Origin of the sequence: Rhodoferax sp. (assembly GCF_023701345.1) — a bacterium.
In the GTDB taxonomy this organism is placed as follows: domain Bacteria; phylum Pseudomonadota; class Gammaproteobacteria; order Burkholderiales; family Burkholderiaceae_C; genus Rhodoferax.
This window is the reverse complement of record NZ_JAMPXE010000014.1, coordinates 1-40,889: the sequence shown is the minus strand read 5'-3', so window position 1 is coordinate 40,889 and position 40,889 is coordinate 1. Positions and strand designations below refer to the sequence as shown.

The window sequence follows — 40,889 nt, the reverse complement described above, 5'->3', positions numbered from 1 at the left end:
GTCATCCGCGCCCCGCGCGGCAACACGCTGACCTGCAAGAACTGGATCGCCGAAGCCGCCTACCGCATGATCCAAAACAACCTCGACCCCGAGGTCGCCGAGAACCCGCAGCACCTCGTGGTGTACGGCGGCATCGGCCGCGCCGCGCGCGACTGGGCCTGCTACGACCAGATCCTCGCTTCGCTCAAAGACCTGAACGACGATGAGACCCTGCTGGTGCAGTCGGGCAAACCGGTCGGTGTGTTCAAGACCCACAGCAACGCGCCGCGCGTGCTGATCGCCAACAGCAACCTGGTGCCCAAGTGGGCCACCTGGGAACACTTCAACGAGCTCGACCGCAAGGGCCTGTTCATGTACGGCCAGATGACCGCCGGCAGCTGGATCTACATCGGCAGCCAGGGCATCGTGCAGGGCACCTTCGAGACCTTCGTCGAAGCCGGCAAGCAGCACTACAACAATGATTTGTCGGGCAAGTGGATCCTCACCGCCGGCCTCGGCGGCATGGGCGGCGCGCAGCCGCTGGCGGCCACGCTGGCCGGCGCCTGCTCACTCAACATCGAGTGCCAGCAGAGCAGCATCGACTTCCGCCTGCGCACACGCTACGTGGACAAGCAGGCACGCGACATCGACCACGCGCTGGAACTGATCAAGGAACACACCGCGAAGAAGGAGGCCGTCTCCATCGCCCTGCTCGGCAATGCCGCCGAAGTGCTGCCTGAACTCGTCAAGCGTGCCAAGGCCGGCGGCATCAGGCCCGACCTGGTGACCGACCAGACCTCGGCCCACGACCTCATCAACGGCTACCTGCCCATCGGCTGGAGCGTGGCGCAGTGGAAAGCCGCGCAGCGCGACCCGGCGCAACACGCCCGCCTGAGCGCCGAGGCCGCGCAAGGCTGCGCGGTGCACGTGCAGGCCATGCTGAACTTCCAGAGCATGGGCATCCCCACGGTGGACTACGGCAACAACATCCGCCAGGTCGCGTTCGACCAGGGCGTGAAGAACGCCTTCGATTTCCCCGGCTTCGTGCCGGCCTACATCCGCCCCATGTTCTGCGAAGGCAAGGGCCCGTTCCGCTGGGTCGCGCTCTCGGGCGACCCGGAAGACATCTACAAGACCGACGCCAAGATCAAGGAGCTGTTCCCCGACAACAAGCACACGCACCGCTGGCTCGACATGGCGCGCGAACGCATCGCCTTCCAGGGCCTGCCCGCGCGCATCTGCTGGCTGGGCCTGGGCGAGCGCCACATCGCCGGCCTGGCCTTCAACGAGATGGTGAAAAGCGGCGAACTCAAGGCCCCGATCGTGATCGGCCGCGACCACCTCGACACCGGCTCGGTCGCCAGCCCCAACCGCGAGACCGAGGCCATGAAGGACGGCACCGACGCCGTGAGCGACTGGCCGCTGCTCAACGCCCTGCTCAACACCGCCGGCGGCGCCAGCTGGGTCAGCCTGCACCACGGTGGCGGTGTGGGCATGGGTTACTCGCAACACTCGGGCATGGTGATCGTGGCCGACGGCAGCGACGCCGCCGCAGAGCGCCTGGCGCGCGTGCTGGTCAACGACTGCGGCTCGGGCGTGATGCGCCACGCCGATGCGGGTTACGAACTGGCGATTGCGACCGCGAAAAAGCAAGGGCTGAAGTTACCCATGATTGCCTGACCCGGCCCCTGAGTGAGACACTCGCATCATGACCCACACCCTCACCCTGCATCCCGGCCAGATGAGCCTGGCCGAGCTGCGCACCGTCTGGCAGCAGGCCGTGCGCGTGGAACTCGGCGGCGAAGCCCAGGCGCCAATAGCGGCCTCGGCCGCGGCGATCCACGCCATCGTGGCGAAAGGCGATGCCGCCTACGGCATCAACACCGGCTTCGGCAAACTCGCCAAGACACGCATCCCCGACGACCAGCTGGAGCTGCTGCAGCGCAACCTGATCCTGTCGCACTCGGTCGGCACCGGCGAGCCCATGAGCGACGCCACCGTGCGCCTGGTGGTGTTGATGAAGGCCGCCAGCCTGGCGCGCGGCTACTCGGGCGTGCGCCCGGTCGTCATTGACACCCTGCTCGCCCTGCTCAACGCCGGCATCACACCGCGCATTCCGGTCAAGGGCTCGGTCGGCGCCTCGGGCGACCTCGCGCCGTTGTCGCACATGACGCTGGCCCTGATGGGCGAAGGCGAGGTGCGCATGAACGGCGAATGGTTGCCCGCCGCCGCCGCGCTGAAAGCCGCCGGCATCGCCCCGCTCACGCTCGCCGCCAAGGAAGGCCTGGCGCTGATCAACGGCACCCAGGTCTCCACCGCGCTCGCGTTGCACGGCCTGTTCATGGCCGAGCGCCTGCTCGAAGCCGGCACCGTGACCGGCGCGCTGTGTGTGGACGCGGCCAAGGGCAGCGACGCGCCGTTCGACCCGCGCATCCACGCGGTGCGTGGCCAGCCCGGCCAGATCGCCGTGGCCGCCGCCACGCGCGCGTTGCTCGCGGGCAGCCAGATCCGCCTCTCGCACGTGGTGGACGACGAGCGCGTGCAGGACCCCTACAGCCTGCGCTGCCAGCCGCAGGTCATGGGCGCCTGCCGCGACCTCATCGTCAACGCCGCGCGCACGCTGCTCACCGAAGCCAACGCCGTCACCGACAACCCGCTGGTGTTCGTGGACACCGGCGAGGTGCTCTCGGGCGGCAACTTCCACGCCGAGCCGGTGGCCTTCGCCGCCGACACGCTGGCGTTGGCCATCGCCGAGATCGGCGCCATTTCCGAGCGCCGCATCGCGCTGCTGATCGACAGCACGCTCTCGGGCCTGCCGCCTTTCCTGGTGGACAACCCGGGCCTCAACAGCGGCTTCATGATCGCCCACGTCACCGCCGCCGCGCTGGCCTCGGAAAACAAGTCGCACGCGCACCCGGCCAGCGTCGACAGCCTGCCCACCAGCGCCAACCAGGAAGACCACGTGAGCATGGCCACCTACGCCGGGCGCCGCCTGGCCGAGATGGCCGACAACACCGCCACCATCCTCGGCATCGAGTGGCTGGCCGCCGCCCAAGGCGTGGACTTCCACCGCCCGCTCACCACCTCGCCGCGCCTGACGCAGGCCCACGCCACGCTGCGTGCCCAGGTGCCGTTCTACGACAAGGACCGGCTGTTCGCGCCCGACATCGAAGCCGCGCTGCAGCTCGTTCTGCAAGGCGAAGCCGGCGTCGGTCAGCAGGACCTCTTCGCTGCCATCTGGGCCAGCTGAACGCGCCATGACCACCATGCGCGTCATCACCCTCGACAACACCCCGGCCACGCCGTGGCGCAATGGCGGCGGCGTCACGCGCGAGCTGCTGACCTGGCCCAGCCCGCTGGACTGGCGGCTGCGCATCAGCGTGGCCGACATCGCCGCCGACGGCCCGTTCTCGGCCTTCCCCGGCGTGCGGCGCTGGTTCACGCTGCTCTCGGGCGACGGCGTGGCGCTGGACTTCGCCGACCGCTCGCTGACGCAGTACCCCGGCGATGCGCCGCTGGCCTTCGACGGCACCGCCGCGCCCGGCTGCCGCCTGATCGGCGGCCCGGTGCGCGACCTCAACCTCATGGTTCTCGGCGGCGCGGGCGGCATGGCCGCCGTGTCGACCGGCAAAGCCTGGCGCCCGCCCGCCGGTGCCCAGGCCGGCCTGTTCGCACGCGTGGCCGGCCGCTGGTGTCACGGCGCCGATGAGCGTCCTCTGCTCGCCTTCAGCCTGCTCTGGTTCGACGCAGCGCCGCCGGGCGACTGGCGCTTCCAACCCGACACCCCCGCCTCAGCCACACCGGAGCCCGCCGGCTGGTGGCTGCACCACCTACCCAAAACCATCTCCGCATGAACACCACCACCCTCTGGCGCAACACCCGCCTCGCCACGCTCGACCCCGCCCAAGGGGCCGACGGCTGGGGCCTGATCGAGGACGGCGCCTTGCTCACCACCGGCGACCAGATCACCTGGATCGGCCCGAACCGCGCCCTGCCTTCACACGCCCGGCCCGCTCACGAGGTGGACCTCGGCGGCGCCCTGCTCACGCCCGGCCTGGTGGACTGCCACACCCACCTGGTCTACGGCGGCCAGCGCGCTGCTGAGTTCGAGCAGCGCCTGCAGGGCGCGAGCTACGAAGCCATCGCGCGCGCCGGTGGCGGCATCCGCTCCAGCGTCGCGGCCACCCGCGCCGCCAGCGAAGACGCGCTGCTGGCCAGCGCCACGCAGCGCGCCCGCTGCCTCATGGCCGAAGGCGTGACCACGCTGGAGATCAAGTCGGGCTACGGCCTCTCGCTGGAGGCCGAAGCGCGCTGCCTGCGCGTGGCGCGCCGGCTCGGCACCGAGCAACGCCTGGACGTCAAAACCACCTTCCTCGGCGCCCACGCCCTGCCGCCCGAATTCGACGGCCGACCCGACGACTACATCGCCGCCGTCTGCGCCTGGCTGCCCGAACTGCACGCGCAGGGGCTGGTGGACGCGGTCGATGCCTTCTGCGAGGACATCGGCTTCAGCCCCGCACAAACGCGCCGCGTCTTTGAAGCGGCAAAAGCCCTGGGCCTGCCCGTCAAGCTGCACGCCGAACAGCTGTCCGACCAGGGCGGCGCCGCGCTCGCGGCCTCATACGGCGCGCTCTCGTGCGACCACCTCGAACACCTGAGCGACGACGGCATCGCGGCCATGAAGGCCGCCGGCACGGTGGCCGTGCTGCTGCCCGGTGCGTATTACTTCCTGCGTGAAACGAAGCTGCCACCCATCGCGGCGCTGCGCGCGGCCGGCGTGCCGATGGCCGTGTCCACCGACCACAACCCCGGCACCTCGCCGGGCCTGTCGCTGCTGCTCATGGCCAGCATGGCCTGCACGCTGTTCCGACTCACGCCGCTGGAAGCGGTGCAGGGCATCACGCTGCACGCCGCGCGGGCGCTGGGCCTGCACGACCGCGGCCAGCTCGCCGCCGGCCAGCACGCCGACTTCGTGGCCTGGGAGCTGGAGCACCCGAACGAACTGGCCTACTGGTTTGGCCGAAACCCCTGCCGCCGCGTCGTCGCGGCGGGACTGGAGCGCACATGAATCCGAACACACCCTTTGAATGGCGCGGCCGTGTCGACGCCGAAGAAACCGGCGTCAGCACCCGCTGGCACCAGCATGTGCGGCCTGCCGCCGCCGACAGCCGAGGTGGCGTCACGCTGATCGGCTTTGCCGTGGACGAAGGCGTGCGCCGCAACGCCGGACGCACCGGTGCCGCCCTCGGCCCACAGGCGCTGCGCGGTGCGCTGGCGAACCTGTCGGTGCTGGGCGAACCCGCGCTGTGGGACGCGGGCGATGTGACTTGTGAAGGCAACGCACTCGAAGCCGCCCAGACGCAACTGGGCGAGCGCGTGGCCGGGGCGATGGCGCGCGACAGCCTGCCGCTGGGGCTCGGCGGTGGTCACGAAATGGCCTGGGGCACGTTCCAGGGCATCGTGAAGGCCCACCCCGACGCCAGCCGCCTGCTGGTGGTCAACCTCGACGCGCACTTCGACCTGCGCGTGGCCGCCCAGGCCAATTCGGGCACGCCGTTTCACCAGATGCACGACTGGTGCACCGAGCGCGGCCAGGCCTTCAACTACCGCGTCTTCGGCATCAGCCGCTTTGCCAACACCCAGGCCCTGTTTGACCGCGCGCACGCCATGGGGGTGCGCTACTGGCTCGACGACAGCCTGCAAGATGCCAACGGTCTGCGCGACGCGCAGCAGGCGCTGGCCATCGACCTCGCGCGCAGCGATGCGGTCTACCTTACGGTGTGTCTGGATGTGCTGCCCGGGGCGCAAGCGCCGGGGGTGTCGGCCCCTGCGCCGCTGGGCGTGCCGCTCGCGCAGGTGGAGCGACTGATCGACCAGGTGCTTGGCTCGGGCCGCGTGGTCGCCGCCGACATCGCCGAACTGAACCCCTCGCTCGACCGCGACGGCCTCACCGCCCGGGTGGCGGCGCGGCTGGCAGCGCGCATCGCGCGCAGCCGCACCACCTAACTGCCGGGCACCGTTTTCTTTTCAGCGGCACGTTCAGCGTATTTATTAAACCGCCAGGACGTGCCCTCCTGTGTAATGCGGCGCCAGCTGGCGCGTTTTTGTACCGGCCGCATCTCGGTCCAGCATTGCACCTCGGCAAAGGTGCGGCCGCAGCCCTTGCAAACTTCATCCCCCTGACTGGTTGAGCAAATGGCAATGCAGGGTGTGTCGGGCGTGCTCTCATACCAGGTCAGCCAGGCCTGCCAGGCCGCTTCGGGCAAGGCCGCCTCGTCAATTTCATGGCGCCGCTCGAAAGCCATCACGGCATAGACTTCGGCCAGCGCCCGCGTCGATGGGGGCAATGCGGCACCTTCAACGCTGGGCGCCTTGCTGCGCCAGAAATTGATGGCGGATTCAATGTCGGTGATGTGGATGCCGGTCATGGGGAGGGCATCATAGCGCCGCTGCGCATTGGCCCGGCAAGGTGCTAAGCTCCAGCCCATGAAACTTATTTTGAAATGGCTGCTCAGTGCCGCCGCCCTGCTCTGCGTGGCCTATCTTTACAGCGGTGTCGTGGTCAGCAGCCTGGGCGCCGCGCTGATCGCCGCCTTTGTCATCGGGCTCTTCAACATGGTGTTGCGCCCGGTGCTGGTGCTGCTGACCCTGCCCGTGACCGTGGTCACGCTGGGCTTGTTTTTGTTTGTCATCAACGCCCTGATGTTCTGGTCTGCTGCCGGCATCCTGGAAGGTTTTCATGTGCGCGACTTCTACGCCGCGCTGTGGGGCTCACTGATCTACTCCGCACTGGGGCTGGTGATTGACGCAGCCTTCGGCCGGAAATAAGGTCTCAGGGTTCCTGCGCCTGTTCTTTCAGCAAGACCTCGATCTGGCGCCGACGCGTGTCGATGATCGACGCATCGATATGCTCGGCTGAAGAATTCGAGGCACCCGGTGCACGCTGCCGGTCCTGCGCCGCTTTCAGCCGGTTCAATGCCCCCGCATAGTCCAATTGTGCGACCTGCGCCTCGGCCTCGGCGCGCAAGGCGCGCAAAGTTTGATTTTGCGCTGCGTAAATACTGGCCAGCGACTGCCAGGCCAATGCATCTTGCGGCTGCCTGAGCAGCCAAGCCTGCAGGTTTTGCGCCACCTGGTCCAGCAACCGGGCTTGTCCGCCCTGCATGGCAAGCTGGGTTTGCAGCACCAGATCGGGGCGGCGTAACGCAGCCGCCGGCGCCGGTTGGGCAGGATCCAGCCCGATCTCGGCGCCCAGGGCCAGCAGCTGCTGGCGCGACCGATCGGGTGCTGCCAGTTCAATTTCAAGACCCAGCCAGCGCACCTGCCGCACCGCCTCGGGATCAGCCAGCACCACTTTCTGCAGCCGCGTCAACTGCCGGCGCGCCTGCGCCGCATCACGCATGCGGCTGGCAGCCATGGCCGCGCCATACAAGGTGCCCGCCTGTTGCGCAGCGGCCTGACCCGACAGGCCCGCATCATCGGCCTGAGCCAGCCAGCCGCGCAAGGCATCGGCACCGGGGTTGGACAGCACCCGGGCGCGTGCCGTCAGCAGGGCGTGGGCCATGCCAGGGACCGCATCTGCCCCGTGCGGCGCGCCCAGCGGCAGACGCGACTGCATGTCGGCGATGCGTTCGGTGGTCAGCGGATGGCTGCGCAGGTAGGGGTAGGCACCGCTGTCATTGAGCCGGGCCGCCTGCTGCAGCTTGTCGAACATGCTGACAAACCCCAGTGCCTCAAACCCGGCCTGGGTCATCACGCCAAAACCGATGCGGTCCGCTTCGCGTTCCATGTCGCGCGAAAAATTGAGCTGGCCTTGCGCTGACAGGGCTTGCCCGCCAACAATCAGCGCATTGCCAGCCTCAGGATTTTTGCTGGCCGCCAGCGCGCCCAGAATCATGGCGCCGATCATCCAGGGCGTTTGCTGGTTGCTCCTGGAAATCAGGCGTGAAATATGGCGTTGGGTGACATGGCTCAACTCGTGACCCAGTACCGAAGCCAGCTCATCGCGACTGCTCACGACGGAAAGCAGGCCCAGATGCAGACCGAAATAGCCGCCCGGCAAGGCAAACGCGTTGACGCTGCGGTCGCGCCCCAAAACAATGCGCCAGGCGAAACGTTCATCGAGCTCGGGGGTTAAATCGCCGCGGGCACGGGCTGCGTTCAGCAGCGGCTGCCAGATGCCCTGCACATAATCGGTCAGCACCGGGTCGTCAATAAAATCAGGGTCGCGGTAAAGCTCGCGCGCGATGCGGTCACCCAGCCGGCGCTCGGCGCTGGCGCTCATGTCGCTGCCGTCACCGAGCAGCGGCAACGCGTTGGCCCCTTGGCCCTGCGCGTTCAGGGCCACAGGCAGTGCCAGGCCAATTGCCACCAAAAAGAGCGTAACGCGCTTCTTTAAAATAGGGCTTACCCGTTTTTTTTGCTTGAATGGATCAATCAACATGAGCGATATATTTTGAACACCTGCAAAAGAATAAATCTGACGATCACCGTATGATGCCAGTTGTGTGTAAAGGTTCGGTCAAGACGTCCCGCTTACTTTAGTCCACCTCATCCTTATTTTTGTCATGAGCACCCTCACCCATTTTGACGACCAGGGCCAAGCCCACATGGTTGATGTGGCAGCCAAAGCCGCCAGTCACCGCATTGGCATCGCCGGTGGCCGCATTGACATGCTGCCCGGCACGCTGGCCATCATCGAAGCTGGCACCGCCAAAAAAGGTGATGTGCTGGGCATTGCCCGCATTGCCGGCATCATGGCGGCCAAAAAAACCAGTGATCTGATCCCCCTGTGCCACCCGCTGGCACTGACCCGGGTGGCGATTGAATTCAAGGTCCTGCACGCCAGCCAGTCCGCCACCAGCAGCGTGCTTTGCAAAGCCACGGTAGAAACGGTGGGCCCCACCGGTGTCGAAATGGAAGCGCTCACCGCCGTCTCGGTCGCCCTGCTGACCATCTATGACATGTGCAAGGCGGTGGATCGCGGCATGGTCATGACCGACATCAAACTGCTGGAAAAGCATGGTGGTAAATCTGGCAGCTTCATCAATCCAACAACCTCATCCCATGACAACGCTTGATCGAACCCTTTGGCCTGCACGCCTGAGCACATTTGCATTGGCCGCTCTGGCCGCGGCCAGCGTCGTTTATTGGGGTCTGCGCTGGTCTGAACCCATCAGCACGCCACGCGCCAACGACGATGCATTCAGCCAACGCCCCGTTGACACTGGCCGGATCGCCCAATTGCTGGGGGCCAGCGCCACCCCTGACAACGGGGGTCCGGCAGCACCTGCAGTCAACGCCACGAGCCAATACAAGCTGCTCGGTGTCATCGCCGGGGCCAAAGGCCGCGGTTTTGGCAGCGCCCTGATCGCCATCGACGGTGAACCCGCCAAGCCTTACAAAGTGGGCGACAGGCTGTCTGATGATCTGCTGCTGCAATCCGTGACAGCGCGCGGGGCAACGCTGGCGCCCGGCATGCAGGAGCCGGCCTCGGTCGAGCTTGAATTGCCCCCTCTTGCCACCATCAAATCCCGCTAACATGGCCACCACCCCACTCTACCAATTTCAGGTCCAGGTCAAACCGCGCTACCTGGCTGACCAGTCTGCGCCGGTGCAAGGACAGTACTTTTTCGCCTACACCATCACCATCCGCAACACCGGCAACATCACGGCCCAGTTGATTTCCCGCACCTGGAACGTCAACGACGCCCAGGGTCACCACGAAAAGATCAAAGGACTGGGCGTAGTGGGGCACCAGCCACTGTTGCAACCCGGAGAAACGTTTGAGTACACCAGTGGTACACGCCTGCGCACACCCACCGGCACCATGCACGGCAGCTTTTTTTGCGTGGCTGAAGATGGTGAAAAATTTGATGTGGATGTCCCCATGTTTGTGCTCGATGCCCTGAGCGAAAGCGGTGGCACGCGCACCCTGCATTAAGCCGATGACGGCCAGGCCCGATCTTGCCGAGCTACTGGATGCCCTCGACGCCGAAGCCGATCTGGCGCAGCGCCACCTCTGGTTGATTCAACTGCTGGGCTGGGTGCGCGGCAGACATGACTCGGTGCCGCACGCCGTAGCACGCGTGAACTTGCTGCTCGACACCCTGCAACAGCGCCCCGAGGCACGCGCCAGGCTGCAGGCCTGGTGGCTGAAGTTGCTGGGCACAGTGGACGCAACCTCATTGCTGGCAGACTACGGCTTTTCCTCACGCAGCGCCTTTACCAGTGAACTGACCGAACGACTGCGGCTCAAATGGCTGCCCGGCACGCCTGAAACGACCGATGCCGCCAGCCTGTTTTCACTGGTGTTGTGCCAGTCATTCGATGCGCGCTGGCTCAATGCGCTGGAGGATGCCACATTGACCCGGCTGGCAGAGTTGCTGCAAGCAGACTGTGCGCAAATGACCGACGGCATCTGCGCCTGGGTGCCACAAATCGGACCAAGCCGGGTCACACCATGGCAAGCCACGCTGCTCGAAGCCCTGACCTTTTGTACCGGACAAATCCGTGCCACCGGTTTTTCACCCGAGCTGCGCCTGCGCATGAGCACACCCGCGCTTGAGACCGCCCCTTTCCATGCACTCGACAGCGACGTGATCGCGCTACAAGCTGCTTTCCTGATTGACCCAGAGCACCCTTCAGCCGCCAGACAGGCTGCCTTGCAGCAGGTCCTGAACCGCCTGGAAGCTTGCCGCCAGGCGGCGGCCTCGGTCTACACCCACCTTGACAGCAACGGCATCTCCGTCAATCTGGTGTTTCAACTGCGCCAGTTGCGCAGCCGGGTGCTGCGCGTGCGCACCCTGCTCGATTGCCTGATGTCGGAACACCCCCATCGTCACACAGCACAGTTGTTCGCCCATCTGGTGCTGGTGGGGCAGGAGCGACGCAGCGTGCGGGCACTGATTGCCGCCAATTCATCGATGCTGGCCGCCAAAGTGGCCGAGCGCAGTTCCGAGACCGGCGAGCACTACATCACCCGCACCCGGGCCGAATACATGCAGATGCTGCGTGATGCCGCGGGCGGCGGCGCCGTCATGTCGGTCACCACGCTGATGAAGTTTGTGATCCTTTCGATGAGCCTGTCCGCCTTTTGGGGCGGCTTTTACGCCGGTCTCAACTACGCGCTGAGTTTTGTGCTGATCCAGTTGATGCACTGGACCGTGGCCACCAAACAACCCGCCATGACCGCCCCCGCCATGGCCGCCAAGCTCAAGGAGCTGGGGGCGCCGGGCGCCGTGGAAAGTTTTGTCGATGAAGTGGCGCATCTGGTGCGCTCACAGGTGGCCGCCATCTTTGGCAATCTGGCGCTGGTGGCGCCAGCGGTGCTGCTGATCAGCACCGGGCTGTGGCTGGCCTTTGGCACCCCCATGATCGACGCCACCGTTGCCAAACACGTGCTGAACGACCTGACCCTGCTGGGTCCCACCACCCTGTTTGCCGCCCTGACTGGCGTGCTGTTGTTTGCTTCGAGCATCATTGCGGGCTGGACCGAGAACTGGTTTGTGCTGCACCGGCTGGACTCGGCCATTCGCTACAACCCCAAAATCACCGCCGCACTGGGTCGCGTCAGGGCTGAACGCTGGGCCACGTTCATGCGTCACAACATTTCGGGACTGGCGGCCAATGTGTCGCTCGGGCTGATGCTGGGGCTGGTGCCCGCCTTTGCGTCTTTTTTTGGCCTCGGGCTGGAGGTGCGCCACGTCACGCTGTCCACCGGCCAGATTGCTGCGGCCGCCGCCAGCCTGGGCCCTGACATCTTTCACAGCAGTCCGTTCTGGTGGTGTGTGGCCGGGATTGCCATCACCGGCGCGCTCAATGTGGGCGTGAGTTTTTATTTTGCCTTCCTGCTGGCACTCAGGGCGCATAACGTCAGCGGAGTCGATCGCCGCCGCATCTACCAGGCCATTCGCCACCGGATTCGCACCCGCCTGGGCAGCTTTTTCTGGCCCGCCAGCCCGCCAAAGCAGTCGAAAGACGTAACACATGGGTGAGTTCGATCTGATCGCGCGCTATTTCAAGCGCCCGGTGCGCCGCGGCGCGGCGTTGGGCATTGGCGACGACTGCGCATTGCTGCAGCCAGCGCCCGACACCCAGTTGGCTATTTCCTGCGACATGCTGGTGCAGGGGCGCCACTTTTTTGCTGACGTGAACCCGCACAGCCTGGGTCACAAGTCGCTGGCGGTCAACCTCAGCGACCTCGCCGCCTGTGGCGCCAAACCGCTGGCGTTTACCCTGGCGCTGGCGCTGCCCGACGCGAACGAGCCCTGGCTGGCGGACTTTGCCCGGGGGCTTTTTGAGCTGGCCGATGCCCATGGCTGCGAACTCGTTGGCGGCGACACCACCGCCGGACCACTCAACATCTGCATCACGGTATTTGGCGAGGTGCCGGTCGTCAATGGCCGCTCACAGGCCCTGCTGCGCGGTGGCGCCAGGGCTGGTGACGACCTCTATGTGAGCGGCACGCTGGGCGATGCCCGGCTGGCGCTGAATGTACTGCAAGGCAAATTGACCGTGCCTGCGCCCGTGCTGCTGGCGGCACGCGAGCGGCTGGAACGCCCCAACCCGCGCGTGGCGCTGGGACTGGCCTTGCGCGGTGTCGCCAGCGCAGCCATTGATCTCAGCGATGGCCTGATGGGCGACCTGGGGCATATCCTGGAAAGCTCGCAGATGGGGGCGACCGTGCAGGTCGATACGCTGCTACAAAGCATCGCTTGTTACGCGGACTCAGCGCATTCTGGCCATCACGACGGCATCAATTTATCGCTGGCGCAATGGCGCACCCTGGCACTGGCAGGCGGTGACGACTACGAACTCCTGTTTACCGCCGCCCCCAGCCAGCGCGCCGCCGTGGCCGCTGCCGCGCAAGCCAGCCAGACTCCGGTGCGTTGCGTCGGCCAGATCGACGCCAACCCGGGCCTGCGGCTGCTGGACGCGCAGGGCCGGGTGCTGCCCAACCACTACGCCTCGTTCGACCACTTTGCCTGAAACTATTCAGGCGCTGCCTCGATAATCCGGCCATGTCTGATCAAGCGCCTGCTCTTACCCCCATGCCATCCGCCCCCCCCCAGACAGCCAGTGCCCCGGGCCCGGTGGCGCCGACCGGCCGCTTCATGATGGCGCACCCGGCCCATGTCATGGCGCTGGGCTTTGGCTCCGGGCTCAGCGCAATAGCCCCCGGCACCATGGGCACGCTGTGGGCCTGGGCACTGTATGTGCTGTTGCAAGACCGCCTCACCGAGGTGCAATGGGGCGGGCTCATTGCCGTCAGTATTTTGGTGGGCTGGTGGGTCTGCACGGTCACCGCCAGACACCTGCGCACGCTTGACCCCGGCAACATCGTCTGGGACGAAATTGCCGCCTTCTGGCTGGTGCTGTGGCTGGTCAGCCCGACCGGTTTCTGGGGCCAGCTGGCTGCGTTTGCGCTGTTCCGCTTTTTTGATGCCGTCAAGCCCGGTCCGGTGGCCTGGGCCGACCAGCTTTACCACCATGTCAATCCCGCCACCGACCCGGCCGCCTGGCGCAAAGCCGGCTGGGGCATCATGCTCGACGACCTGGTAGCCGCTTTTTGCACCCTGCTGGTGATTGCGCTGTGGCGGTCATGGTAAATCTTGCAGCGAATCCCTGCGCCATGAGACCAGGCACGCGCCTGCTCATTGACTTAACTTAACTTGACTTGCCTCCCGGGCTGCTATGCTTTAACCTTTTAACGAAGCCTACGAACCGCCATGAAACAATTATTCGCCATCAGTTTGATTGCCGCCGCCTCTTTCACCAGCAGTGCCTGGGCGGCTCAACCCCCTGCCGCCAAACCGCCTGTTTCGGGCGTGGTCAGTGGCGAAGTACTGGAGGTCAAGGACGTTGAAATCTATACCTACTTGCGACTGAAGACCAAGGATGGTGAAACCTGGGCCGCAGTGAGCACCGCAGCGGTTAAAAAAGGCGCCATGGTGACGATTGAGAACCCCGTAGTCATGAACAATTTTGAGAGCAAGACGCTGAAGAAAACGTTCCCAAGCATCGTTTTTGGCAGTCTGGGCGGCGCTGCCGCAGGCCAGGGCACACTCGGCTCGAAAATGGCGATGGCCAAAGTGGCAGACAGCGCACCGATCAAGGTCGCCAAGGCCAGCGGCTCCAATGCCTACACGGTCGCCGATATCATCAGCAAAGCGGTTCAACTCAAGGACAAGCCGGTCAAGGTCAACGGTCAGGTGGTGAAGTACAACGCCGGCATCATGGGCAAGAACTGGATTCACCTGCGTGACGGCTCCGGCACGCCAGCCAACAACGACGTTCTGGTCACTACCGCTGCGCCAGCCAAGGTCGGCGACCTGGTGACGGTTTCGGGCGTGGTGCGCAACGACAAGGACTTTGGTGCCGGCTACAGCTACAAGGTGCTGGTTGAAGAGGCTACCCTGTCCCCCATTCAGAAATAGGCTGTTGATGCCGGACAGTTGCGCACTGCTGGCGCGTTTACTTTTAACAAACGGCTGGTTGATGGCGACTGCCGAGAGCTGCACCGGCGGCCTGATAGCGGCCACCTGCACCGAGATGGCGGGTTCAAGCAACTGGTTCGAGCGTGGTTTTGTCAGCTATTCCAACGCAGCCAAATGCGAGTTGCTGGGCGTCGATGCCGCGCTGATTGATGCGCATGGCGCGGTGAGTGAACCCGTGGTGCGCGCCATGGCTGCCGGCGCACTCGCGCATTCGCGCGCCCAGGTGGCCGTTGCCGTGACCGGCGTGGCCGGCCCCGCCGGTGGCAGCGCCGCGAAACCGGTAGGCACCGTGTGGCTGGCCTGGGCCACGCCCACCGGCGTGACCAGCGAAGTACAGCACTTTGCCGGCGACCGCGCAGCGGTACGCCAGGCCACGGTGCACCACGCCCTGGCCAGGTTGGCGGAACTCATCCAGACGGAAACCCCGGCGTGAACGGCTGGCTGCTGGAAGTGACATCATCCGAGAGCTTGCCGGGCCGCGTCTTGACCGTGCGCCTGCACTTGACTTGAGCATGGATTTTGTCGAAGGTTTTGCCACCGGACTGGCACTGATCGTGGCCATCGGCTCGCAAAACGCCTATGTGCTGCGCCAGGGCATCCTGCGCCAGCATGTGCTGCCACTGGTGCTCTTTTGTGCGCTGTCAGACGCGCTGCTGATCCTGGCGGGCATTGCTGGCGCCGGCCTGCTGATACGCGACAACGCCTTCCTGATGAGCCTCACGCGTTTTGGTGGCGCCCTGTTTTTGGCGGCTTATGGTGTGCTGGCAGCGCGGCGCGCCTGGCAAGGCAAACCCATGCATTTAAACCATGGCGAAGGGGCCACACTGGCGACGGCCATGGCGGCCTGTTTTGCCTTTACCTTTTTGAACCCGCATGTGTACCTGGACACCGTGGTGCTGCTGGGCGCCATTGCCAACCAGCGGCCCGACCCGGGGCGCTGGGTCTTTGGCGCCGGCGCCGCCAGCGCCAGCCTGTGCTGGTTTGCCGCACTGGGCTTTGGCGCCCGTTTTCTGGCCCCGCTGTTTGAAACAGTGCTGGCCTGGCGCGTGCTGGACGCGCTGATTGCACTGACCATGTGGACACTGGCGGGCATGCTGCTCTTCCACTGAACGCTGCCTCAGTGAAGTCAGCCGACCTCAAATGTAGGTGGCGTTGACATTGACCGGCGTATGTCGCATGTGCAGCGACAAACCCAGCGCGGACATGTGGTTGGCATTGCGCCCCAGAATGGTTTGCGACAGCGGCAGGAACTCTGTTTCCTCGTAGCTTGCGTGGGCCTTGTATTGCGTCACCAGCCGCTGGATTTCGGCCACATTGATGTCACTGGCCTGTCCTTTGGCCAATTTTTTCAGCCCGGATTCAAGCTGTTTCCACAAGCCCTCCAGTTCCCGATGCTCGTCTGTCAGGCGCTTGACCATGGCCTTGACCTGTGCCATTTCTTCGCCAGGTTCGGCACTGGCCAACACGGCGGGAAACAGTTCGCGCTCTTCGTCCTGGTGATGTTCGAAAATCGCCACCTGAAAAAATGCCACGGCATTCTCGGCAATGTTGCGCGCACGGGCTGCCGGCGCCAGCAGATCGGGCAACTCGCCCAACATCTCAAGTTTGCTCACGATGCCGTCATGGCAGTGCGAGAAGTCCTGGATGGGCTCACTATGAGCCGTGGAAGACGATGGATTAGCCATTTTGGTAGCTCCTAGGGGTCGGGACAATGCGCCCGGAAAAGTGGTCAGGATGCGGGGTCATTTTGATGACACCAATGCGGGCAGCCAGGTTGACAGCGCGGGCACGGCGGCAATCAGCACCAGTACCAGCATCACCGCGGCCAGGAAGGGAATGGTGGCCTTGAACAGCGCACCCATGCGAATGTCAGCCTGCACCATCGCGATGTACAGGCCCGGCCCCACCGGCGGCGTCACCAGGCCAATCACGGTGGCCAGCGTGCACACCACGCCAAAGTGGATCGGGTCGATCCCGAGCGTGGTCACCACCGGCATCAGCAGCGGCACCGTCACGATCAGCACGCTGATGCTTTCCAGGAACATGCCCAGAATCAGCATCATGACGATCACCAGCAACAGGAAGACAAAAGGCGAATCGGTCAGCCCCTGCATGTAGGCCACCACCAGATCGGGCACGCCCTGAAAGGCCAGCACCCAGCTCAGCACCGAAGCGGCGGCGATCAAGCCGGTAATGGTGGCGGTGTTGGTGGCGACGTCCAGCAGGATCTTGCCCAGATCACGCACCCTGATCTCGCGGTAAACAAAACCCAGCACCAGCGAGATGATGGAGGCCACCGCACCTGATTCAGTCGGTGTCATGACCCCCAGCATGATGCCGGCGATCACCACCACCGGAATGACGGCGGGCACCAGGCCTTCGAGCAGCACCTTGACGGATGCCGAGCGGCCGCTGCGGGTGCCTGCCGGCAAACCCGGACCGAAAAAATTATGGGCAAAGATCACCAGCGCCAAAGCCACCACAATCAGCATGCCCGGCACAATGCCAGCAATGAACAGCGGGGCAATGGGCTGAACCGCCACCACGCCGTAAATGATCATCAGCATCGACGGCGGAATGATCGGGCCCAGCAAGCCGGCCGACACCGTGACCGCGCCCGAAAACGCGCGGTTGTAACCCATGCGTTCCATGGCCGGAATCATCACCTTGCTCATGACACCGATCTGCGCCACGGCCGAACCCAGAATGGACGCCGCCATGGCATTGGTGAACAAATTGGCATAAGCCAGGCCGCCCTTCATGCTGCCCACCAGCACCTCGGCCACCGCGATCAGGCGCTGGGTCAGACCCGCCTTGTTCATGATTTCGCCGACCAGCAGAAACAGCGGAATGGCCAGCAGGCTGTTGATTTCCAGCGCGCCATAGAACTGGATCGGAATCGAGTCATAGAGCACCGACAAATCGTTGGTCAGCATGAAGGTCAGCGCGCCGACCAGGATGGTGCCCACAATCGGCAGACCGGCGAACAGCAGGCCAAAAAAGACAATCAGGGTGATCACTTGGCAACTCCGAACAAGGCGCGCAGATCGCGCAGGATGGCGGCAAATTGGTGGAAAGCCATGATGGCAAAAGCCAGCGGCAGGGCCGAGAAGTTGTACCAGCGCGGCAGTTGTGTGGTGGCCCCCAGTTCCAGACGGACATCGGCACGGTTGACCCATTCCCAGCCGAGCTTGGCCAGGAACACCAGCAAGACCAGCATCACAAGACCCAGAACGGCCAGCAGGGCATGGCGCGCACGGTCGGACAAGGCACGGGGCAGGAAATCGATGGTGACCAGTTGCACGCGCTGCACCAGCAAAGACAGGCCGAACAAGGTCACAAACACCAGCAGCTGCACCGAGATTTCCTCGGCCCAGAAAATCGGGGCGCTGAAAAAATAGCGCATCACCACCTGCGTCATCATGATGCCGGCAATACCCGCAGTCAGGGCGATGACCAGCACCTGCTCGGCCCGGGCCAGGGATTGGTCAATTTTTTGAATGGTCTGGTACATGCCAGTGCTCCTTCAGGGGGGACGACAAGCGGAAAGAAAACTGCGTTCGCTCCCCGCTCTGCTCATTACAGGTCTTTGGCTTGCTTGTAAAAGTCGGCAATCAAAGGATTCTTGGCGGTGTACTTGTCACGCACCGTGCCACCCACGGCCTGGAACGACTTGATGTCGAACGGGATGACCTTAGCGCCGTCGGCCGTCGCCTTCTTGAGGTTGTTCACATCCGCGTCAATGGCGGTCTGGTAACCCCACTTTTCGGCATCCTTGACCACCTTGGTGATCATGGCACGGTCGGCATCGCTGCGGGTTGCCCACCATTTTTTGGACACCACAATCACGGCCGGGAAAGCCATGTGGTTGGTCAGGGTCAGGTTGGGTGCCTGCTGGTGAAACTTCAGGCCCACCAGCGCGTCCAGGTCCACGTCGACCGCGTCGAGCAGCTTGGTCGTCAGGGAAGGCGCCACTTCAGACAGGGGCATCGCGGTTGGTGCCGCACCGTTGGCGGTCCACCAGTCGTTGTAGATCGGGCTCGGGAAGGAACGCACCTTTTTGTTGGCCAGGTCTTTGGCAGACGTGACCGGCTGCAGGGACAACACATGGCGCATGCCGGCAAAGGTGTAGCCCAGACCGACCAGCCCATGCTGATCCAGGCGCTTGAGCATTTCCTGGGCAGCCGGGGTAGCGGCGGCGCGGGTGGCGTGTGCCACATCCTTGAACACATAGGGCAGTGACCAGCCCAGCAGGGATTCTTCGCGGTTGGACAGGCCACCCACGGTAAAGACGCCAAACTGCTGCGCGCCAGCCTGCATCAAATTGATCATCTGGGCTTCGTTGCCGAGCTTTTGCAGCGGGCTGACAGCCATCTTCATTTTGCCGCCCGAGGCCTTGTCCAGGTCGGTGGCGATTTTTTCCGACACCTGGTGCCAGACGTGGGTGGGCGGCGTGATGTGGCCGAGCTTCAGGGCCTGCGCGCTGACGCCAAAGGCTGTCGTTGTGAGGACTACCGCAGCAGCCAGAATGTGCAAGGATTTAACAAATTTCATGAAAGACTCCTGATGTTTTCGGACCCGTGGCACGCGGTCAACAGGTCCATGGTTATAAAAAAAAATGGATACCAATCAACCCGCGTCCGGCTGCACCAGCGGTGCCGCATTTTTGAACGCATCCAGTTCGGCACAAGCCGCGTCCACCGCGCTGATGCGGGGCCAGCGGCTCAGGTCCACCTTGAAACGGCGTGCGCTCTCCACCTGCGGGATCAGGTACACGTCGGCAATCGTCGGCGTATTGCCAAAACTGAAACTGCCACGCTTTGTGTCCGCAGCCAGCAGGGCTTCATAGGCGTCAAAGCCGGCCGTGATCCAGGTGGCACACCAGGCGTTGACCGCCGCTTCGTCCGCACTCAGGGTTTTGCGCAGGTATTCCAGAATGCGGCGGTTGTTGACGGGATGGATGTCGCAACCCACCAGCGCCGCCAGCGCCCGCACATGGGCGCGGTCATCGGCATCGGTCGGCAGCAGCGCCGGCGTCGGATGGGTTTCTTCGAGCCACTCGATGATGGCCGGCGACTGGATCAGCACCTTGCCGTCGACGGCCAGCGCCGGCACCAGCATTTGCGGATTGACCGCCTTGAACTCGTCCTTGAGGTGCTGCTCGGTGCGCAGGTCCACCGCCACGTACTCAGTCTGCAAACCTTTGAGGTTCAGGGCAATGCGCAAGCGGTGCGAAGTCCCGCTACGGAAAAAGTTGTAGAGCTTCATGGCCGGGAATTTACTCTGCCGGGCCAACGGTCAGGGCCACTTCGCCAACGCCGGCCACATGGCCGGTGATCTTGTCGCCCACCACGACTGCGCCCACGCCTTCGGGGGTGCCGGTGTAAATCAGGTCACCGGGTTGCAGGTGGTAGAACAGCGACAGGTCGGCAATGATTTCACGCACATTCCAGATCAGTTTGTCGACATCGGACTTCTGCTTGGTTTCGCCATTTACCTCAAGCGCGATTTCGCCCTTGTCGATGATGACACCAGCCATCGGCACCACTTCGGAGCAGACCGACGACTGCTCGACGTCCTTGCCCAGATCCCAGGGACGGCCCTTGTCGCGCGCCACCAGTTGCAGGTCGCGGCGCGTCATGTCGAGGCCGGTGGCGTAGCCATAAATGAGCTCATGCGCATCTTCGGCCTTGACGCGAAAGCCCGGCTTGCCGATCACCACCACCATTTCCATCTCGAAATGGTAGTTCTTGGTCTCGGGCGGGTAAGCCACGGTGGCGCCGCTGTCCACCAGGGTATCGCGGGACTTGGTGAAGTAGAACGGGCGCTCGACCGTCTTGTCAACCGGGCGGCCCATTTCCACCGCGTGGGCGTGGTAGTTGCGGCCGACAAAAAACAGCCGGTTGATCGGCAAACGCTCGTTCTTGCCACGAACGGGCAGGGATTGAACGGCGGGCGGGTTCCAGAGGTATTGGGTCATGGTGTTGTCTGTCAAAAAAGTAAGTGAGGAGTAACTGAGTTGGCGTTTAGCCGCGATTTTCATAGACACCGAGCTTGCGGTGCAGGGGCGATTCGTCGGCAATGAAAACAAACGCGGATTGCACGGCCGACAAGTTGCTCAGCGTCACTTTTTCGTAGCCGGGGGCGCAGCAGGTGTCGGCTTCCGACAGGGTGAAGCTGCTGTCCACGATGCTGGCTTTCACCTGGCCTTCGATCACATGGAAGACCTGGGCTGGCGAACGGGCGGGCAGGCTCAGCGTCTGGCCCGGGCGCAGCATCAGGGCGTAAAAGCCCAGGATGTTTTGCGCGTCCGCGCCGGTTTCGGGTTGCATATACGTGATCTGAACCGCCTCGGCAGCAAACGCGTCCGAGGCCATCTCCAGCAGCGCGGCGCGCGCATCTTCCCAGGGGTAACGCAGCATCGGGTAGGCCTGGTTCGAGCGCTCGAACACCGGACTCGGGCGCAGACCACCGCGTGCGTACGACTTGACGCCCTCGCCGGCTTTCACGGCCTGGCTTGGGCCTTCAACATGGTAGGAGGCCTCCATGTAATAGACCAGGGGCAAGTCCAGCACGTCGAGCCAGATCACCGGTTGCTCGCCGTCGTGGCCGTGCTCGTGCCACAGGCCGGTGGGGGTCAGGATCAGGTCGCCGCGCTGCATCGGGCATTTTTCGCCATTCACCAGGGTCCAGGCGCCCTCGCCTTCGACCACCATGCGAACCGCGTTGGGCGTGTGCCGATGCGGCGGCGCCAGTTCACCGGGCAACAGCAGTTGCATGCCCAGGTACATGGCCGCGCTGGCCTGCATTTTTTCCAGGCCGTGGCCGGGGTTGGCCAGCACCAGCACGCGGCGCTCGGCTTTTTCGATCGGGGTCAACTCGCCCGCCTTGAGCAGCAAGGGTTTGATCGCGGCATAAGGCCAGTAAGTGGGCTGGGTTTTTCGTGCGGGCGTGCCGGGTGGCAGCACGGCGCGCAGGCTGGGCCACAGCGGCACCAGGTTCTTGCTGCTGAGTTCGTCGCGGTAATCCTGCGGCAGGTCTTCGAGGCGGCCCAGGGTGTCAAAACGGTCTTGGTCTTGCATGGTGTTTTCCTATGTATAAAGCGATGTGCAGTGGTGGTTGTGCCAAGAGCGGCGTCAGCCGGAAAAGGGGTTACTCTTTCACCAGGCAATTGGTCACGTTCCAGCCGTACAGCCATTCGATCGCGTCGTAGAAACGCTCTTGCGTGCGCCCTTTCCACAGCGAGTTGCGGATCTGCCGCTCGACGCCCTTGGCGTGGTAGAGGCGGCCCATTTCCCGCCCCGACAGCACGATGCGGCCGGTGCGGGTGATGCGCGAACGCTGGTACAGGTCAAGCGCCTTGACCCAGTCGTTGCCAGTCACGCGCAACGCTTCGCCCAAGGTGACGGCGTCTTCGAGCGCCATGCAGGCGCCTTGCGCCATGTACTGGGTGGTCGGGTGGGCGGCGTCGCCGAGGATCGTGGCACGGCCAAAGCTCCACTGCGCGATCGGCTCGCGGTCGGCGGTGGCCCAGCGCTTCCAGGTCTTGGGCAATTCGATCAGCTGGCGCGCCTGCGGGCAGATGCCCTGGAAGTAGCTTTCCACTTCTTCCTTGCTGCCATCGGTGACGCCCCATTCTTCCTTCTCGCGGCTATGGAAGGTCACGACGATGTTGTACTGCTCGCCACCACGCAGCGGATAGTGCACCAGATGACAGTTCGGGCCGGCCCACAGGCTGGCAGCATTCCACTGCAGGTCTTTCGGGAATTCGGCCTTGTCGACCACGGCGCGGTAAACCACATGGCCGGTGACGCGCGGCGGGTCGTTCACGTACTGTTTGCGCACCACCGACTTGCCACCGTCGGCACCGATCACGACCACACCCTTCCACTGCTTGCCGTTCTGGTCGGTCAGGGTCACGCTGTCGGCATCCTGCTCAACCTTCTCGATGCGGGTGTTGGTAAAGAATTCAACCTTGCCGGTTTCGACGGCGCCTTCGAGCAGCGACTTGTGGATGTCCACACGGTGGATCACGGCGTAGGGGTTGCCAAAGCGCTTGCGAAAAGCCTCACCGGTTTCGATCTTGCCGACCTGATAGGCATCGATCGCATCGTGCATCACCATGTAGTCGGTGAACACCGAGCGGCTGCGGGTCTTGTCACCCACACCAAGCGCGTCAAAAGCGTGGAACGCATTGGGGCCGAGCTGGATGCCGGCACCGATCTCGCCAATCTCGGGCGCCTGCTCGAACACTTGCACCCGAAACCCCTGGCGCACCAGGGCCAGCGCAGCCGCCAGACCGCCAATGCCACCACCAGCCACCAGAACCGGCAAATTTTCCTGCTTGTCGCTCATGTGTTGATCTCCATCAAAAAATAAGAGTAGAAAAACAAATTTAATCAGTACACTGATGATTAGTATAGTTATCAACTTGGTTTTTTAATCTAGGTGAAAACCCTAGCTCCAGGTCTTCCTAAAATCTTCCAATGAAAACAACAGCTTTGAAAAAAATCAGTCTTGAATCCCAGCCCGGTCACGCCATTCGTCGCCTGCACCAGGCGGCCGTCGCCATCTTCACCCATGAAATTGGCGAATTGGGCATCACCCCGGTGCAATACGCCACTCTGCAGATGGTTCACAACCATCCGGGATTCGACCAGCGCACGCTGGCGCGCAACATCGCGCTCGACACTTCCACCACCGCGGGCGTGGTGGACCGGCTGGAAGCGCGCGGCCTGCTGACGCGCAACGCCTCGCCAAGCGATCGGCGCGTGCGCCTGCTGTCACTCACGCCTGCGGGTGAACAGCTTTTGCTGGATACCATTCCGCGCATGGAAAAAACACAACAACTCATCCTGGCGCCGCTGTCGCCAGCGCAGCAAGCCGAATTCATGCACTTGCTCCATCTTTTGCTCAACAAGAGCCCGGACCCGAGCCAGATGCCGGTCGATACGGTCAGTGCCCAGGAATTTAGCGGCGGCATGACTCCGGTTTGACGCAAAATCGCCCGACCATCAGCGAAAGCATCAATGCATCCCAACACCCAGACCCTGACCCGCTTCTACACCGCCTTTGCCGCGCTGGATGCCGATGCCATGGCCGCTTGTTATGCAGAAGATGCCACTTTTGACGACCCGGCGTTTTCGCTCAAGGGGCAGCGCGACATCAGTGGCATGTGGCACATGCTGTGCGCCGCCACACTGGCCAAAAACCGCGCCGACTGGCAGCTTGAATTCAGGGACGTGCGCGCTGACGACCGCAGCGGCCACGTGCACTGGGAAGCGCATTACCGCTTCAGCGTGTCAAACCGGCTGGTGCACAACATCATCGAGGCCGACTTTACGTTCACCTCGCAAGGCCTGATTGCCAGCCACACCGACCACTTTGACTTCTGGCGCTGGTCACGCCAGGCATTGGGAATGGGCGGCTGGGTGCTGGGCTGGGCACCGTATTTCCGCAGACAGATGCGTGTGCAAACCCACGCCGCGCTGGCCAATTACCTGGCCAAGCACCCTTGACGCAAGCTTATTAAGCGCCGCAGCACTTCTTGTATTTCTTGCCGCTGCCGCAGGGACAGGGGTCGTTACGGCCCACCTTGGGATCAGCGTGCACGGTTTCGACACGCGGGCCGATGTGGCGCCACAGCTCACGCAGGTCGTACACCGCCCACATGGCATCAGCAAAGTCATTGAGCCGCTGCTCGCTGATGGTGGGTTCGCCGTCTTCCTCGAAGGCGGCCACGGTAGGAGTATCGGTGTCGTCCTCGGTCACGGCCACGATGCATTCGAGCGCGGCATCAAGCACCTTGGCGGCTTCCTTGTCACGCGGCGGCGCCCATTCATCGGGCCAGCTTTCCACCGCGTACATGAAGCCAATGGCCCAGATCTGGCCAAATGAGGGAATCGGCGCATCGCCCATGTCGGCGCGTTGCGCCTCGGGCAGGGCGGCAATGGCGCCGCGCAGGTCCATCACTTCGGGCTGGTAGGCGCGCTCGTCGTCGAGCGATTCCACATCGGCATTGAGCGCGGTGGCCACCTCGTTCCAGCGCCGCATCCACAGGTCGAAAAAGCGCTTGAACTGGGCTTCATCGGCAAACAATGGCGTTTCGCTGTCGTCCTCCAGGTCCAGCAGCACCGAAAAATACTCGGCCGGGCTGATCACGCGGCGGCAGCACACCAGGGCCGCCATGAAACCTTCGCAAAATTCCCACTGCGGGGTTTCGTCAAAGCGCGTGCGCAGGTCGTCCAGGATGGTGTCGAGTTCGTCGAAGTCGGCGGACTGAAGGGTTTCCGCAAGGGCTTCGGCATCGCCAGGTGCTGGCGTGGAGATAATTGTCATGGCGCACATGTCATAAAGTGTGAATGGCCCTATTCTGCCCTGCCTGGAAAGCTTATCCTTTGCCAAAGACCTTCATGGGTTTAAACGCGATGACAAATCCAAGTTCTTTTTCCTTATCATTAATCCTCTCGCTGAGTCTGGTGGCTTGCGGCGGGGGCGACGACTCCACGACGGTTGTGCCAGCCAGCTATGTGCCAGGTCTGGCTGAACAGGGGGCCTGGAATGTATTGAGCGAAGCACGCAGCTTATGCGGCTTTGATGGCGCCAACCCGCTCGTCAAATTGACGCGAAACGCCAAGCTTGATGCAGCCGCCCTGAGCCACTCAAAATACCTCGTTGACCGGTCAATCGTAACGGGCGACTCGGTACTTAGCCATTTGGAAACACCCGGCGATCCCGGCTTTACCGGCGTCTATCCGTGGGATCGCGCCGCTTATCAGGGTTACAACTACAAGGCACTGGCTGAAATATTGGCAGCGACCGTGTGGGAGTACAGCTACCCGCCAAACTTTCCTACCATGCAAGAGCGCGGCGCCAACTCCATGCGCAGCCTGCTCAACACGGTGTACCACTTGTCCGGCGCCATGTATGAAGGCGCAGATGTGGGCTTTGGCGCTTACATGAAAACGACCATGATCAATGCCACGACATGGCGCGAGGAATACCGCTTTGGCTCACTCAACGGTTATGAAAATATCAGCAGACGCATCACGCTGGGCACCGGCAAGGTGGTCACCTATCCCTGCCAGGGCAGCACCAATGTTCCTCCTGAGTTTGTGCCTGCCGATGAGAGCCCCAACCCGTTTCCAGCGATGACCACCGCCAGCCCGCCCGTGGGCCCACCCATTTACCTCAAGGTGGATGCACCACAGGTACTCAGCGTAAACACAGCCAGCAGCAGCATCACCCTGAACGGCATGGCCGTGCCGTTCACGGTACTGAACAACGACAATGACCCCAACGAAGACCCCATTGATGGGGAGCCCTACATCACCCCCAACGAAGTCTTTGTGATTCCCACCCAGGCATTGCTACCCAACACAAGCTACCAGGTCACCCTGAACGGCAAGGTTGGCCTGACGGCTTTTCCCCAAATTACTTTCACGATGCAAACGGGGCAGTAACACCTGTCCGCAAGCCTTGCGCCACCGTGGCATAGCGCAATGCCACCCGCAGCTCGGTCTTGAGCCGGGTGTTGTCCATGCGGCGGGACTCGCTCATGAAGCTCAGCAACATCAGCGGCAATTGCGCCTGGGCCGTGTCGCGCGGCACCCGGGGCGGGTGTGGCAGACCGTACAGGTCAGCGGCCATGTCAAAGTAGTCGCCCATTTTCAGACAGGTATCGTCATTGACGTTGTACACCCGCCCGGGCCGGCCGCGCCACAGGGCGGCGATGCAAGCGCGCGCCAGGTCATCGGCGTGGATGTGGTTGGTGAACACATCGTCACTGGCTTGCAGCACCGGCGTGCCCTTCTGCAGCCGCTCGCGCGGGGTACCGCCCTCGCGGTCGGGCGCGTAGATGCCCGGTATGCGCAGGATGTTGACGGGCACCGCAGCGGCGCGGCCAAAGTGGCGCACGCGGCGCTCGGCATCGATGCGCCGCTGCGCCCTGGCGGTGGCGGCGTTGAGCGCCCGGCCCTCGGTGACCACCTCACCCTGGCAATCGCCATAAACACCGCTGGTGGAGCCATACACCAGGCTTTGCACGGACGAGCGCCGTCGCAACACCTGCAACAGTGCCTGGGTGCGCGGGTCCTGGCCACCGCTACCCGGCGGCGGCGCCAGGTGCACCACCCGCGTGGCCAGGCCGCTCAAGCGCTTGAGGCTGTCCGGCTTGTCCAGATTACCGACCAGTGGCGTGATGCCCAGCGCACGCAATTCGGCCACGCGCGCGGCCTGTGAAGTGAGCGCCAGCAAGCGCACCCGTGCGTCCAGTTGGCGGGCCACGCGCAGACCGACATCACCGCAGCCGACCAGCAACACACGCTCACGCCGAAAGCGCGCTGGCAAGGCGCCGGGACGGGTGGCGTACAGGAGCGCATGAGGGCTTCGCAATGCAGGCAAAATCGACTCCTTTTAAATTTGAAGCTTTGAGGATAACCAGAATATGACCGGCAGCGCGAGCCCAAGTGCTTTTCACATCACCATCGAACCCAGCGGCCGCGAATTTGACGTGGCAGCCGGTGAAACCATTCTGGCAGCCGGTATTGCGCAGGGCATCAACCTGCCCTATGGCTGCAAGGATGGCGCTTGCGGCTCGTGCAAATGCAAAAAACTCAGTGGCAGCGTCAGCCACGGCGCGCACCAGAGCAAGGCACTCAGCGAAGCCGAAGAGGCCCAGGGTTTCGTGCTGACCTGCTGCGCCAGCCCCATGAGCGACGTGGTGCTGGAATCGCGCCAGGTCACGCTGGAAGGCGCTTTTGCCATCAAGAAAATGCCCGTGCGCGTCAAGCTGCTGGAGAAAAAATCACACGACGTGTTCCGCCTGCTGCTGCAAATGCCGGCCAACGAGGTCTTTGCCTACCACGCCGGCCAGTACATCGAGTTTTTGCTGCAGGGCGGCGCGCGCCGAAGCTATTCCATGGCCAGCGCACCACACCTGATCAGCCAGGGGCTGGAACTGCACATACGCCACATGCCGGGCGGCAAATTTACCGACCATGTCTTTGCCACCATGAAAGAGCGCGACATCTTGCGCATTGAAGGCCCGTTTGGCAGCTTTTACCTGCGCGAAGACAGCGCCAAACCCATCTTGCTGCTGGCTTCGGGCACCGGCTTTGCCCCCGTCAAGGCGATCATCGAGCACCTCCAGTTCAAAGGCATCAAGCGCCCGGTCACGCTGTACTGGGGTGGCCGCCGTCCGGCCGACCTGTACATGGATGACTGGGTCAAAACCAAATTGGCCGAGATGCCCGAACTGCGTTATGTGCCGGTGGTATCAGCGGCCCTGCCCGAGGACAACTGGCACGGGCGCACCGGCTTTGTGCACCGCGCCGTGCTGCAAGACCTGCCGGACTTGAGCGGCTACCAGGTGTATGCCTGCGGCGCGCCGATTGTGGTGGACTCGGCGCGTGCCGACTACCTGGCAGCCGGTTTGCCGGAAGACGAGTTTTATGCCGATGCGTTTACCTCGGAGGCAGACAAAGTGGACCAAACAACCACCGCAACGGCCTGAAGGCCCCCGGCACAGACCCTGGAATCCATGCGGATTCTCAATTCGTCGTTACATTTTGATGCACATGTGTGCTGACGCACACAACACACAGGGCCCTGGCTGGTATAAATTACATTTACCCACAACCCTGAAGGAACAACCATGAAAAATCTGATCACACGCAATCGCCCGGTGCTTGCCGCCTTGAGCGCCACCCTTGTTCTGCTCGGTGGCTGCGCCAACATGTCGGACGCCCAACGCAGTTCCGCCATTGGCGCTGGTGTTGGCGCACTGGCGGGCGCCGCCATTGGCGACAGCTCCAAGTCGGCAGCCATTGGCGCCGGTGTCGGGGCGCTGGGCGGCTATATCTGGTCCAACCAGATGGCGCAGAAAAAGGCCGCCATGGAGCGAGCCACCGCCGGTACCGGCGTCGATGTGACGCAGACCGCCGACAACCAGCTCAAGCTCAACATCCCAAGCGACATTTCATTTGACGTCAACAGCGCGGTCATCAAGCCCAATCTGCGCCCCATCCTGGACCAGTTTGCGCAAGGCCTGGCCAACCAGCCCAACACCGAGATCCGCATCGTGGGCCACACCGACAGCACCGGCTCGGACGCCATCAACAACCCGTTGTCGGTCAACCGTGCTGCCAGCGCACGCAACTACCTGGTGTCCCGCGGCGTGAGCGGACAACGCATCCAGATTGACGGCCGCGGCTCCTACGAGCCCATCGCCGACAACTACTCCGAAGCCGGCCGCGCCAGAAACCGCCGCATCGAGATGTTTTTGGCGGAACGGGCGCGGTAAACACACGCCATTTTTCATTCGCCCGACGATCTGAAGTTTTCTGCCCTGGATGGCACTCCGCTAGAACGCCAGGCTTGATTGCAGCGAGGCCTCTGCCAGCGGCCGCAGTCGGGCGTAATGCAGCAATTCAGCCAGGCGTGCGCCTTTGCCCTGCCATTCATGCACCACGTTTTCGGCCAGCAGCACGTAATGCCATGGCGCGCTGCCGCGTTGCGCCACGGGCAAACCATTGATACGATCACACCAGGCCAGCGCGGCTTTGAGCTTGCGCTGCACATTGGGGTGAATGGCCTGCGCTTGTGCCTTGGTTTCCACCAGATAGACCGCGTCAGCCGTTCGCACCAGAAAGTCAGGCGAGTAAAACGCAGGCAGGCCGTCATCCTTCACATAGCGCAAGCGCGTAAAGGTGTGGCGGTTTTCACTGAGCTTGCAGAACGCCTCCACTTGCGTATCTGCTTGCGCCCAATAGATCAATGCTTTCTCCAGCCCGCCGTTGCGGGCGGGCCAGGCCAAGCGGGTGTAAATGCATTTGGACACCGCCACAGAATGGCATTCGCGCATCATCAATTTGGGTACTTCTGACAAATGCCGCAAATGGACCTCGGTTTGCCCGGTGCTGTGTTTTTGCTCGTTTTCAAGCAGCGCGACAGCGAACACTTTGGTGATGTGATCCACCACGGGCTGCAATAACAACACGCGCCAGTTTTCACCCTCCAGCGGGTTAAAGGCTTGGTCAAACAGTTGCGTCCAGATGTAGTCATCCAGCCAACCGGTGAGTTCTGCGGTATTGACTTGCAGATACGGTTTGGCCAGGTGTGTCGCTATTTTGTTGCCCTTTGGCATCGGTTCACTGAGCGCCTGACTGATGCGACGGGTCAGGCGGCTCAAATACTCGTTATAGCCACCCACGTTCATCACGGCACCGTCCACACGGTAGTCGCCGAACAGCGTTGCGCTTTGCAGGTCTTGTGAAATAAAGGTGTCGCCCTTGCCAAGCAAGCCAGTCAATTGCGCAACGCTCATGGCGATAAATGCAGGCAAGGAGCACACATCCAGCGCATGGTGGTCACGCACTTCATCGGCCTCTTGCAAGATGAACGGAATGCCAAAATCAAACGCCTCAAAACCTTCGCGCAACTCGGCGGCGATCACGTCACCGGTCGCACTGGTGTCATCCATGTCGTCGCCCGTGGTGCCCGCCAGACCTTCGGCAATCAATTCGTCATAAAACGACTGAAAGGCCGGGTGCTCAACAATCGACAACACATCCAGCAAGCTGCCGGGCTCCTGTCCCGCGTTGATGCGTTCGCGGTTTTCGCGTTTCAGGTCGGTGTATTCGTCGTCACGCCACATCAGGCGCAGGCCCCGACCAATGGTTTGTTCCAGCAGAATCTGCGCTTGCGAACTGCGCAAGGGCACGATCACGCAAATGTTGTTCACGTCAAAGCCCTCGCGCAGCATCAGCACGCTCACGATCACGCGGGGCGTGGCATGGTGATCAATACTGAACAGACGCTGGCGCACCGGCACCCAATCCTTCTCGCCCAGCTCGGCCTTTTTGCCGGAGTCAATGGTCATCACCTCGTCAGCATTGAGCCCCTCCTGATCTTGCAGGAACCCCGCCACCAGCGGCGACACCGTGGTGTCTTCGCACACCACCAGCATCTTCGGGTGACGCGTAGGGTCAAGCCCGGCAAAGTCAGTTTCCAGCTTGCGCAGCTTTTTCAATCCGGCGCGCAGCATCACGCGCTGGCCTTCGCTCAAGACCGGGTTGCCCTGCTCATCACGCTCGGCCTTGAACTCCAAAGGGAGCGCGCCGATTTCCTTGCGGCGGTCCAGCACCAACGACTTCACCAGGCCGGCACGCATCGCGCTTTTCAGGTCAAAGTCCGTGATGATGTGCGGAAAGTACAGTTTGCGCTTGTTTCTGCCAGCACCCACGTCGTTGTAGGGCGTGGCGGAAAAGTCAACCTGCACAAAGCGCCGCCCCTTGGTTTCGGCAATTCTTGACAGGCTTTTTTGCCACTCCACCTCGGTGCTTTCACCCTCACGCTTGAACTCATGGATGTGGTGGGCCTCATCGTTGAATACCATCAACTCAGGCAAATCCGCCAAAAACTCCAGCACATTGCCGCGTGCATAACGGCGGTCCAGCACGTCCAGGCTGTTGCCGGTGGCGCGTCCGGGCGTCAGCGGCAAAACGGCTTCGATGATTTGCTGCGGGTCCAGTGGTGCGCCCAGGGCTTCGATTTCTTCAACGTCTTCGGCGACGTCACCCTCATTCAAAAGATGCCAGTTGGTGATGGCAATCATGCCGTTGCCGGTGGCTTTCAGGCCGATCTCGGTCTTACCGCAGACGTTGCCGCGCACAAAGGCAAACACCACATCCCGATGCACGTCGGGGATGAAAAGATCGACAAATTTGGCAATGTCCGACGTGGCAAAGTCGCGCGCGCCATTGCCGCTTTCGCTCTCGATCTGCTTGCCGCAAAACGCATCCAGCAGGCGCTCGTAAACGATCAAGCCCGGCGCCACCACCATGAACTGGCGGGTAAAGCGTGCATCGTCCATCCCCTCAGCCAGCGCCGCCGTTTTGTTGAGCAGTTGCCAGATCATCAGCGCCTGCAACACCCAGGTCTTGCCGGTGCCGGTGGCCATCTTGAAGCAGTATTTTGGGTGCCCATGTTTGGCCTGTGCCACCTCATTCAGGCGCGTGCCAGCCAACAACGCATCCGGGGCAACCTTTTTGTAGAGGTCAAGAAGCGTCCAGTTTTCATGATCTTTGCCCAACACCTCATGCGCCACGATAGCATTCAAAATCGCCTGCTTTTGGCCCGTGTGAAAGTTCAGGCCGCTGCGCGCCAGCACCATGTCGTCGCCAAACCACCACAGCAACAGCTCGGCCGTGGTGGGTGTCACCAGTTCCAGAATGTCGGCGGCACCTGACTCCAGGCCCAAACACAATTGATTGGTCTTGGCGGTCAGGCCCATGGAGAGTGCGAGTTGGTTGTCTTTTTCAAGCATATTGTTGCCCCTGAATTTGTTGGCTGATAAACAAATTGTTTATAATTTGGTCGTGATTGAAAACTTTGCCAACCCGGAAACCGAGCGACTCTTTGTCACGGGCAAGTCGCGTCGTCTGCCTCCTGACATCTTGCGCCGCGCCGTCATGCGACTGACACAGCTTGACGCCGCAACGCAGCTTGAAGACATGCGCCAGCCGCCATCCAACCGACTGGAGTCCTTGTCGGGTGATCTGGCAGGCAAATGGAGCATCCGCATCAATGACCGTTGGCGTGTGTGTTTCCGGTTTGAGCGCGGCAACGCCACAGACGTTGAAATCATTGATTACCACTGAGGAAATAGCACCATGAAAACCCCTGTCAACGGCATGCCCGCCATCCATCCCGGCGAATTCCTGCGCGAAACACTGGAAGATATGGGACTGACTCAAACTGCTTTTGCCGAGGTCATCGGCGTATCGCCCATGCGCGTTTCGCACCTGCTCAGAGGTGACCGCCCTGTCACTGCCGAACTGGCGTTGCGCCTGGGTCGTGCGCTGGGGCAGTCGCCGCAGTACTGGCTGAACTTGCAGACTGCTTATGATTTGAAAGTGGCGCAGGAGACACTTAAAGACAGTCTGCAGGCAGTGCGGGAACTGGTTGCGGCTTGAAGCCACTCCGGTCAACACCTCACACCACCCCCACCATCACAACCACTTCGGCCTCAAACCCAAACACATCAACCACGCGAACGCACACCTTGCGCGGGCCGACCTTGTGCGCGACCGTCACCACGGCCTGCGTCACCACGCGCAGCGCATCTTCATCATTGGCGGTGTTGCCCCGGTAGTCTTGCCAGACCGAGCGGAACACCCGGCCGTCGTAGTCCGGGTCCACCGCCCAGTATTCGATCAGCGCCAGCGGCTCCTGGTTGATGACGGCCTGCAGTTTGACGCGGTTGGCGTCGTCGAGGTTGATGGCTTCGGGTGACAGCAGCACGTAGTTCTTGAGCTTGACGGTCAACGTTTCCTGCCTTTCGCCCGATGATTCCGTTCGCCCTGAGCCTGTCGAAGGGCTGCGTTCAATCGGGTGAATCGTCAGGTATTGCAGCGAAGAGAACCTCACTTGCCCGCGCAGCTTGTCGATGCCGCCTTTTTTCTTCAGCCGGTCCATCAGGTCAGGAGGGATCACCAGTACCTCAAGCCGACTGTCGTTCAGCGCGGTGATGGTTTCGCCAATCGAGGGCTCAAAGTTCCAGCCCAGCACCACCACCCGGTCCCAGCCGCCCATCAGGTTATCGCGCTGAGCAATCGCCTTCTTAAGGGTGGCTGCGCCAGTGAGCTTGTTGGGCGAATCGGCCAGCACCAGCGTTTTGCTGCTCTTGCCAGCGCCAAAAGCCATGCCCGCAATCTGCCCCAGGTTGCGCTGCGGATTCACGTCGGGTGGCAATGGCAGCGCGCCGTAGAGCGAAAGCACGATTTGCGACAGGTCACCAATACGGAAGTCCCGCCCCAACATGGCCTTGGCCGCCTCCACCTGATAGTCGCCGATGGCCTGGTAGAGAAAGGGTTTGGCGTCCTGGTCAATCAGCCGCTTGCGCATGATCATGCAGGCGGGCTTGCCGAGGTCGGTGGTGATCCAGCGGCGGCCTAGTTTTTCGGCGACGGCCGCAGTGGTGCCTGAACCGCCGTTGAAATCTGCGACGAGGCCTCCTTCGGAGCATGAGGCACGGATGATTCGGTCGAGTAATTTTTCCGGTTTTTGGGTGGCGTAGTCGAGAATTTCAGCGCCAGTTTTTGCAGGAAGCAAATCAACCCAGACGGATTGCACGCGACGACCCTGTTCAAGATAGTCGTCCATGTATTGCTTCAAATACGGAGTGCCGGTGCTGGAGTAATAGATTTTGTTGTCAGCTTCCAGCACGTCGATGTTTTCTTGTGAATAGCTCCAGTGTCGACCTTGAGGAGGTGTTATTTCTACGCCACGAAAAGCCCTGGGTGGTCCGGAGCCGGGGGCGGTAATGGGTCCAGCGAAGAAGCGTTTTCCGTTCAGCACATCTGTTTGGTTGAAACGTGTACTTTGATGTTCGTCGGAAAGGGGCACATATACGGGCTCAAAAATGTGCGTGCTACCTTTTCGATAAAGCATTAACACATCGTGGACAACCCCGAACTTTCCCGCGTCGTTGTGTGCTCCAGTTCTTTGCCAAACGATTTCGTTTAGAAAATTTTCTTTTCCAAACACCTCGTCCATCGCCACTTTTACGTAATGCCCCACATGCCAATCCAAATGCACGTAAATCGAGCCAGTGTCCGCCAGCAACTCGCGCATCAAAATCAGCCTGGGCGTGATCATGGCGAGATACGAGGCAGTGCCGTCGCTCCAGGTGTCGGAATAGGCGAACTGCTCAATGACGGTGGGTTTTTGCTCCAGCTCCACGCCGGGTAAGTTGACCTTGGTGCGGTAGTCCGCCTTGCTGTCAAACGGGGGGTCGATGTAGATCAGGTCCACCTTGCCGCGCAAGCTGGGCGTGTTGTCATCGCCCGCCAGCAGCGCCGCCATGGCCAGCAAGTTGTCGCCGTAAATCAGGCGGTTGGTCCAGGCGTCGTCGTGGCTGGCCTGTTGTGCCTGCCGGTTTTGCGCCGTCACCCAGTCCTGCGCCGCAGAGTCCTTGGCGGGTAGCACCACCTCACGTGTTTGCAGCGACACGCGGTGGCGGCTCTCAATGCCTTCCAGGATTTTTTCGGCTTCTTTGCGGCCATTGGCCACGATTTCGGGGAGTTGTTCGAGCAGAGATTTGGGCATTGAATAAATCAACAGACAGTTGATAACAAAATCAAGTAATTGTTTAAATGATTATCAACTGAAAATTGATTTATTTCTCAAGCATTCAATAGCTTCGGGCGGATGAATGAAAAGATCGAATTCAGCAATCGGCTACGCGATGCCATGATCAAGGCCGGGTATTTAGCCAGTCCGTCCGTGATAGAGCACGAGTTCAATTTACGTTGGTACGGGCGCTCCATCAGCAATCAAGCTGCCTGGGGTTGGCTTAACAGTCGTTCTATTCCAACACAAGAAAAATTGCAGGTTCTTGCCGAATGGCTGAAGGTGGAGCCACAGGTACTGCGCTTTGGCGAGGTAGTACGCAACTCCATCCAGCAACACAAGCAGCGCTGGGACGAAGGCGTGGACTACCTGGAGCGGGAAACTTTCGATGCTTTCCTCAAGCTGCCAGCCTCTCAACGCAAGATCATCCGCGAGGTGATTTTGGCTTTCGCCAAGGTCCATGCAAGCACTGATGGGCCAGACGCTCGGGACACTGACTGATTGACTGACGGTCAGTAAGTATGCTCTTGGAGGTTACTCAATGGCTGAAACAGCCAATTACAAATAGTTAACGTGTGGCCGAATACCCGCTGCACATTAGCGGTCATCCGGTGAGTGGCATTTGCCTGACGCGGGGAACATGACCATGAACCTCAACCACCTCGTACCCAACGTTCGTGTAGATGCCTGTGTCAGGGTCTTTAGCCTGCTTAATGGCAAGTGTGACTTCAAGCGTGTCGCCCGGCGCAATGGTGATTTCGTGGGCAAAGAAATCCACATAGAAACGATCATGCACTACCGGCGCTGATATCGTGATTCCCCTCCAAACGAACTCCCACCGACGGTTGGACTTCTTGAGAATTGCCTTCACGATCTGGAGCTCGGCTTGCTCAGTGATGACTCGACAATCTGGGTCTTCTGGCGTTTGTGTGGCAAGGGAGATGAGCGTGGAACGGGGTATTGGGATCGCTGGAGCAGGCGAATCCATTTTCTCGACGAGTCCAAAAGATTTGACCTTCTCGTCAGCCGCCACGGCCTCGAACGTGCGAGTCATAGCCTTGACGAATTGTGGATTCTTCTCAACCCGTCTTGTCGCGTCGTAAACGTTTCTCGGGACTACGACTCGATCATTGCCCTTTTGGATTATTACTTCGTCAGTCTTGACTTCAACCGTGACCTTGTCATCGACTGCCAGCGTACGTTCATAAATGTAGTTACCCAGGACCCCAAGCACAAGACCCATAACGATCTGATTCGCGAAGAGGTTACGAGAGCTTGAATACAGTGCGCGGATGAGCGCGCGGAAACTACCGGGCCCCAGCGCCTCGACGACGATCTCTATTTCGCAGCCGACATTCAACGTTGTATTTGCGGCTTTCGCTGCGTCGGCGAGAGCGACTAGCGTTGATGCTAAGGTGTACGCATTGATGCGCGTGTCATCGGTATCGAAGTGGATGACAACCGAGTTCTCAAACTGAGCGATATTGACTACGCGCATGGCAACCTTTCTTGAGGGCTAACGAGGCTGTATAAAAACCCGATATTCAGCAGTACCGAGTGTTGCACCAAGACGTCGGGAACTTCGAGTCGGATGTTTTCAGTCATGCCTGAAGTGTGCCGGATTATCGACCTCTGGTGGCCATCATTGGCTTGAAGTGCGTCTCTCGGCAAAAAACGCAAGAGCTTCATGAGTCAGGTTGGAATGGTGTTTTCTAGGCTCACTATCGTGATGGTCTTGGCTCCACGAGTCAGCGCGACATACAGCTCCTTGGGCGACATGGCTTCCGCCTCCAGAATGATCGCGTGGTGATACTCAAGACCCTTGACCAGCAAAGTCGTTCCGATGAGCTTGTTGTGACGGATAGGCCGCCCGGAATGACGGAAGTCACGCTGGTAACGCTGCGCGCTTTCCAACAGACTCAGTCCTTCATTTTCCTCATGCGTCCGCAGGACTTTCATAAATCTGTTCACCAAGTCGCGCCGATACGTTGACGTTTCCGGGTTGGTCTGGATAGCAGTCACCAAGCGCGCTAAATTCGGACTCGAAGGGTCTGCTAGGTAGTGATTAGCGACCTCCAGTATTTTGGGATACTTGGTTACCTTCGTGGCCTTCGCATGCTCCCCGCGCTTGGTGGCAGCACTCAAGATTCCATCCACCGCGTTGCAGCATTTCTTGGCGAATTCGATCGCCAGGCACAGCTTCTGCTTGACCGTCTTGGAAGCTTCGAGTTTTTTGATGAAGCTAAACAAATCCTTTCCTTCGACCTCTTCGATACTGGAAAACTTGCCGCCGAGCGACTGCGCAAGCTTGTGGGTCTTGTTCTTGGATTTCGGATCGCCTGAGTGAATGGCAATCACCGTCTCTTCATGGTCCAGGAACTCATAGAAAAAATTGAGACGCCCTGGGTTGGTGAAGTCCGTCAGATCAACAGCAACCCTTCGAACACCCTTGGGCAGTGGCGTAGCGAGCGAAATTTTTTCCCCGGCACGCAACCGTTTTCTCGCATCATCGAGCCAGTCCCCAAGTTCGGTAGCACCGGCCAAGCGCCATCGCCACGGCGTTTTCAGCTCACCCAGCAACTGATAGTGGGGATAGACATGCTGTTCCCAATTAACTGGTTGGTCTGCAAAGTCGAAGATTGCCTGCATGGGATCACCCAGGAGACGACAAGGCAACAGTTTCGTCACCGCCTCGACCAGCGTGTGCTGCTGAGTCGAGCAGTCCTGGTACTCATCTACATAGATGCCCGAGTAAGAACTTTTGACAAAGCGTTTAGCAAAGGGTCTGTCGAGCATGGCAGTGCACGCCTCGTAGAGCTTCCCCCATTCTTTGCTGTTTGGGTATTCCTTCTTCCAGTTAGAGGTCTTGGGGAAATAGAGGCACAGTCGCAACGCCCAGCTTGCGATGGTGTCGATCTGGTAGCGCGACGCGGGAACAGCCAGTACCTGCATCTTCTTTTTGATCGCGTTGACGCCAGCATAGGTGTGTGTCAGGATCAACTGGCGTTGCGACGAGGCCTTGACGGCCATTGCGATGAGATGCGTCTTACCGTATCCGGCAGGCGCAATTACGTAGCCTTTGCCGTCAAACTCTGCGAGCTTTTTGGGCAAATCCTCATCCATGGTCCACCCAAGCGCGGAGTCGATTCAACTTGGTGGCCAACTCGCGCTGCTTGAAATTCGGATCATCGAAGGCAGGCGCTATCGTGTCAAACCAGCTTTGCGCATCTGAGATGGATTTGAACCACGGCGAAGAGTTGGCTTTCGCTGCGTCGCCGACCGCTTTGCGCAGCTCGGGTGAATCGGGCCACTTCATGATGTCCGGATCGAGCACGACGTTTAGTTTTGAGCGCACGTTGTCATGGACAGACAGCCCCAGTTCCTGTGCTAACTTGACGCTCGCAAGGACACTGGCCCACGGCAGGTCGAACATCGCCCGCTGCTCGAGAGCCAATTGATCGGACCAGATGAACACCTCGATCGCCTGCTTGGTCAAGTCTTCCGCGTCCTTCGGCGAGAACTGCGCTGGCGCATCGCCATCTGCCACTGCACATACGTCGTAGTGCAGCGCTTTGAATCCAGTCGCGAGACTTTTGACCTTGCTGGCGCCATGAGCATCCAGCAATACAGTGCCCACGTAGGACAGTGGATTCAGGCCGGACGCTACCCAATAATTGTCCAGGCCACGCAGGAAGCCCACTTCTGTTGCGCCTTCGCAGACAACCACCTTCATGGACAGGAAGGCTTCCGCACTGGAACGAACGTGACCTTGAATGTTGAGCCCTTCCAGGTCCTTGCCTGCGGTGGCCACCACCTCCACGTCACCGGCTGACTTGTGTACGACGTGGAGTTGGGTAACTGTCAACTCTCGCAAAACGGACGGAGAATGGGTCGTCAGGAAATACTGCCCCGTTGCGTCATCTTTGATGTGCTTGATCAGCCGCGCGATCCGGTGGGGCTCGAGTCCCAGTTCCAGTTCGTCGAAGAGAGTGATATGTCGCTCTTCGAGATTTTCTTTCTGGATGCCACAGAGAAGCATCCTTCGTGATCCAAGCCCAAGCTGCCGAAGCGGCATATCACCATCGTGCAACGTCAGTCCGCCCATTCTGATACTGATGGAGCCGAGATCGAGATTGACCTTGAAAGAGTCATCAACCGGAATCCCGAGCTTCTTCGCTACCACCTCCGACTTGGCCGCTGCCGCATCGAAGTTCTTCAAGGCAGCGGCTCGCTGCCCATCGAGCGAGTTTCGTGCAGCGCGTGTGGCATCAACGAGCGACTCGCTTAGGTTTTCCGATTCCGTGATCTTGGCGAGGGCAGTTCCGGCCGCCCAGGTCAGTTGTTTCTCGCTGTAGGATCCAATCAGGCCAACATTGACCTTCGCCCGGTCTGCAGCCTTGAAGTCCACACCATCAGGATTCCTGGCTGTGACGATCTTCCATTTCGGTTCCAAGTTCTTTGCCACGCTGAGATGGGCGCTGAGCACGATTTCATCGTGATCCTCCGGCTCGTCATGAAGCGTGGATGTGGTCTTGTCCAAACCACGCAGATGCGCACCGTATTTTTGCTCTGAACAGAATTCATCAGGCAGATCACCGATGACGATCTCAATCTTGATCGGATCGTCGGTTTTGCAAAGATGAAAATCCGAGTCGTTGAATGCGAGGTTCCATTGAGGATTGAAGACACACCGGATGGCATCAAGGATTGTCGTTTTTGCAGAGTCACCTTTTCCAATCAGGCAGAAAATCTGCTGATCAGGAAGATTCCATTCCAGACGCCTTACGCCCCTGAAATTTTGGATATTGATTCTTCTTATTTTCACGTCTCCTCCTTTATTGAGATCAACACTGTACTCCGGCATAGCTGCAGCGGGATATATGCATTGCCAGCCAGGGGATCGCGGAAAATCACCTTCAAGAGAATCGGGCGACTTGGCTTTAATCCCTATTTTCGTGGAACGCACTGTGACGCGATGTGACGAGCGGCGCCCTTCCGATGCCGACACAGTTTGATCGCCGGGGACCACGGCCTTCCCAGACATTGGGTGACCGGTTTAGACCGTTCTCATCCTTCCAGCACAAACCGCGCCTCCAGCGCATTCAGCAACTCAAACGTATCCACAAACCGCACGCCAAAGTGCTGGCAAACATTGGGAATCAGGAATTTACGGCGGATAGCCAAGTTCAGTTGCTCATGCGTCACGACCGTGGCGTTGATTGTCATGGCCTTGGCGATCAACCACGGGTCAGCGCCGCCCAGAAATTCTTCAATTGCGCCAGTTTTCATTAACAAAGCATTGCTGGCCACGTACTGGGCCACTTGGGCAAAAGCGGTCTGCGTGGCTTGGTCGGATTCATCCAGGAACAAGGGGGCTTGGCCTTTGGCCCATTCGGCTAGCGCGTCATTACCACGCTGCAGTTCATCGCGCACGCTACGGATGCTGTTCACTTCACCCGCTTGATTGGCTTTGTGCAGCCAGTCCCAGTAGCCGGGGCAAATGCTCATCTGGTAGTAGCGGTTTTTGGCTTCAATCAGCGTGTTGGCGTCCAGCAGGTAGATCACTGTTCCAACACTCCTGCGAGCACTTTCAGCTTGCCTGGTTGAACACCCAGAAGGCGTCCGGCATCCCGCAGCAGCAAACGGCCACTCAAGGCCTCGGCCAGCACTGCGCGGGCAAAGCGCTTGCTATTTTTGGCGTTGGCATTGCGGTAAAAGTTGCCACCGCCGCCCGGCTTGTTACGAAAGGCGGCCAGTTCGGCTTGGTAGTGCTGCAGGTAAGTGGCGTGATCCACCAGGTCCAAATCAAATGCACGCCGCATGATGACAAGGCGGCTGACGTGAAAGCGCTGGGCCAGTTCGGCCACACGCTCGGGCAGGCTGTCGGTGCTTGCAGTCCACAGGGGGATGAACACGTCATGGGGTGCCAGAAACTCACCGGCCACGGCATTGCAGAAAACTTCTTCCCGCCGGGCGTTGCCAGGACTGGCGTTGGATATGCCGCTGCTGCCCACCCAAATATGGGCCAGTTCGTGTATCAGGGTGAATAGCCGTGCTGCCGGGGCGTCGGCGCTGTTGATGAAGACGAGGGGGGCTAGCGGATGGCTGACGGCAAAACCCCGGAACTCAGCCACGTCCAGAGGGCGGTGCGTGTTGTTGCCAACGATGCCGCTGCGCATGACGAGGATGCCAACGGCCTCAGCCGCTTCGACCAGTTGGCGGAAATAAACTTCCCATGTGCGCTGACCATTTTCTACGTCAATGCCCAGCACAGTCCGC

Annotated in this window: 42 protein-coding genes; 23 read left to right on the top strand and 19 right to left on the bottom strand. The window is 61.2% G+C overall.

All coding sequences use genetic code 11. The features are described from left to right. The 5 genes from hutU to hutG form a co-directional block, all read left to right on the top strand. Nucleotides 1–1,659: urocanate hydratase (hutU, locus tag NDI87_RS03575; protein WP_296273434.1), on the top strand; the 1,659-nt coding region annotated here is incomplete at its 5' end. 28 nt (nt 1,660–1,687) lie between these two features. Then, nucleotides 1,688–3,229 (top strand): histidine ammonia-lyase, encoded by a 1,542-nt coding sequence (gene hutH, locus NDI87_RS03570; protein ID WP_296273433.1) that lies wholly within the window; start codon nt 1,688–1,690, stop codon nt 3,227–3,229. 16 nt (nt 3,230–3,245) lie between these two features. Next, nucleotides 3,246–3,833, top strand: a complete 588-nt coding sequence (locus tag NDI87_RS03565; protein WP_296273432.1) for a HutD family protein — start codon at nt 3,246–3,248, stop codon at nt 3,831–3,833. Further along, entirely contained in the window at nt 3,830–5,047 is a 1,218-nt protein-coding gene (gene hutI, locus NDI87_RS03560; protein WP_296273431.1) for an imidazolonepropionase, read from the top strand. The genes NDI87_RS03565 and hutI overlap by 4 nt, the downstream gene beginning before the upstream one ends. Continuing rightward, entirely contained in the window at nt 5,044–5,985 is a 942-nt protein-coding gene (gene hutG, locus NDI87_RS03555; protein WP_296273430.1) for a formimidoylglutamase, read from the top strand. The genes hutI and hutG overlap by 4 nt, the downstream gene beginning before the upstream one ends. Here the strand turns inward: hutG and NDI87_RS03550 are convergent. Further along, nucleotides 5,982–6,407 (bottom strand): DUF3717 domain-containing protein, encoded by a 426-nt coding sequence (locus tag NDI87_RS03550; RefSeq protein ID WP_296273429.1) that lies wholly within the window; start codon nt 6,405–6,407, stop codon nt 5,982–5,984. The two genes, hutG and NDI87_RS03550, sit on opposite strands and share 4 nt — an antisense overlap. 58 nt (nt 6,408–6,465) lie before the next feature. Between NDI87_RS03550 and NDI87_RS03545 the strand changes: the two genes are divergently transcribed. Further along, a complete protein-coding gene (locus NDI87_RS03545; RefSeq protein WP_296273428.1) occupies nt 6,466–6,807 on the top strand; it encodes a phage holin family protein in 342 nt (113 codons plus the stop codon). Between the two features lie 4 nt (nt 6,808–6,811). On the opposite strand, the gene NDI87_RS03540 is transcribed toward NDI87_RS03545, so the two are convergent. Next, nucleotides 6,812–8,263, bottom strand: a complete 1,452-nt coding sequence (locus tag NDI87_RS03540) for a M48 family metalloprotease (RefSeq protein WP_296273435.1) — start codon at nt 8,261–8,263, stop codon at nt 6,812–6,814. Between the two features lie 283 nt (nt 8,264–8,546). Between NDI87_RS03540 and moaC the strand changes: the two genes are divergently transcribed. The 9 genes from moaC to NDI87_RS03495 all read left to right on the top strand — a co-directional run bounded on the left by moaC (nt 8,547) and on the right by NDI87_RS03495 (nt 15,586). After that, nucleotides 8,547–9,059 (top strand): cyclic pyranopterin monophosphate synthase MoaC, encoded by a 513-nt coding sequence (gene moaC / locus NDI87_RS03535; RefSeq protein ID WP_296273427.1) that lies wholly within the window; start codon nt 8,547–8,549, stop codon nt 9,057–9,059. Then, on the top strand, nt 9,046–9,519 hold the full coding sequence (locus NDI87_RS03530; protein WP_296273426.1) for a general secretion pathway protein C: 474 nt from the start codon (nt 9,046–9,048) through the stop codon (nt 9,517–9,519). Before moaC ends, NDI87_RS03530 begins: the two co-directional genes overlap by 14 nt. Before the next feature lies 1 nt (nt 9,520). Then, entirely contained in the window at nt 9,521–9,922 is a 402-nt protein-coding gene (apaG, locus tag NDI87_RS03525) for a Co2+/Mg2+ efflux protein ApaG (RefSeq protein ID WP_296273425.1), read from the top strand. A gap of 4 nt (nt 9,923–9,926) precedes the next feature. Next, nucleotides 9,927–11,975: a site-specific recombinase gene (locus NDI87_RS03520; RefSeq protein ID WP_296273424.1), complete on the top strand. Its 2,049-nt coding sequence runs from the start codon at nt 9,927–9,929 to the stop codon at nt 11,973–11,975. Continuing rightward, nucleotides 11,968–12,969 (top strand): thiamine-phosphate kinase, encoded by a 1,002-nt coding sequence (gene thiL, locus NDI87_RS03515; RefSeq protein WP_296273423.1) that lies wholly within the window; start codon nt 11,968–11,970, stop codon nt 12,967–12,969. Before NDI87_RS03520 ends, thiL begins: the two co-directional genes overlap by 8 nt. Before the next feature lie 62 nt (nt 12,970–13,031). Continuing rightward, entirely contained in the window at nt 13,032–13,589 is a 558-nt protein-coding gene (locus NDI87_RS03510) for a phosphatidylglycerophosphatase A (RefSeq protein WP_296273422.1), read from the top strand. A gap of 120 nt (nt 13,590–13,709) precedes the next feature. Then, nucleotides 13,710–14,417, top strand: a complete 708-nt coding sequence (locus tag NDI87_RS03505; RefSeq protein WP_296273421.1) for a nucleotide-binding protein — start codon at nt 13,710–13,712, stop codon at nt 14,415–14,417. A 7-nt stretch (nt 14,418–14,424) separates the two neighbouring features. After that, nucleotides 14,425–14,910 carry a CinA family protein gene (locus NDI87_RS03500; RefSeq protein WP_296273420.1) on the top strand — a complete coding sequence of 162 codons (486 nt, stop codon included), beginning with the start codon at nt 14,425–14,427 and terminating at the stop codon, nt 14,908–14,910. A gap of 79 nt (nt 14,911–14,989) precedes the next feature. Then, nucleotides 14,990–15,586, top strand: a complete 597-nt coding sequence (locus NDI87_RS03495; RefSeq protein ID WP_296273419.1) for a LysE/ArgO family amino acid transporter — start codon at nt 14,990–14,992, stop codon at nt 15,584–15,586. 27 nt (nt 15,587–15,613) lie between these two features. On the opposite strand, the gene NDI87_RS03490 is transcribed toward NDI87_RS03495, so the two are convergent. The 8 genes from NDI87_RS03490 to NDI87_RS03455 form a co-directional block, all read right to left on the bottom strand. After that, complete coding sequence (locus NDI87_RS03490) at nt 15,614–16,162, bottom strand: hemerythrin domain-containing protein (protein WP_296273418.1); 549 nt, start codon at nt 16,160–16,162, stop codon at nt 15,614–15,616. Nucleotides 16,163–16,219: 57 nt separating this feature from the next. After that, complete coding sequence (locus NDI87_RS03485; protein WP_296273417.1) at nt 16,220–17,497, bottom strand: TRAP transporter large permease; 1,278 nt, start codon at nt 17,495–17,497, stop codon at nt 16,220–16,222. Then, nucleotides 17,494–17,991: a TRAP transporter small permease gene (locus NDI87_RS03480; RefSeq protein WP_296273416.1), complete on the bottom strand. Its 498-nt coding sequence runs from the start codon at nt 17,989–17,991 to the stop codon at nt 17,494–17,496. The genes NDI87_RS03485 and NDI87_RS03480 overlap by 4 nt, the downstream gene beginning before the upstream one ends. Before the next feature lie 65 nt (nt 17,992–18,056). Continuing rightward, the gene (locus NDI87_RS03475; RefSeq protein ID WP_296273415.1) at nt 18,057–19,031 is read right to left on the bottom strand and encodes a TRAP transporter substrate-binding protein; all 975 of its coding nucleotides are present in this window, start codon (nt 19,029–19,031) and stop codon (nt 18,057–18,059) included. Nucleotides 19,032–19,106: 75 nt separating this feature from the next. Next, the gene (gene maiA, locus NDI87_RS03470) at nt 19,107–19,745 is read right to left on the bottom strand and encodes a maleylacetoacetate isomerase (protein ID WP_296273414.1); all 639 of its coding nucleotides are present in this window, start codon (nt 19,743–19,745) and stop codon (nt 19,107–19,109) included. A gap of 10 nt (nt 19,746–19,755) precedes the next feature. Further along, on the bottom strand, nt 19,756–20,457 hold the full coding sequence (locus NDI87_RS03465) for a fumarylacetoacetate hydrolase family protein (protein WP_296273413.1): 702 nt from the start codon (nt 20,455–20,457) through the stop codon (nt 19,756–19,758). 46 nt (nt 20,458–20,503) lie between these two features. Further along, nucleotides 20,504–21,559, bottom strand: a complete 1,056-nt coding sequence (locus NDI87_RS03460) for a cupin domain-containing protein (protein ID WP_296273412.1) — start codon at nt 21,557–21,559, stop codon at nt 20,504–20,506. A 70-nt stretch (nt 21,560–21,629) separates the two neighbouring features. Further along, a complete protein-coding gene (locus tag NDI87_RS03455; RefSeq protein ID WP_296273411.1) occupies nt 21,630–22,832 on the bottom strand; it encodes a 3-hydroxybenzoate 6-monooxygenase in 1,203 nt (400 codons plus the stop codon). 131 nt (nt 22,833–22,963) lie between these two features. On the opposite strand from NDI87_RS03455, the gene NDI87_RS03450 reads away from it, so the two are divergent. After that, entirely contained in the window at nt 22,964–23,473 is a 510-nt protein-coding gene (locus NDI87_RS03450) for a MarR family transcriptional regulator (RefSeq protein WP_296273410.1), read from the top strand. 33 nt (nt 23,474–23,506) lie between these two features. Next, nucleotides 23,507–23,995 (top strand): nuclear transport factor 2 family protein, encoded by a 489-nt coding sequence (locus tag NDI87_RS03445; RefSeq protein WP_296273409.1) that lies wholly within the window; start codon nt 23,507–23,509, stop codon nt 23,993–23,995. Nucleotides 23,996–24,005: 10 nt separating this feature from the next. Here the strand turns inward: NDI87_RS03445 and NDI87_RS03440 are convergent, their stop codons facing one another. Next, the gene (locus NDI87_RS03440; RefSeq protein WP_296273408.1) at nt 24,006–24,815 is read right to left on the bottom strand and encodes a UPF0149 family protein; all 810 of its coding nucleotides are present in this window, start codon (nt 24,813–24,815) and stop codon (nt 24,006–24,008) included. A gap of 89 nt (nt 24,816–24,904) precedes the next feature. On the opposite strand from NDI87_RS03440, the gene NDI87_RS03435 reads away from it, so the two are divergent. Beyond that, nucleotides 24,905–25,939: a hypothetical protein gene (locus tag NDI87_RS03435; RefSeq protein ID WP_296273407.1), complete on the top strand. Its 1,035-nt coding sequence runs from the start codon at nt 24,905–24,907 to the stop codon at nt 25,937–25,939. Here NDI87_RS03435 and NDI87_RS03430 read toward each other — a convergent pair. Then, entirely contained in the window at nt 25,917–26,879 is a 963-nt protein-coding gene (locus NDI87_RS03430) for an SDR family oxidoreductase (RefSeq protein WP_296273406.1), read from the bottom strand. The two genes, NDI87_RS03435 and NDI87_RS03430, sit on opposite strands and share 23 nt — an antisense overlap. Nucleotides 26,880–26,922: 43 nt before the next feature. On the opposite strand from NDI87_RS03430, the gene NDI87_RS03425 reads away from it, so the two are divergent. Together NDI87_RS03425 and NDI87_RS03420 are read left to right on the top strand one after the other, a co-directional pair. Continuing rightward, complete coding sequence (locus NDI87_RS03425; RefSeq protein WP_296273405.1) at nt 26,923–27,990, top strand: CDP-6-deoxy-delta-3,4-glucoseen reductase; 1,068 nt, start codon at nt 26,923–26,925, stop codon at nt 27,988–27,990. A gap of 141 nt (nt 27,991–28,131) precedes the next feature. Then, on the top strand, nt 28,132–28,779 hold the full coding sequence (locus NDI87_RS03420; RefSeq protein ID WP_296273404.1) for an OmpA family protein: 648 nt from the start codon (nt 28,132–28,134) through the stop codon (nt 28,777–28,779). 60 nt (nt 28,780–28,839) lie between these two features. Here NDI87_RS03420 and NDI87_RS03415 read toward each other — a convergent pair whose 3' ends face one another. Beyond that, on the bottom strand, nt 28,840–31,803 hold the full coding sequence (locus NDI87_RS03415; protein WP_296273403.1) for a DEAD/DEAH box helicase family protein: 2,964 nt from the start codon (nt 31,801–31,803) through the stop codon (nt 28,840–28,842). 52 nt (nt 31,804–31,855) lie between these two features. On the opposite strand from NDI87_RS03415, the gene NDI87_RS03410 reads away from it, so the two are divergent. Both NDI87_RS03410 and NDI87_RS03405 read left to right on the top strand, forming a co-directional pair. Next, nucleotides 31,856–32,137, top strand: coding sequence for a type II toxin-antitoxin system RelE/ParE family toxin (locus NDI87_RS03410; protein WP_296273402.1), 282 nt, complete (start codon nt 31,856–31,858; stop codon nt 32,135–32,137). A gap of 12 nt (nt 32,138–32,149) precedes the next feature. Then, complete coding sequence (locus tag NDI87_RS03405; RefSeq protein ID WP_296273401.1) at nt 32,150–32,452, top strand: HigA family addiction module antitoxin; 303 nt, start codon at nt 32,150–32,152, stop codon at nt 32,450–32,452. A 19-nt stretch (nt 32,453–32,471) separates the two neighbouring features. On the opposite strand, the gene NDI87_RS03400 is transcribed toward NDI87_RS03405, so the two are convergent. Then, nucleotides 32,472–34,586, bottom strand: coding sequence for a site-specific DNA-methyltransferase (locus tag NDI87_RS03400; RefSeq protein WP_296273400.1), 2,115 nt, complete (start codon nt 34,584–34,586; stop codon nt 32,472–32,474). Between the two features lie 102 nt (nt 34,587–34,688). On the opposite strand from NDI87_RS03400, the gene NDI87_RS03395 reads away from it, so the two are divergent. Continuing rightward, nucleotides 34,689–35,111, top strand: a complete 423-nt coding sequence (locus tag NDI87_RS03395; protein WP_296273399.1) for a transcriptional regulator — start codon at nt 34,689–34,691, stop codon at nt 35,109–35,111. Nucleotides 35,112–35,214: 103 nt separating this feature from the next. Here the strand turns inward: NDI87_RS03395 and NDI87_RS03390 are convergent, their stop codons facing one another. From NDI87_RS03390 to NDI87_RS03370, 5 genes are all read right to left on the bottom strand, one after another. Further along, entirely contained in the window at nt 35,215–36,108 is an 894-nt protein-coding gene (locus NDI87_RS03390) for a hypothetical protein (RefSeq protein WP_296273398.1), read from the bottom strand. Between the two features lie 194 nt (nt 36,109–36,302). Beyond that, nucleotides 36,303–37,733 carry a UvrD-helicase domain-containing protein gene (locus NDI87_RS03385; RefSeq protein WP_296273397.1) on the bottom strand — a complete coding sequence of 477 codons (1,431 nt, stop codon included), beginning with the start codon at nt 37,731–37,733 and terminating at the stop codon, nt 36,303–36,305. Then, nucleotides 37,726–39,435, bottom strand: coding sequence for an ATP-binding protein (locus NDI87_RS03380; RefSeq protein ID WP_296273396.1), 1,710 nt, complete (start codon nt 39,433–39,435; stop codon nt 37,726–37,728). Before NDI87_RS03380 ends, NDI87_RS03385 begins: the two co-directional genes overlap by 8 nt. Before the next feature lie 242 nt (nt 39,436–39,677). Beyond that, on the bottom strand, nt 39,678–40,175 hold the full coding sequence (locus NDI87_RS03375) for a DUF4411 family protein (protein ID WP_296273395.1): 498 nt from the start codon (nt 40,173–40,175) through the stop codon (nt 39,678–39,680). Then, a partial coding sequence (locus NDI87_RS03370; RefSeq protein ID WP_296273394.1) for an ImmA/IrrE family metallo-endopeptidase occupies nt 40,172–40,889 on the bottom strand: 718 nt, incomplete at its 5' end. The genes NDI87_RS03370 and NDI87_RS03375, both read right to left, overlap by 4 nt.

Excerpts from the sequence above, each read along its gene's own strand:
- hutH (WP_296273433.1), top strand. The coding sequence starts at position 1,688 with ATGACCCACACCCTCACCCTGCATCCCGGCCAGATGAGCCTGGCCGAG.
- NDI87_RS03565 (WP_296273432.1), top strand. The coding sequence starts at position 3,246 with ATGCGCGTCATCACCCTCGACAACACCCCGGCCACGCCGTGGCGCAAT.
- hutI (WP_296273431.1), top strand. The coding sequence starts at position 3,830 with ATGAACACCACCACCCTCTGGCGCAACACCCGCCTCGCCACGCTCGAC.
- hutG (WP_296273430.1), top strand. The coding sequence starts at position 5,044 with ATGAATCCGAACACACCCTTTGAATGGCGCGGCCGTGTCGACGCCGAA.
- NDI87_RS03550 (WP_296273429.1), bottom strand. The coding sequence starts at position 6,407 with ATGACCGGCATCCACATCACCGACATTGAATCCGCCATCAATTTCTGG.
- NDI87_RS03545 (WP_296273428.1), top strand. The coding sequence starts at position 6,466 with ATGAAACTTATTTTGAAATGGCTGCTCAGTGCCGCCGCCCTGCTCTGC.
- NDI87_RS03540 (WP_296273435.1), bottom strand. The coding sequence starts at position 8,263 with ATGAGCGCCAGCGCCGAGCGCCGGCTGGGTGACCGCATCGCGCGCGAG.
- moaC (WP_296273427.1), top strand. The coding sequence starts at position 8,547 with ATGAGCACCCTCACCCATTTTGACGACCAGGGCCAAGCCCACATGGTT.
- NDI87_RS03530 (WP_296273426.1), top strand. The coding sequence starts at position 9,046 with ATGACAACGCTTGATCGAACCCTTTGGCCTGCACGCCTGAGCACATTT.
- apaG (WP_296273425.1), top strand. The coding sequence starts at position 9,521 with ATGGCCACCACCCCACTCTACCAATTTCAGGTCCAGGTCAAACCGCGC.
- NDI87_RS03520 (WP_296273424.1), top strand. The coding sequence starts at position 9,927 with ATGACGGCCAGGCCCGATCTTGCCGAGCTACTGGATGCCCTCGACGCC.
- thiL (WP_296273423.1), top strand. The coding sequence starts at position 11,968 with ATGGGTGAGTTCGATCTGATCGCGCGCTATTTCAAGCGCCCGGTGCGC.
- NDI87_RS03510 (WP_296273422.1), top strand. The coding sequence starts at position 13,032 with ATGCCATCCGCCCCCCCCCAGACAGCCAGTGCCCCGGGCCCGGTGGCG.
- NDI87_RS03505 (WP_296273421.1), top strand. The coding sequence starts at position 13,710 with ATGAAACAATTATTCGCCATCAGTTTGATTGCCGCCGCCTCTTTCACC.
- NDI87_RS03500 (WP_296273420.1), top strand. The coding sequence starts at position 14,425 with ATGCCGGACAGTTGCGCACTGCTGGCGCGTTTACTTTTAACAAACGGC.
- NDI87_RS03495 (WP_296273419.1), top strand. The coding sequence starts at position 14,990 with ATGGATTTTGTCGAAGGTTTTGCCACCGGACTGGCACTGATCGTGGCC.
- NDI87_RS03490 (WP_296273418.1), bottom strand. The coding sequence starts at position 16,162 with ATGGCTAATCCATCGTCTTCCACGGCTCATAGTGAGCCCATCCAGGAC.
- NDI87_RS03480 (WP_296273416.1), bottom strand. The coding sequence starts at position 17,991 with ATGTACCAGACCATTCAAAAAATTGACCAATCCCTGGCCCGGGCCGAG.
- NDI87_RS03475 (WP_296273415.1), bottom strand. The coding sequence starts at position 19,031 with ATGAAATTTGTTAAATCCTTGCACATTCTGGCTGCTGCGGTAGTCCTC.
- maiA (WP_296273414.1), bottom strand. The coding sequence starts at position 19,745 with ATGAAGCTCTACAACTTTTTCCGTAGCGGGACTTCGCACCGCTTGCGC.
- NDI87_RS03465 (WP_296273413.1), bottom strand. The coding sequence starts at position 20,457 with ATGACCCAATACCTCTGGAACCCGCCCGCCGTTCAATCCCTGCCCGTT.
- NDI87_RS03460 (WP_296273412.1), bottom strand. The coding sequence starts at position 21,559 with ATGCAAGACCAAGACCGTTTTGACACCCTGGGCCGCCTCGAAGACCTG.
- NDI87_RS03455 (WP_296273411.1), bottom strand. The coding sequence starts at position 22,832 with ATGAGCGACAAGCAGGAAAATTTGCCGGTTCTGGTGGCTGGTGGTGGC.
- NDI87_RS03450 (WP_296273410.1), top strand. The coding sequence starts at position 22,964 with ATGAAAACAACAGCTTTGAAAAAAATCAGTCTTGAATCCCAGCCCGGT.
- NDI87_RS03445 (WP_296273409.1), top strand. The coding sequence starts at position 23,507 with ATGCATCCCAACACCCAGACCCTGACCCGCTTCTACACCGCCTTTGCC.
- NDI87_RS03440 (WP_296273408.1), bottom strand. The coding sequence starts at position 24,815 with ATGACAATTATCTCCACGCCAGCACCTGGCGATGCCGAAGCCCTTGCG.
- NDI87_RS03435 (WP_296273407.1), top strand. The coding sequence starts at position 24,905 with ATGACAAATCCAAGTTCTTTTTCCTTATCATTAATCCTCTCGCTGAGT.
- NDI87_RS03425 (WP_296273405.1), top strand. The coding sequence starts at position 26,923 with ATGACCGGCAGCGCGAGCCCAAGTGCTTTTCACATCACCATCGAACCC.
- NDI87_RS03420 (WP_296273404.1), top strand. The coding sequence starts at position 28,132 with ATGAAAAATCTGATCACACGCAATCGCCCGGTGCTTGCCGCCTTGAGC.
- NDI87_RS03415 (WP_296273403.1), bottom strand. The coding sequence starts at position 31,803 with ATGCTTGAAAAAGACAACCAACTCGCACTCTCCATGGGCCTGACCGCC.
- NDI87_RS03405 (WP_296273401.1), top strand. The coding sequence starts at position 32,150 with ATGAAAACCCCTGTCAACGGCATGCCCGCCATCCATCCCGGCGAATTC.
- NDI87_RS03400 (WP_296273400.1), bottom strand. The coding sequence starts at position 34,586 with ATGCCCAAATCTCTGCTCGAACAACTCCCCGAAATCGTGGCCAATGGC.
- NDI87_RS03395 (WP_296273399.1), top strand. The coding sequence starts at position 34,689 with ATGAATGAAAAGATCGAATTCAGCAATCGGCTACGCGATGCCATGATC.
- NDI87_RS03390 (WP_296273398.1), bottom strand. The coding sequence starts at position 36,108 with ATGCGCGTAGTCAATATCGCTCAGTTTGAGAACTCGGTTGTCATCCAC.
- NDI87_RS03385 (WP_296273397.1), bottom strand. The coding sequence starts at position 37,733 with ATGGATGAGGATTTGCCCAAAAAGCTCGCAGAGTTTGACGGCAAAGGC.